43 protein-coding genes, 1 tRNA gene and 6 pseudogenes (1 of these 50 running past the window's edge) are annotated in these 57,671 nt (G+C 48.1%); 20 read left to right on the top strand and 30 right to left on the bottom strand.

What is annotated here, in order from left to right:
• Nucleotides 1-128: 128 nt before the first annotated feature.
• Nucleotides 129-734: a hypothetical protein gene (locus HU824_RS04130; RefSeq protein ID WP_255260462.1), complete on the bottom strand. Its 606-nt coding sequence runs from the start codon at nucleotides 732-734 to the stop codon at nucleotides 129-131.
• Nucleotides 735-870: 136 nt separating this feature from the next.
• Here HU824_RS04130 and HU824_RS04135 point away from each other — a divergent pair.
• From HU824_RS04135 to HU824_RS04175, 10 genes and pseudogenes are all read left to right on the top strand, one after another.
• Nucleotides 871-2,151 (top strand): annotated as a pseudogene (locus HU824_RS04135) (DUF3440 domain-containing protein).
• Nucleotides 2,152-2,466: 315 nt separating this feature from the next.
• A pseudogene (locus HU824_RS19650) lies at nucleotides 2,467-2,736 on the top strand (ATP-binding protein); the annotation flags it as partial.
• 106 nt (nucleotides 2,737-2,842) lie between these two features.
• Nucleotides 2,843-3,787, top strand: coding sequence for an IS982 family transposase (locus HU824_RS04140; protein ID WP_176468178.1), 945 nt, complete (start codon nucleotides 2,843-2,845; stop codon nucleotides 3,785-3,787).
• Complete coding sequence (locus HU824_RS19490) at nucleotides 3,784-7,776, top strand: two-component regulator propeller domain-containing protein (RefSeq protein WP_255260463.1); 3,993 nt, start codon at nucleotides 3,784-3,786, stop codon at nucleotides 7,774-7,776. The genes HU824_RS04140 and HU824_RS19490 overlap by 4 nt, the downstream gene beginning before the upstream one ends.
• A gap of 375 nt (nucleotides 7,777-8,151) precedes the next feature.
• Nucleotides 8,152-11,166, top strand: coding sequence for a SusC/RagA family TonB-linked outer membrane protein (locus tag HU824_RS04150; protein ID WP_176468179.1), 3,015 nt, complete (start codon nucleotides 8,152-8,154; stop codon nucleotides 11,164-11,166).
• A 19-nt stretch (nucleotides 11,167-11,185) separates the two neighbouring features.
• The gene (locus HU824_RS04155; RefSeq protein WP_176468180.1) at nucleotides 11,186-12,706 is read left to right on the top strand and encodes a RagB/SusD family nutrient uptake outer membrane protein; all 1,521 of its coding nucleotides are present in this window, start codon (nucleotides 11,186-11,188) and stop codon (nucleotides 12,704-12,706) included.
• Nucleotides 12,707-12,711: 5 nt separating this feature from the next.
• A complete protein-coding gene (locus HU824_RS04160; protein ID WP_176468181.1) occupies nucleotides 12,712-13,122 on the top strand; it encodes a hypothetical protein in 411 nt (136 codons plus the stop codon).
• Nucleotides 13,123-13,251: 129 nt separating this feature from the next.
• Nucleotides 13,252-15,237, top strand: a complete 1,986-nt coding sequence (locus tag HU824_RS04165; protein WP_255260464.1) for a beta-L-arabinofuranosidase domain-containing protein — start codon at nucleotides 13,252-13,254, stop codon at nucleotides 15,235-15,237.
• Between the two features lie 23 nt (nucleotides 15,238-15,260).
• The gene (locus HU824_RS04170) at nucleotides 15,261-17,744 is read left to right on the top strand and encodes a glycoside hydrolase family 127 protein (protein WP_176468183.1); all 2,484 of its coding nucleotides are present in this window, start codon (nucleotides 15,261-15,263) and stop codon (nucleotides 17,742-17,744) included.
• Between the two features lie 16 nt (nucleotides 17,745-17,760).
• Entirely contained in the window at nucleotides 17,761-21,213 is a 3,453-nt protein-coding gene (locus HU824_RS04175; protein ID WP_176468184.1) for an amylo-alpha-1,6-glucosidase, read from the top strand.
• Nucleotides 21,214-21,617: 404 nt separating this feature from the next.
• Here HU824_RS04175 and HU824_RS04180 read toward each other — a convergent pair whose 3' ends face one another.
• Both HU824_RS04180 and HU824_RS04185 read right to left on the bottom strand, forming a co-directional pair.
• Nucleotides 21,618-21,788, bottom strand: coding sequence for a hypothetical protein (locus HU824_RS04180; protein WP_255260465.1), 171 nt, complete (start codon nucleotides 21,786-21,788; stop codon nucleotides 21,618-21,620).
• A gap of 462 nt (nucleotides 21,789-22,250) precedes the next feature.
• Nucleotides 22,251-23,006, bottom strand: a complete 756-nt coding sequence (locus HU824_RS04185) for a response regulator transcription factor (protein ID WP_176468185.1) — start codon at nucleotides 23,004-23,006, stop codon at nucleotides 22,251-22,253.
• 90 nt (nucleotides 23,007-23,096) lie between these two features.
• Here HU824_RS04185 and HU824_RS04190 point away from each other — a divergent pair, with 90 nt between their 5' ends.
• The 5 genes and pseudogenes from HU824_RS04190 to HU824_RS04205 all read left to right on the top strand — a co-directional run bounded on the left by HU824_RS04190 (nucleotide 23,097) and on the right by HU824_RS04205 (nucleotide 29,225).
• Nucleotides 23,097-23,654 carry a sugar O-acetyltransferase gene (locus HU824_RS04190; protein ID WP_176468186.1) on the top strand — a complete coding sequence of 186 codons (558 nt, stop codon included), beginning with the start codon at nucleotides 23,097-23,099 and terminating at the stop codon, nucleotides 23,652-23,654.
• 20 nt (nucleotides 23,655-23,674) lie between these two features.
• The gene (locus HU824_RS04195) at nucleotides 23,675-24,319 is read left to right on the top strand and encodes a DUF1349 domain-containing protein (protein ID WP_176468187.1); all 645 of its coding nucleotides are present in this window, start codon (nucleotides 23,675-23,677) and stop codon (nucleotides 24,317-24,319) included.
• A gap of 27 nt (nucleotides 24,320-24,346) precedes the next feature.
• Nucleotides 24,347-24,478: pseudogene (locus HU824_RS19655) on the top strand (IS982 family transposase); the annotation flags it as partial.
• 587 nt (nucleotides 24,479-25,065) lie between these two features.
• On the top strand, nucleotides 25,066-28,458 hold the full coding sequence (locus tag HU824_RS04200; protein WP_176468188.1) for a DUF2723 domain-containing protein: 3,393 nt from the start codon (nucleotides 25,066-25,068) through the stop codon (nucleotides 28,456-28,458).
• A gap of 110 nt (nucleotides 28,459-28,568) precedes the next feature.
• Nucleotides 28,569-29,225, top strand: a complete 657-nt coding sequence (locus HU824_RS04205; RefSeq protein ID WP_176468189.1) for a polysaccharide deacetylase family protein — start codon at nucleotides 28,569-28,571, stop codon at nucleotides 29,223-29,225.
• 178 nt (nucleotides 29,226-29,403) lie between these two features.
• On the opposite strand, the gene HU824_RS04210 is transcribed toward HU824_RS04205, so the two are convergent.
• The 12 genes and pseudogenes from HU824_RS04210 to HU824_RS04265 form a co-directional block, all read right to left on the bottom strand.
• On the bottom strand, nucleotides 29,404-30,636 hold the full coding sequence (locus HU824_RS04210; RefSeq protein WP_176468190.1) for a DUF4861 domain-containing protein: 1,233 nt from the start codon (nucleotides 30,634-30,636) through the stop codon (nucleotides 29,404-29,406).
• A gap of 165 nt (nucleotides 30,637-30,801) precedes the next feature.
• Nucleotides 30,802-31,605, bottom strand: a complete 804-nt coding sequence (locus HU824_RS04215) for a gluconate 5-dehydrogenase (protein WP_016272247.1) — start codon at nucleotides 31,603-31,605, stop codon at nucleotides 30,802-30,804.
• Nucleotides 31,606-31,667: 62 nt separating this feature from the next.
• Nucleotides 31,668-31,796: pseudogene (locus HU824_RS04220) on the bottom strand (5-keto-4-deoxyuronate isomerase); the annotation flags it as partial.
• A gap of 284 nt (nucleotides 31,797-32,080) precedes the next feature.
• A tRNA-Gln gene (locus HU824_RS04225) sits at nucleotides 32,081-32,151 on the bottom strand.
• A 124-nt stretch (nucleotides 32,152-32,275) separates the two neighbouring features.
• A complete protein-coding gene (gene tyrS / locus HU824_RS04230; RefSeq protein ID WP_016272246.1) occupies nucleotides 32,276-33,568 on the bottom strand; it encodes a tyrosine--tRNA ligase in 1,293 nt (430 codons plus the stop codon).
• A 107-nt stretch (nucleotides 33,569-33,675) separates the two neighbouring features.
• The gene (locus tag HU824_RS04235) at nucleotides 33,676-34,341 is read right to left on the bottom strand and encodes a TatD family hydrolase (RefSeq protein ID WP_176468191.1); all 666 of its coding nucleotides are present in this window, start codon (nucleotides 34,339-34,341) and stop codon (nucleotides 33,676-33,678) included.
• Nucleotides 34,338-34,559 (bottom strand): membrane protein insertion efficiency factor YidD, encoded by a 222-nt coding sequence (gene yidD, locus HU824_RS04240; RefSeq protein WP_016272244.1) that lies wholly within the window; start codon nucleotides 34,557-34,559, stop codon nucleotides 34,338-34,340. Before yidD ends, HU824_RS04235 begins: the two co-directional genes overlap by 4 nt.
• Nucleotides 34,556-34,972, bottom strand: coding sequence for a ribonuclease P protein component (gene rnpA / locus HU824_RS04245; protein ID WP_136009154.1), 417 nt, complete (start codon nucleotides 34,970-34,972; stop codon nucleotides 34,556-34,558). The genes yidD and rnpA overlap by 4 nt, the downstream gene beginning before the upstream one ends.
• Nucleotides 34,973-35,145: 173 nt before the next feature.
• Complete coding sequence (locus HU824_RS04250) at nucleotides 35,146-35,898, bottom strand: uroporphyrinogen-III synthase (RefSeq protein ID WP_016272242.1); 753 nt, start codon at nucleotides 35,896-35,898, stop codon at nucleotides 35,146-35,148.
• A 4-nt stretch (nucleotides 35,899-35,902) separates the two neighbouring features.
• Nucleotides 35,903-36,634, bottom strand: a complete 732-nt coding sequence (locus HU824_RS04255; protein WP_016272241.1) for a DUF4271 domain-containing protein — start codon at nucleotides 36,632-36,634, stop codon at nucleotides 35,903-35,905.
• Nucleotides 36,631-37,218 (bottom strand): TIGR00730 family Rossman fold protein, encoded by a 588-nt coding sequence (locus HU824_RS04260; protein WP_176468220.1) that lies wholly within the window; start codon nucleotides 37,216-37,218, stop codon nucleotides 36,631-36,633. Before HU824_RS04260 ends, HU824_RS04255 begins: the two co-directional genes overlap by 4 nt.
• 338 nt (nucleotides 37,219-37,556) lie before the next feature.
• A pseudogene (locus HU824_RS04265) lies at nucleotides 37,557-38,601 on the bottom strand (RHS repeat-associated core domain-containing protein); the annotation flags it as partial.
• A 43-nt stretch (nucleotides 38,602-38,644) separates the two neighbouring features.
• Between HU824_RS04265 and HU824_RS04270 the strand changes: the two are divergent.
• Nucleotides 38,645-38,812, top strand: coding sequence for a hypothetical protein (locus HU824_RS04270; protein WP_230469209.1), 168 nt, complete (start codon nucleotides 38,645-38,647; stop codon nucleotides 38,810-38,812).
• A 122-nt stretch (nucleotides 38,813-38,934) separates the two neighbouring features.
• Here HU824_RS04270 and metK read toward each other — a convergent pair whose 3' ends face one another.
• The 14 genes and pseudogenes from metK to HU824_RS04340 form a co-directional block, all read right to left on the bottom strand.
• Complete coding sequence (gene metK / locus HU824_RS04275; RefSeq protein ID WP_176468192.1) at nucleotides 38,935-40,227, bottom strand: methionine adenosyltransferase; 1,293 nt, start codon at nucleotides 40,225-40,227, stop codon at nucleotides 38,935-38,937.
• Nucleotides 40,228-40,513: 286 nt separating this feature from the next.
• Nucleotides 40,514-41,425: an Rpn family recombination-promoting nuclease/putative transposase gene (locus HU824_RS04280; RefSeq protein ID WP_176468193.1), complete on the bottom strand. Its 912-nt coding sequence runs from the start codon at nucleotides 41,423-41,425 to the stop codon at nucleotides 40,514-40,516.
• Nucleotides 41,426-41,550: 125 nt separating this feature from the next.
• Nucleotides 41,551-42,285, bottom strand: coding sequence for an HAD family hydrolase (locus tag HU824_RS04285; protein WP_176468194.1), 735 nt, complete (start codon nucleotides 42,283-42,285; stop codon nucleotides 41,551-41,553).
• Between the two features lie 6 nt (nucleotides 42,286-42,291).
• Nucleotides 42,292-43,287, bottom strand: coding sequence for a lysylphosphatidylglycerol synthase transmembrane domain-containing protein (locus HU824_RS04290; protein WP_176468195.1), 996 nt, complete (start codon nucleotides 43,285-43,287; stop codon nucleotides 42,292-42,294).
• Complete coding sequence (locus HU824_RS04295) at nucleotides 43,277-44,185, bottom strand: CDP-alcohol phosphatidyltransferase family protein (RefSeq protein WP_016272233.1); 909 nt, start codon at nucleotides 44,183-44,185, stop codon at nucleotides 43,277-43,279. Before HU824_RS04295 ends, HU824_RS04290 begins: the two co-directional genes overlap by 11 nt.
• Nucleotides 44,186-44,192: 7 nt before the next feature.
• Nucleotides 44,193-45,752 (bottom strand): NTP transferase domain-containing protein, encoded by a 1,560-nt coding sequence (locus HU824_RS04300; protein ID WP_136009151.1) that lies wholly within the window; start codon nucleotides 45,750-45,752, stop codon nucleotides 44,193-44,195.
• 327 nt (nucleotides 45,753-46,079) lie between these two features.
• Entirely contained in the window at nucleotides 46,080-46,535 is a 456-nt protein-coding gene (folK, locus tag HU824_RS04305; RefSeq protein ID WP_176468196.1) for a 2-amino-4-hydroxy-6-hydroxymethyldihydropteridine diphosphokinase, read from the bottom strand.
• A gap of 29 nt (nucleotides 46,536-46,564) precedes the next feature.
• The gene (gene queA, locus HU824_RS04310) at nucleotides 46,565-47,623 is read right to left on the bottom strand and encodes a tRNA preQ1(34) S-adenosylmethionine ribosyltransferase-isomerase QueA (protein ID WP_016272230.1); all 1,059 of its coding nucleotides are present in this window, start codon (nucleotides 47,621-47,623) and stop codon (nucleotides 46,565-46,567) included.
• Nucleotides 47,624-47,697: 74 nt separating this feature from the next.
• Complete coding sequence (gene truB / locus HU824_RS04315; RefSeq protein ID WP_016272229.1) at nucleotides 47,698-48,414, bottom strand: tRNA pseudouridine(55) synthase TruB; 717 nt, start codon at nucleotides 48,412-48,414, stop codon at nucleotides 47,698-47,700.
• 10 nt (nucleotides 48,415-48,424) lie between these two features.
• Entirely contained in the window at nucleotides 48,425-49,228 is an 804-nt protein-coding gene (locus HU824_RS04320) for an undecaprenyl-diphosphate phosphatase (protein WP_176468197.1), read from the bottom strand.
• Nucleotides 49,229-49,277: 49 nt separating this feature from the next.
• On the bottom strand, nucleotides 49,278-49,520 hold the full coding sequence (locus HU824_RS04325; protein WP_176468198.1) for a DUF3098 domain-containing protein: 243 nt from the start codon (nucleotides 49,518-49,520) through the stop codon (nucleotides 49,278-49,280).
• A gap of 212 nt (nucleotides 49,521-49,732) precedes the next feature.
• The gene (locus tag HU824_RS04330) at nucleotides 49,733-50,605 is read right to left on the bottom strand and encodes an ABC transporter permease (protein WP_136009148.1); all 873 of its coding nucleotides are present in this window, start codon (nucleotides 50,603-50,605) and stop codon (nucleotides 49,733-49,735) included.
• A gap of 213 nt (nucleotides 50,606-50,818) precedes the next feature.
• A pseudogene (locus HU824_RS04335) lies at nucleotides 50,819-51,712 on the bottom strand (class I SAM-dependent methyltransferase); the annotation flags it as partial.
• Between the two features lie 103 nt (nucleotides 51,713-51,815).
• Nucleotides 51,816-51,983 (bottom strand): hypothetical protein, encoded by a 168-nt coding sequence (locus tag HU824_RS04340; RefSeq protein WP_176468199.1) that lies wholly within the window; start codon nucleotides 51,981-51,983, stop codon nucleotides 51,816-51,818.
• A 47-nt stretch (nucleotides 51,984-52,030) separates the two neighbouring features.
• Between HU824_RS04340 and HU824_RS04350 the strand changes: the two genes are divergently transcribed.
• The 4 genes from HU824_RS04350 to HU824_RS04365 all read left to right on the top strand — a co-directional run bounded on the left by HU824_RS04350 (nucleotide 52,031) and on the right by HU824_RS04365 (nucleotide 56,237).
• The gene (locus tag HU824_RS04350; protein ID WP_256371986.1) at nucleotides 52,031-54,097 is read left to right on the top strand and encodes a DUF3836 domain-containing protein; all 2,067 of its coding nucleotides are present in this window, start codon (nucleotides 52,031-52,033) and stop codon (nucleotides 54,095-54,097) included.
• A gap of 123 nt (nucleotides 54,098-54,220) precedes the next feature.
• The gene (locus HU824_RS04355; protein ID WP_176468200.1) at nucleotides 54,221-54,613 is read left to right on the top strand and encodes a DUF3244 domain-containing protein; all 393 of its coding nucleotides are present in this window, start codon (nucleotides 54,221-54,223) and stop codon (nucleotides 54,611-54,613) included.
• 31 nt (nucleotides 54,614-54,644) lie between these two features.
• Nucleotides 54,645-55,607, top strand: a complete 963-nt coding sequence (locus HU824_RS04360) for a hypothetical protein (RefSeq protein WP_176468201.1) — start codon at nucleotides 54,645-54,647, stop codon at nucleotides 55,605-55,607.
• Nucleotides 55,608-55,649: 42 nt separating this feature from the next.
• Nucleotides 55,650-56,237, top strand: a complete 588-nt coding sequence (locus HU824_RS04365) for a hypothetical protein (protein WP_136009144.1) — start codon at nucleotides 55,650-55,652, stop codon at nucleotides 56,235-56,237.
• A 269-nt stretch (nucleotides 56,238-56,506) separates the two neighbouring features.
• On the opposite strand, the gene miaB is transcribed toward HU824_RS04365, so the two are convergent.
• Nucleotides 56,507-57,671, bottom strand: partial view of a tRNA (N6-isopentenyl adenosine(37)-C2)-methylthiotransferase MiaB gene (gene miaB, locus HU824_RS04370; RefSeq protein WP_136009143.1) — the 3' portion only. 209 nt of this gene lie beyond the right edge of the window; only the last 1,165 of its 1,374 coding nucleotides appear in the window; its start codon lies beyond the right edge, outside the window — the gene reads right to left on this strand; it ends in the stop codon at nucleotides 56,507-56,509.

Raw genomic sequence — 57,671 nt, forward strand, 5'->3', positions numbered from 1 at the left:
GGCCAATGTTAAACTTAAGGACATAGATCTCTGGGCCAAGGAGAATCTATCTCCGAATCGGGTGGCTCTGCGTTCCAGAACACTCAATAATGCGAGTTAATTTTGGAACATAGAACTGAACACCCTATTTAATAATCATATTTTCTCCAATCTGCTGATATATCCATATTCCTCGTTGCTGTAAAAGTATAACTATGCAGACGATTAGTGTCAGAGAAGATCTTTATTGCCACTCCGGAATCCAGATAGAATCCGGTACAATAATAATGGGTTACACTATAATCACCTACGATTTCATCTCCTTCAGCATAAATAGTTATCTCTTCACCATATTTTACAGTCTTCGTTTGTGTAGAATATGAAAGACTGCCTGCACTGAATCCTACTTTCCCTTTCCCTCCGGAAACGCCACCGGCACTGGAATACAATTTGATGGTAACTTGTGAGGGAGCACCATCAGGGTTTGCTTGCCCACTAAACGCTGCACATATATGTGTTCCACGAAGGTAGTCTATGTCTTGGTCAATAAGTATCGGACTGCTGCTGAATAATTTACCATTTTGGTACCAACCGATAAACTCCCCGTTTCCTGTTGATGTTGCGTATATCCTTTCCGGGAGATAACCATACTCATCCTCATATATCTTGTATGTTCTAACAAGATATCCCCCTGAAACCCTTTCTTCCACTTCGCCATAATCCAGTTCACCTAACGAACCTCCACGTTCATCCAAGTTCTCATCAACAATGCTGACAGTTAAGATGGGAGAAGATGGTACAGTAGCGGTGAATTTGGCTGTTAGAGTTCTGTTAGATTTATTGACGATTTGTATTAACTTTGTTGTCGGTTATAAAGTATTTATAGATGTTATGGAATTAAAGAATGTGTATGAACTAATCCAAGAAAGACTGAAAGTGATTTTTAAAGAGTTCGACAATATATACATTTCCTTTTCAGGTGGAAAGGATAGTGGAGTGTTGCTGAATTTATGTCTGGACTATATGCATAGGAACCGGCTGCAACGAAGAATTGGAGTGTTCCATATGGACTATGAGATACAGTACCACATGACCATTGACTATGTAGACCGGGTATTGGAGGCAAACAAGGATATGCTGGACGTGTACCACGTCTGCGTGCCGTTCCGTGTGACGACCTGCACCTCCATGTACCAGAACTACTGGCGTCCCTGGGACGAAGCGAAAAAGGAAACGTGGGTCAGAGAGATGCCGGAGGACGCAATGACTGTAAACGATTTCCCTTTCTATAACCGCAGGATGTGGGACTATGAATTTCAGACAGAGTTTTCCCGTTGGCTCCATCAACGGAAAGCTGCACAACGTACCTGCTGTCTGGTGGGCATACGTACCCAGGAAAGCTATAATCGCTGGCGGGCTATATATGGAAAAAACAAAGAGTGTTATAAAGGATATGAATGAAGCACCCGGATAGATGATGAGATATACAACCTCTATCCCCTCTATGACTGGAAAACGGAGGATATATGGATTGCCAACGGCAAGTTCCGATGGGATTACAATAAACTATACGACCTCTACTATCAAGCCGGGGTAAGCCTTGACCGGCAACGGGTGGCAAGTCCGTTCATCAGTGAGGCCATCGAGAGCCTTGCCTTGTATAAAGTCATTGACCCCAACACTTGGGGACGGATGATAGGACGTGTAAACGGAGTCGGCTTTACCGGACTTTACGGCAATACCCGTGCTGCAGGAAGGAGAGAGATACGTCTGCCGGATGGATATACCTGGAAGTCATTCATGGAATTCCTGCTCTCGACCCTGCCGGAACACACCCGGAAAAGATACCAGGCCAAGCTGGAAACCAGTATCAAATTCTGGAAGGAAAAGGGTGGAGTGCTCAGTGAGGAAGTCATACAGAAGCTGAAAGACCGCAACATCCCCATCCAGGTGGGTGACAGCACCAACTATAGGACAGACAAGAAGCCGGTACGGATGGACTACCTGGACGACATCGACATAGAGGAGTTCCGGGATATTCCCACCTATAGGCGTATGTGTATATGCATTCTGCGCAACGACCACACCTGCAAGTATATGGGGTTCGCTCTGACCAAGGAGGAGAACAAAATGAAGAGCAACGCCTTGAAAAAATACAAAGGTATTTTATAAATGCACTATGATACCTAACCTTCAAACATAAAAAAAAGCCCTGACAGAAGCCGGGACCACTTATAAAAAAATGATAAATAGAGAACTACTACAACAGCAAAAGTAATGTGTTTCCTTTAACAAGTTATAACACATAGATGATGTGGATACGTGTATTGAAATAGACACATCTAAGTATTCTCCTATAATAAAATTATAAAGTTGGGATTATGAAATATTTGTAGTACTTTTGTATTGTTTCATAAGCTTACAGCCGTAATATTTACGGCTGTAAGTTTTAATGGCAAGGCTGATTAATTGATAAAAACAAAAGAAATGAAGTTTTACAATAGAGAAAAAGAACTTGAGGCTCTAAATAAAGTAAGAGAATTGTCTTTTAATGAACATTCCATGTTTACAGTCCTTACAGGTAGACGTAGGATAGGCAAGACTAGCCTTATTAGAAAGAGTTGTAATAATACTCCTACTGTCTATCTATTTGTATCTAGGAGTAATGAAGCATTATTATGCCAAAGTTTCGCTGAGGAGATCAGAACTGCCCTTAATATATTCGTACCAGACGGTATAATATCTTTTGCTAATCTAACGTGAGTTCGAAATAAGAATAAATATATTTTTCTGATAATTAGAAACATAGCGATAAAAGTATTAAATTTATAGTGCTGAATATAACATTTAAACGATTACCGCTATGTTTCCAAAGTCTAAAGTTACGGAGATTTATTGTATGGCCGATGATTTTTGCAAGGAATTTAGATTGCAACAGGAAAAATATATGATTAAGGATAAGAAGACCAGGCATCGTAACAAGCCCAACCGTATGAGTGATGCTGAGATTATGGTTATTCTTATCCTGTTTCACTCCGGTGGTTTCCGCTGTTTCAAGCATTACTATAAGGAATATGTCTGTAGACATCTGAAACACCTTTTTCCGCGTCAGGTTTCCTATAACCGTTTTGTGGAACTGGAGAAGGAAGTATTGCTTCCCATGACCATCTTCATCAAAAAAGTACTGTTGGGAAACTGTACCGGTATCAGTTTTGTTGACTCCACTCCTTTACGTGTTTGTCGTAACCAAAGAATCCTTATTCATAAGACATTTGAGGAACTTGCCGAACGTGGAAAATGTTCAATGGGATGGTTCTTCGGATTCAAGCTGCATCTGATAATCAATGACAAGGGTGAGGTTCTCAATTTTATGTTCACGCCTGGAAACGTGGATGACCGGGAACCGTTGAAGCAGGGTAAGTTTCTGGAGAACATCAAAGGAAAACTATATGCAGACAAAGGATATATTGGTCAGGCTCTGTTTGGGAACCTTTTCCTTGATGGTATACAGCTTGTCACTAAAGTTAAAAATAATATGAAGAATTCACTGATGAGTATTGCCGACAAGATTTTGCTAAGAAAAAGGACCTTGATTGAAACGGTCAATGACGAACTGAAGAACATTGCGCAGAGCGAACATTCCAGACACCGTTCATTCAGTAACCTTATAGCCAACTCTTTGTCGGCTATCGCAGCATACTGTTGTTTTGAAAAGAAGCCCGCCATTGACGTAAATTTTGTCAATGATGGACAACTTCTATTTTCTAATTTTATTTCGACTCACGTTAATAATATGATAAAAACATGAATAAGTTCCGCCCACTCCTGTTCTTATTGACGACATTATTGCTTTTGCTCCCTGCCAATGCATCCCAACACTCCAATTTTTATTTTAGAAGTTTAGGAGTTGAAGACGGTTTATCTCAAAACATGGTATATGCCATTTTGCAGGACCGCCAAGGTTTCATGTGGTTTGGTACACAAAATGGATTGAACCGTTATGACGGCAACTCTTTCAAAGTATACAAAAGAAATATTTCTGATGAAAAAGGCCTGAAAAGTGATGCCATCTTCTCTTTAGCCGAAGACACAGATGGAATATTGTGGATAGGTACGGACATGGGGGTATTTCTGTATAATCCCGTCTTTGACAGTTGTACCAACTTGTCAATGAAAACAGAGAAGGGCCTGTCTATTACCGGTACCGTACGTGCCATAGTACGTGATAAAGAAGGGAACATGTGGTTAGGAGGATCAGAAAAAGGTATTTTTTGCGTAACCCCTCAAAAAGAAATACGGTTTTATCCATTAAACCACTACCTGGAGAAAGGACAAGGAATACGTAGTTTCTGTTTCGACATGGATGGCAATCTCTGGATTGCCACTTACCAGCAAGGAATCTTAAAATTAAACATCTCGACTGGAGAAACATCTCAAATCCTGATTAGTGACATGGACAAAAACACTTCAGGAAACGACGTCAACCATCTATGTATACTTGATTCCGAAACATTACTTGTAAGCACCGTAAGCCACGGCTTATTAAAGCTTAATCTGCGCAACAAGGAATTCACCGAATTACTGGCTAAAGATGAAAATGGAAAGCCTCTGTTCGTACGGTATGTGTGCATAGATAAAAACGCCCATTTATGGATAGGTACAGAAAACGGCCTATACATTTATTCCACCCAGACCGGCTGTGTGGAGCATTTCCAACATATATTCAATGATTCCTACTCACTTTCCGACAATGCCATTCATTTCATCTATCAGGACAAGGAAGGAGGAATGTGGTTAGGAACCTTCTTTGGCGGAGTGAATTATTTTGCAGAGTCTTATGCCAGGTTCGAGAAATATTATCCTATTACCGGCAGTCATTCTATCAGCGGTAAAAGTATCAGCGAATTCTGCGAAGACGAGAAAGGGAACGTCTGGATTGGCACTGAAGACGGAGGCCTGAACTGCTTTAACCCGCTCAACAGGACCTTTACACAAGGATATCTCTCCGCCGACAACATACATGCCCTTCTATGTGATAAGGATAATCTTTGGATAGGCTCTTTCTCCGAAGGTTTGTTTGTGCTGAACTTGAAGGACAAGAGAATAAAGAATTACCAGAGCGCTTTATCGGAAAAGACCTTGAGTGACGACAATATCTATTCTATTTATAAGGATTATACCGGTATCATCTGGGTCGGGACAATGACGGGGTTACACCGTTATGCACCCGAAACAGACAATTTCGTACGTGTCTGTGAAGATAATATATTTTCACAAGTAAACGATATTCTGGAAGATTTCGATGGTGTCCTGTGGTTTGCGACTTTAGGACAAGGGCTGTTCTCTTACGACAGGAAACAAGACAAATGGGAGCACTATCCAACAGTAGTAAAGACAGATGCGACTCGTGGAAAAATGGCAATTTGCCTTTTGGAAGACCAAAGACATCACTTATGGATTGGGACAGAAGGAGCAGGTATGATTCGTTACGACAAACAGTCCCGTTCTTTCACCAATCATTTCTCCATGAATGAAGGATTGCCCAATAATGTCATTTACCAATTGCAAGAAGATGCCAACGGATATATCTGGGGAAGTACAAACAAAGGGTTATTCCGGTTAGAGTTGCCGACGGGCAAAGTAAAGACCTATACTCATGCGGATGGCTTATTGGGAGATCAGTTCAACTATAAGTCCGGTTTCGTAAGCCAATCTGGCAAGATGTATTTTGGAGGAGTAAAAGGATTCATTGTTTTTGAGGCAGACAAATTGGAGTCTTCCTTGATGCCTCCCAATGTGGTTTTCAACAGTTTCCAGGTAGACAATGTAGAAGTTCCTGTGGGGGGGGAGAATGCTTTGCTGGAATGCTCCATTGCTTACACCCAATCCATTACACTGCCTCATGACCAATCTATTTTCAGCATTGGTTTCACCGCATTGAACTATGCTTCTCCACAAGAAATGCAATATGCCTATAGACTGGAAGGATGGGATCAAGAATGGATTTATGTGAGCCAAGCACATCAAGCCACCTATTCCAATCTTCCTTCCGGGGAATATACATTCTGTGTGAAAGCAACCAACAGCAACAGTACATCGAATGAGACCGTTGCATGCATGAAGATTCGTATCCTTCCGCCGTTTTACTTGACGGTATGGGCCTATATCGCCTATGCCATCCTCATTGTGCTGATTGTATTCTACGCAATAAGGAGCTATATCACACGGCTGCAAAGACGCAGTGCCAAAGCCATAGAACTGCTGCAACGCAAGAAAGAGAAAGAATTATACAATGCCAAGATTAACTTCTTCACCAATATAACCCATGAAATAAGAACCCCACTCAGCTTGATAAAAGCTCCACTGGAAGAAGTAATAAAAGAAGTAAAGGTATCGGATTCATGTTATGAGAACCTGTCTATTATTCAAAGAAATACCAATCGGCTGTTGAAACTGGTCAATGAACTGTTGGATTTCCGTAAAGCCGAAGCCAAGGATTTGCAATTGAATTTTACACATACGGATGTGGTCGCCATTATCCGAGATACCATCGGGCGATTTACTCCGGCTGCAAAGTTGCAGAATATTGTTTTTCAAGAATATATATCCATCGAAAGGCTGATGGTCGATATAGATGCAGAGATGTTGACCAAGATACTGAGCAACCTCTTCAGTAATGCTTTGAAACATGCCGCTTCCTTTATAAAGGTTTGTCTGGAAAGTGGCACAGACAATTTCAACTTAACAATAATAAACGACGGTGACCATATCCCACCGGAACAAACAGAACGTATCTTTGAGCCGTTTGTGAAATTGGATGAAAACAGCATGGGCACCGGTATCGGTCTGCCACTAACCCGCACGCTGATTGAGGCTCACAAGGGACAGATATTCGTAGATATCAATAACAGCAATGTAGCTTTCGTCATTATCTTGCCTATCCGACAAGAAATATCCATTACTCTAAAAGAAGATAACAAAGAAACTGTGAAAGAAGAGCAAGGGAAACCGGTGGATACGATTGCTTTACCTAATTCAGAGCATAAAAACGTGGTGCTTTTCGTAGAAGACAATCAAGAATTCCAAGATTTTATGAGCAATCAACTCAAAGAAAATTATCTGGTACTAAAAGCCGGCAATGGAGTGGATGCATTACGAATATTAGGAGAACAGAACATAGACCTGATAATAAGTGATGTAATGATGCCCGTAATGGATGGAATGGCTTTGTGTAAAGAAATAAAGGAAAATCTTCGCTATAGCCACATACCCATCATCTTGCTGACGGCGAGAACAGACTTACAGACACAACTGGACGGGTTGAAAATCGGTGCCGATGAATACATAACCAAACCATATTCCATAGATTACCTGAAAGCACGCATTGAAAATCTGCTTGAAAACAGAAAGAAGATACGTGAATCGTACAAGTACTCCCCCGAATCGACGATAGAAGTCATAGCCCACTCCAAAGCCGACGAGGACTTCCTTAACAAACTGGTGGAAACCATCCACGCCCATCTGAATGAAGTGAACCTGGATGTAGACGCCTTGGCCTTAATGATGAATATGAGCCGTGCCACATTATATCGTAAAGTAAAGAGTATTTCCGAATTGACTCCCAATGATTTCATTCGTTTGATTCGCCTTAAAAAAGCGGCAGAACTGTTAAGAAACAAAGAATATCGTATCAATGAGATAGCATTCATTGTAGGCTTTAATTCTTCATCCTATTTTTCCAAATGCTTCTATAAGCAGTTCGGTGTATTGCCCAAGGATTTTGAACGCAGCAAATAATATATACTGAAGTTTCGCAAGTTGCCTTTGCGTTATCAAGACTATCCCAATTCCCCTCCTCCCGGGAGGAGGAGAGATGAGATACTACTGTTTGTCAATAATATGAGAAACTTGCGAAACTTAAAATATATATTCATAATGAAATTCGGACAGAGGATATCCTGAAAGCCGAAATGAGACGATATTCCTATTTCATTGATACAATATTCACTTTTTTCCTCTTTGATATGATTTTCCCTTTTTTTGATACGAATTCATCAACACGACCACAGTGAATTACTTATTTTTGCTTCCATAAAAATCAATTAATATTTGTTCAACCTAACAACTAATAGCATGAAAAGAAACTATTGGCTATGTAAAACATTCCTGTTGATGACAATAGGATTATATCCCGTTGCAATAACAGCATTCGCCAATACTGATGAACTTTCTGTTACAAGTATCCAGCAACAGAAGTCCATACCGGTATCTGGTACAGTCGAGGACAATAATGGAGTACCTCTGCCAGGGGTCAATATTATGGTAAAAGGAACCACAAACGGTACCATCACTGATGAAAACGGTAAATTCAGGCTGACCGTTCCTGCCGGTTCCAATTTAGTAATCACTTACATCGGCTATACCACGCAAGAGGTGAAAGCCAAGCAGAATCTGAAAGTGACTTTGATGGAGAACAACGAGTTGCTTTCGGAAGTAATTGTAACCGGAGTGGCTCGAGGCACCTCACGAGAAAAATTATCCTTCAGCGTTGAGAAAGTACAAAAAACGGCACTTAAAGAAGTAACCGGAACCTCAGTTGCCACCACTTTGTCCGGAAAGATGCCAGGTATCAAGGTATTGCCCACTACAGGTAATCCAAATGACGAGCCCATCATCCAATTGCGTGGCGCCATCTCATTCGCCAGCACAGACCAACCGTTGATTATAGTAGACGGCATCGTAACCGCGGGCTCACTTAAAGACATCAACATGGAAGATGTTGAGAACATCGAAGTCATCAAAGGTGCAGCTGCCGCATCATTCTACGGAGCAAAAGCGGCTGCCGGCGTCGTATCAATCACTACCAAACGCGGCAGCAGTCTGGAAAACGGCCAAGTGGACGTAACTTTCAAGTCTGAAGTAGGCACAAGCTGGATTGGTTTCGTTCCCGAAAGGACAACTGCCCACGGACATGTAGTGGACGACAACGGCAACATCACCTCTGCTATTGAGAACGATGGAATTTGGGACAACAAATACGATATGTCCCACGATGCCTATGACGACTTCTTCGTGCCCCGCCTCTTCTCATCCAATACATTCGGCCTTACAGGACGTTCAAAGAGTGGCGATATCAATTATTACGCCTCCATTCAGAACACCAAGAATCCCGGTATCGTGAGATTGCTGAAAGGAGTGAACCGCACCAGTTTCCGTGCAAACATGGATGCCAAGCTTTCGGACAAACTCATGCTGTCCACATCCAACATGTACGTACGCTCTCACAGCGACAACCGTAACATCAGTTTCGATGACATTTTCTATGCCGATCCTAACGCCGACTTCACTGCCGACAACATAGACGGCACGCCATACAAAATCAATCCGAACGTTGTGTCAACCCGCAACAATGCCAATCCTCTGTACACTTTTGCCAATTCACGTGCCGAAAGTAATTCAAACAGATTCTTAGGGGCATACGCCCTGCGCTATCAGCCCTTTGAATGGCTCAGCCTGAATGCCAACTACAGCATTGACTTCAGCCATTCCCAAAGCTATAGCCTGAAGCCTAAAGGTAACCTGAAAGTATCATCTCCTGATGGGACAGACCGGGAACTGGGCTCCATCTCCACCAGCTCATCGAACGACTTCAAGCACAACCTCGAAGCAGGAGCATTGTTTACAAAGAAATTCAACGACTTCAATACTTCCTTGAAGCTGCAATATCTGTACGAAGACGACAAGTATGAATCAGTGTATGGCGGAGGTTCAAGACTGGCCGTATCGGGCATGGACAATATATCCCTTGAATTGGCCGACCCCACCACATTGGATATAAACTCCTACGGGCGCCGGATCGTTTCCAACAGTTACACTGCCGTATTCCAAGGGGACTATAAAGACACTTATATGATTGATGCCTTGGTCCGCAGAGACGGAGCATCCGTCATTGGTGACGACAACATGTGGAACACCTACTACCGCATCTCGGGTGCATGGAACATTGCCAAGACTTTCGCTATCCCCCACATAGACATACTGAAACCCAGAATCTCATACGGTACCGCAGGTATCCTTCCCGCCTATGGCGCCAAATACGAGACTTACAACATGAACGCAGGTTCACTGTATGGAGCCTCGCAAATGGGAAACACCAAACTGAAGGCCGCTTTGTCGCAAGAGCTCGAAGTGGGACTTGACGTCCGGTTCATGAAACGTTTCGATTTGGCATTGACCTATTCGCATAAACGCAATACAGACCTTCCCTACGTGATGGCGGTATCGGGCATCACAGGATTCGCTTACCAGAACATCAATCTTGGAGAGTTCTTCGTGCAAAGCTATGAGGCTACCTTGAACGCCAACCTCATCCAGAAGAAAAACATGTCTTGGGATGTGACCTTGACATGGGACAAAATGCATCAGAAAGTAGGTGAATTAGGCAGGCCGAACTTCACTTCAGGTAACTTGTACATCAACTCCAACGAAACCTACGGAAAACTCTTCGGAACGAAATTTGCCACTTCACTTGACGAGGTAAGAACCCACAAGGACATCAAACCCGGACAAACGGCAGAAGACGTATTCACAATCAACAATTACGGCTATGTAGTACGCAAAGACAGAGTAGGTACGACTGAAGAAGCCCACATGTATGTATTGGACGAAAAAGGTAACAACAAGAAGGTCTATCTGGGGAACATGAACCCTGACTTCAACATGAATATGACCAATACACTCACTTGGAAAAACCTGACATTCTATTTCACCATGTCATGGCAACAAGGAGGCCTCCTGTTCAACAATACGAAGATGTATATGAGTTTTGCAGGTCGCAACGCCAAGCTTTGGGACCAGTCTGAAAAACCATGGGTACAGCGTAAGTCGTATAACTATACGAACCAGCATCCTACCGAATCTTTCATGGAAGAAGCCACATTCCTGAAGATGAGGGAGATGGCACTCAACTATCGTTTTACAAGGAATCAACTGGCAAGCATAGGACTCGATTTCCTCAAAGGAGTAAAGGTAGGAGTTATCGGGCGTAACCTGTTTACCCTCACAAACTTCTCCGGACCGGACCCCGAAACCCGTACCATTGAAGGCGGTGTGCTGAACGGAATCGAGACTCCCAAATACCCATCAGACATAAGAACCGTAACAGGAACCATATCCATTGACTTCTAATAAAAAATAAGTATATATCATGAAAACGAAAGTATATCTATTGTCATTATTGGCAGTGTTCTTTACTTCCTGCGACAGCTACTTCTCGGGAATGGACATAAAGAACGAATATTCACCGGACATCAATACGGTGATGAGTGACGCAAACCAATATCCTTCACTGCTGTCCGGAGTATGCAGTTCCTACTGGAGCGCCTTGCTAGGATGGGGCAACGAAGCCATCTGGCCTCTGGGAACCGTATCCGACCAATACGCCCCGGGAGCGGGCAACTTTAACCTGAAAACCTGGTCGTACTATGATGGTTTTGATAAACCCGAAATAGACAATTCGAACGAGGATTCTACTTTTCCCAAAGCTATATGGTATGATTTCTACGGCATGATTAACACCCTAAAGAACATACTGGCAGCCATTGACAACGGGGTAGTTTATACGGAAGGCGGGCAGGATGCCACCTACAAGATATTGGCAAACACCTATTTCCTGATGGGTACATGCTATACGGAAATGGCCCTGCTGTTTGACCAGTGCTTCCTGATTACCGAAACCACAGATGTAATCTCTATCACCGGCGAAAGTCTGGTACCGGCTAGCAGCGTACAATCCGCAGCTTTGGATTATCTGGACAAGTGCATAAGCATCTGCGAAGAAAAAGGCGACTTCGCTAATTTGAGCGGAATGTTCCCGAACAACACAATGGCAACCGGAGGCAAGCTAAAGCAGTTGGCCAACTTCATGGCAGCCCGTTGTCTTGCTTATTTTCCACGTAACAAAGAGGAAGCGGCTACCGTAGATTGGAACAAGGTATTGGGTTATGCAAAGAACGGACTTGCAGAAGACATCATAGCAACTTTGCCCAACAACGACTACGAACAATGGACATTGGTACAAAACGCAGCTCCTACAGGCGGATGGGTCAGAATCGGCATGCGCATCCTAAAAATGATGTGTCCTAATGACGCAAATGCCAAATGGCCACTTCCCAGAGACTTTGGCAGCACAGCAACTCTGCCGGAACTCAAAAGCCCTGACCACCGCCTATTGACGGACTTTATCTATACACCGGAACACAAGTCCCCTTCAGGTACAAGTTTTACGGGATATACCAATTACAGCCCTTATTCCCTGAACCGTTTCAATGACTATGCAACTGACGGTAACGGAGATGAATTCCTTTTCACAAAGGTGGAATCAGACCTCATCTATGCCGAAGCCTTGCTGAACACGGGCAAGACGAACGAAGCCGTTACCTTGATTAACGTGACACGGGAAGGACGAGGCCATTTGAAGGACATCACACCGGCCTCTGCTGCAGAAGAGATAATAAAAGCCCTCTATTATGAGAGATTCATAGAATGTGGCTTCCCCTACCCTGCAACCTCCTTCTATGACAGAAGAAGGACCCCGGTCGATGAATACCAACTCACAACCCGCTCTTTCAGGCAGTTGCCGGTTCCTTGCTATGAGTTGAAGACTTATGATTTAGAGAGTTATACATTCGGCGGTGAGAAAGACGCCAATTCAAAATATAAATTCTAAGAACAATGAAAACGTATATCTATAAAACATTTGCAGTACTTCTGGCATTATTGCCCATTTCTTGTGACAGAAGCGGCGTTTGGGAAGAGTTTCAAGGAAATATTCCATGGGGGCTCTGTGTAGTGGCCGTAGCCGACGAGAACCATACCGAACCCATCAGCGGCGCCACGGTAGAAATATATAAGACGGAAGCCGACAGAGACAACGGTTCCAATGTATATCTGACCAAGCAAACCAACGGAAAAGGGGAAGCGCTTTTTACACTGGAAGAATTTGACAAATCCCATCAAGGCGCAGAACAGTTGAAAGGCAATTACTATCTGAAAGTTACCAAAGGAAACACCACCGCAGTTGCCACCACCCGTTACTTGTTAATGAACAGTGGGACTACTTATCATTGGGTGACATTGGAATAAAAATTTCAATCTACATGAGGGCATACTTTCATAAGTATGCCCTATATACATTCTATCAAAATTATTCTCTTTAAGAAAAACAATATGCTGAAAAAATCTTTTTTTATCACAGTTTTTGTACTACTATTTATGACTACCGCAAAAGCGCAAAATATAGAAAACGACCTCTATCTGAATAACCGTGCCCCATTATTGAAGAAAAACTATATGGAACTTCCTTTAGGAGCCGTTCGTCCGGAAGGATGGCTGAAAGAGCAAATGCAACGCATGTGCGACGGCATGACCGGACATCTGGATGAATTATACGAGAAAGTGATGGGAGCACGTAACGGATGGCTAGGCGGCGACGGTGACGTATGGGAACGCGGGCCATACTGGATTGACGGGTTGTTGCCACTAGCCTACATCATGGACGACACCAAGCTGAAGATGAAAGTACAGCCTTGGATTGAATGGGCGCTGCAAAGCCAGCAAGCCGATGGCTATTTCGGTCCGGATACAGACAGAGAACCTGAAGCAGGATTGCAACGTAACAATGCCAAAGACTGGTGGCCTAAGATGGTGGTTCTGAAATTCTTGAAACAGTATTATGATGCCACCGGGGACGAACGTGTGATTCCATTCATGACCCGTTACTTTAAATACCAGTTAAAACAGCTGAATATCACACCACTGAACCATTGGACATATTGGGGGAAGATGCGTGGCGGAGACAACCTGTTGGTCATATATTGGTTATACAATATTACCGGTGAGAAATTCTTGCTGGAACTTGGCGACTTGGTCACCGAGCAAACTGCCGATTGGACGGGCGAATTCCTCAAAAGAGACATGATGAACAGCTTGTTCAGCGTGCACTGCGTGAATCTGGCGCAGGGCATCAAGCAACCTGTCATCCGCTATCAGGCAACCAAAGACCGTTCTCACATGGATGCCATCGACATGGGCTACAAAGACTTGATGAGAACCCATGGATGGCCTATCGGGCTTTATGGTGGAGACGAGCTGTTACATACGGGGAATCCCACTCAAGGCTCGGAGTTATGTACCACTGTCGAGATGATGTTTTCCTTGGAAAAAATGGTCGAGATTACCGGACGCACGGATTGGGCCGACTGGCTGGAACGAATCACATTCAATGCACTGCCCACACAGATTACCGACAATTTCGATGCCAGGCAGTATTATCAACAATTGAACCAAGTACAGATATCACGCCAAGACCGTAACTTCGTAACCTGCTATAACGGTACCGACCAACTGTTCGGGCTGCTGACAGGATATCCTTGCTGCACCTCGAACCTGCATCAAGGCTGGCCGAAGTTCACGCGCAACCTGTGGTTTGCCACTGAAGACCGAGGACTGGCTGCCCTATTCTACTCACCATCCAGCGTAACGGCCAAAGTAGGGAATGGAACCAATGTACAGATAACGGAAAATACAAGCTATCCTTTTGAAGGAAATATCCGTTTCAAACTGTCCATATTAGACCGGAAAACGAAAAAAGTGGCCTTCCCACTGCACTTGCGCGTCCCGCACTGGTGCAAGGAAGCCGTTGTAAAAGTAAACGACCGGAAATGGGGAAAAGCCGCCGCCGGCTCTATCATCAAAGTCTATCGGGAATGGACATCCAATGATGTTGTAGAACTGGAAATGCCGATGGACATCAAGGTTTCTCGCTGGTATGAACGTTCTGCCGTTATAGAACGGGGACCATTGGTATATGCACTCAAAATAGGTGAAAGCTGGAAAAAGGTGCAGGATGACCGGAAGTTTGGCAAACACTACGGCGACTGGTACTATGAAGTGTACCCGACTATGGCGTGGAATTACTGCTTACCCGAAGAGGCGCTAAAAGCCGAAAAACTAACGGAAGCGTTCAAGGTTGTCAAGAAAAACGTACAAGGTTATCCTTGGAACTTGGAAAATGCACCTATAGAAATCCACACCCAAGGAAAACGGATGAAGGAATGGCAGATGTACAACGGTTCCGCGGGCCCATTGCCCTACAGCACCCAATACCAAGTAGAGACCTCACCGCTTGAAGACATTGTGCTTGTCCCCTACGGTTGCACCACCTTGCGCATTACAGAATTCCCCGTTACAAGAAAATAATAACGAACAAATACTTTGAAATCATGAAAATACGTAATCTCATCTCAGGATGTATTCTGTCAATGCTGGTATTGCCATCATGCCAGAACAGCACCATAAAAAAAGAGCCACAGCCGCTCACCCCCGTCTCATTCGAGGAGGTAACCCTGCAAGATCAGTTCTGGCTCCCTCGTTTGAGAACCCAAAAGCATACTTTGGTACCCTTCTCGTTAGAGAAGACACAGCCTGTTGTGGAAAACCTACGCCGGACTGCCGCTTATCTCAAGAGCGGAAAAGAGGAAAATCTGCTTAACCTGCCGCGCTATGTAGCATCCGACCTGTTTAAAGTCATGGAGGGAGCCGCCTATCTGCTCAAGATAGAGAAAGATGCCGAACTGGAAAAGCAGATGGATGAGATTATTGACATCATTGCCGATGCCCAGTGTCCGGACGGTTATTTATACGAATTGTTCACCGTATCTCCCTCCATGCGCAAGCTTGGTTGGGGAGCAGGTGACAAGCCATACTCTTTCGTGATACACAGTCACGAGCTTTATAACATGGGACACATGTATGAAGGTGCCGTTGCATACTATCGTGCAACAGGAAAACGGAAATGGCTGGATGTAGCGGAAAAAAGCGCGCAACACATCAACAGAGTGTTTTTTGAAGGAGACCCCAATTACAATGACGGTAACCCTATGAACCAAGCCCCCGGTCATGAGGAGATAGAACTGGCTCTAGTCAAATTGTATCAGGTTACAGAAAATCCCCTTTATCTGGAGATGGCAAAAAAGTTTATTGACATACGTGGAGTGACCTACAAACCGGACGGAAGCGGAATCATGTCTGCAAGCTACAGCCAACAACATCTGCCGGCACGCGAACAACGCAGTGCAGAAGGGCACTCCGTACGGGCCATGTACCTTTACTCCGGCATGGCAGACATTGTTGCAACCAAAGGAGACACTACCCTCATACCGGCACTGGAAAGTATCTGGCATGACATTGTAGACAAAAAGATGCACATCAACGGGGGGCTGGGCGCAGTACCCGGTATCGAAGGATTCGGACCGGAATATGTACTGCCCAACAAAAATACATACGACGAGACATGTGCAGCCGTAGGCAACGTATTCTTCAATTATCGCATGTTCCTTGCCTCCGGAGATGCCAAATACGTAGATGTTGCCGAAGTGGCCTTATACAATAATGTGTTGGCAGGCGTAAATATCCAAGGCAACCGTTTCTTCTATGTCAACGTGCTGGAGGCTGACGGGAAAAAAGCCTTCAACCACGGCAGGGCCGGACGTTCTCCATGGTTCGGAACCGCATGTTGCCCCTCGAATATGGCACGCCTGATACCTCAGGTTCCCGGTATGATTTATTCACATGCCGACAATGATATCTATTGTGCCCTTTACGCCAGCAGTTCTGCCGAGGTTCCTTTGAAAACCGGTCGAATCAAACTGAAACAGCAGACAGATTATCCTTTTGACGGAACCATCGAAATGGAGATAGAGCCGGAAAATGACGGAACCGAATTTACACTATGGCTACGCATCCCTACATGGAGCACAGACCGTTTTGTTCCGGGAGAGCTTTACAGCTATGCTGATAACATCTCGACCGACGCATCCTTATATATAAACGGGAAACAAGCCAAAACAAAATCCATAGACGGATATGTGCCGGTGAAGCGTAAATGGAATAAGGGTGACAAGGTAGTGTTACAACTGCCCATGCCCATACGATACTCAAGTGCAGACGAACGTGTAGAAGCAGACCGCGACCGAATCTGCATCACGCGCGGCCCCTTGGTATATTGCGCCGAACAGCCCGACAACGAACATCCCGCATCCAACTACATCATCAGCCAAATCGGTAAAGAGGGCCGTATAGAGGCATTCGCCGACGGTATTCTCAAGGGAATTCCCCGTATCTCGCTGAATGCTTCGGCCATAGAAGGCGAAACCGAGCTCCCTGCCACACTTACACTGATTCCCTATTATGCCTGGAACAACCGTGGGGATAATGTCACCATGAATGTATGGTTTGCCCGCCATGCGGAAACTGCGGCCAAGGAAATGATTCGCACGGTAGACAACATAGCAGATGTCAGTGCCACACATACCAACGGGAGCGATGACGTCTATGCCATTGCCGACGGGCAGTTCCCGAAAAGTTCATCCGACAACAGTATCATCCGTTGGACCAGTTGGCCCCAAAAAGGTACAGCACAACAAGTGGAGATTAAATTGAAGAAAGAATCGGACGTTGAGAGCGTGTCCGTATATTGGTACGACGACCAGGGAGGGGTGCAAGTGCCTGCCTCCTGGGATATGGAATATCAAGCCAACGGGCAGTGGAACAAGTTCAGACTATATTCTACCGACCACTATGGCATCCTGCCCGACCAGTTCAACATGGTACATCCTGCGGAAGCCATCAAAGCCGATGCCCTGCGCCTCCACATAAAGCCGAAACCGGACTCGGCCGTAGGCATATTGGAAGTCGTTATAGAATAATTATCAGGCAAGAGTTATGAAACCGAACTACATATCATCATTTGTTCGCTCCGTCCACCGGAAATCCGTCCGGCTATTGATAGTTGCAGTACTCACCAGCCTTTTTTGTGAAAGTTGCGGCCGGCCCGGCAGGGTATTGGTTCTGTCGTCCGACTATACGGAACAGGCTGAAACCGACTCTTTGTTACAAATCATCCGCAAGGCAGGAAAACAAGTGGCGGTAGTGCCCATTGAAGAATTGACCCCTGAAAGGCTCGAGAAAGTCGAGACTGTGGTCTATCACCGCCCGGACAGCAGCGAAACAGACGATACGGAGAAAAGGCTGAAGGCCTGCCTGGTGCCATTCGTCAAGGGCGGTGGCAGCCTCATGCTTTCCATGGAAGCCGTAAGGTTGCTGAATCTTTGGGAAATAGAGCCGCAACCGGTGGAAGTGGAATATCAGGATGCCAGCGACCACGGCTTCGGGCGTGCCGTAGGCTTTCACGGTTACCGTGAGCATCCCATTTATGAGGGCCTGTTCGGAGGGGCATACGTGTGGAAGGCATGGGAAGACCATAAAGCACGGACACTCGGCTTCTCGGGGCGGAATGTCCCCCGGGCAGAGTCTGCCAAAGTGCTGGGCATTAACTGGGCATACATCCGCTATCATGAGAACAGGAAAGTCATCTGGGAGACGCCCGTAGGGAAAGGCAAAATCCTGGCCATAGGCGGCTATCTCTATTTCTCGATGGCCAATGCCAACCGCTCCACACTGCTAATGTTCATGAATAATGTCATAGACTATCTGAGCGGTGACCACAGCAGGTTCAAATCCAAACAGAAGTACTGGGTATATGACAGCATACATACCCAGAAGGTGGACTTCCCGGATTATAAAATCACGCTGAAGGAGGAACCGGACTGGGAACCCCAGGAATCGCCGCTGAGAACCGTGCGCAAAGCCGACAAGCGCCACTTCTGGAACGTAGCCGGCCAGCAGATATTGGCCATGGGCAGGGAACAAGGCAGTATCGAGGAGATCTGGATTCATCCGATAATGGTGCTTCGCGACTTGTCTGTCGGCATCAAGTACAAGCAGCGTGAGGAGGTTGTGTGGCTAGACAAGCAGGCGTCTCAAATCACGCGTTCTCCCGATTACCTGGAAAGGGAGTATCTGCTGGAGAAAGGCAGATTCCGGGAAATCATCCAGGCCTCGCCCGAGAATCCGCTGATGGCCATCAACTACCGTTGGGATGCCCCCGATGTGGAGCACGTATACGTCACATACACCAGCAACCTGAGGCTTATGTGGCCCTATTCCCTGAACTCTACAGGCACGCTTTTCTACGCAACCGCGCAAAACGGCGCCGTGACCACCGTATTCGACCGTGAACGTAACTTAAACCTTCTGGCTGCCTTCGACCATGAGCCCACGTCATACGAAGAGGGCATGTATGATTTTTCGCACAGGGAAATCCGGGAATTCAACCGGATTCCGGCAAAACACAAACAAGTATCTTTCTTATATACATTTGCCGGAACCCCCGGCAGGCTGAACCTTTATTTAAGCGGCGGAGAAAGCGGCATCCGGCAATCCGCAGAGTTATTGAACGCCACCATGGGCAGGTCTCGGGAAGTCCATGAGGCGTCGAGAACCCATTACCGGAATTTCGATAAAGACTTCCTGAGTATCCGGAGCAGTGATTCTGTTTTTAACCAAGCCTATCAGTGGGCACTTGTCTCTGTCGACAAATTTTTCTGCCATACCCCCTCTCTTGGCAAGTCGATGATGTCCGGTTACTGGACTACTTCGCGCGGCTGGAATGGAGGACATGCCGTGAGCGGACGTCCCGGATATGCCTGGTACTTCGGCAGAGATACGGGATGGACGGGAATTGCCATGACTGCCTATGGAGACTACGAAAAGGTAAAGGAAGTTCTGACTACATTCGGCAAACACCAAAGTCCGGATGGGAAAGTTTATCATGAGCTCACCACCAGCGGTTCTGTCCACTACGACGCTTCGGATGCTACTCCGCTCTATCTTGTATTGGCAGGCAACTACTTGCGCAAGAGCGGAGACGTTGCTTTCATCAGGTCGCAATGGCCGCACATCAAGAAGGCTTTGTCATTCTGCTACTCCACAGATACGGACAGAGACGGGCTCATAGAGAACACCAATGTGGGGCATGGATGGCAGGAAGGATGGCAGCTGTATGGGGCACATACGGAGGTTTATCTGGCTGCCGTGTGGACGCAAGCGCTCAAGGAGTGTGCATACATGGCTGCCGCGCTTGAAGACAAAGAGACGGAACTGCGGTGTACGAACGACATGCGTATGTGCCACCGCCTCATTAACGAGAATTTCTGGAACGACTCCCTGCAGTTCTTCAATCACGGCTTGATGAGAGACGGTACGTATCAGGAGCACAAATGCGTGCTGGGAGGTACTCCGGTATTGTTCGGCCTGGCCGACCACCGGAAGGCGCTGGCAACCGCCCGCCATTTCTCCGACAAGTATTATTCCACGGACTGGGGAGTGCGAATGGTGGGATACGACAGCCCTTTCTTTGCCCTGGGAGGATATACTTACGGGAATATATGGCCTTTCCATACGGGGTGTGCGGCACTGGCAGAGTATCGGGCAGGGCTCTGTTACCAGGGCTTCAGGCATGCTTACTCTTCTTTGCGGTTGTTCGACACTTGGGACTACGGCAATATTGCAGAAGTCATCTTAGGCAACAAATTGAGTTTTACCGGCATCTGTCCGCACCAGCAATGGTCGAGCAGCATGAATCTCCTGCCACTGTACGAGGGTATGCTCGGCATGAAATCGGATGCCATAAAGGACAGTCTGTCATTGGCTCCGGCCTTTCCTGCCGACTGGACATTTGCCCACGTGCGAAACATACGCACGGCAGAGCGGCGAATGGGGCTGGACTATGAAAGGGAAGACAGCCTGTACAGGTATGTGATAACCAATGAAAGCCGAAAGCCGACAAGCATGGAGTTCGCCGCCATATTGCCTTTGGCCACCGAGGTAGAGCAGGTATATATCGACGGGGAAGCCGTCCCTTATCAGCTAACGACAGATGTACAGAATGTCCGTGTCTCCCTCAATCCGCTCAGGATTGGTGAGAAGAAGGAGATAAGCATAAAGTACAGAGGAGGCATAGGTGTGCTGACGAACCTGCCCACTCTTTATGACGGCATACCGGACGAAGGTTTAAGGATAGAAAGGGAAAGCTACGACCCGGGAAGCCAGACCTATACCTTGAAAGTGGCCGGAAAAAGAGGGAAATCGTATGACATACAATTGCTGGCACTCTCCGAAATAGCGGAAGCTGCAGGAGCCACTTTCGTGGAGCGGAAAGGGAAGCTGGTCACCTATAAAGTGGAATTCGCCGGCAAAGGGGAAGAGGACTTTGCGGATGCCACCATAGAATTGAGGTTGGGCAGCCCCTGCAGTTCCACGCTTCATCCTTTCTAAGAGAATCGGCAAGCGCCACTACACTGAACGCAGGCAGCTGCCGCAGCCAATACAGCAGTTGCCTGCCACTATATATAACCTACACCTACAAAAGCTACTTTCATCTATTACTTGTTCTTTCAGAAGTTTAGAGGTTATCATCAAGCCTTAATTTGAAGCAATGATTTCCGTTTATAGAGATACATTTTCAATTCTCAGAAGCTAAAACATGGTATTCCCATCCTGTGTTGGCACCGTCCCTTTTGACCTCGGTGCCGGTCAACATCTCCTGATATTCAACATATTTCCTTAGCCTGATGAATCCGGTGCAGTCCAGGTCACGATATTTGTTGCGCAACAATCTTTCCTTGAGTGCCTTACAATTCGAGGGTGTCACATATTTCCGTAGGTTTCCCAATATGGTTTCAAAGCATTTTGAAGCCAACGTGCGACTTCGGAGAATGAAAGACCTTTACAAGACGATTACCTACGTAGTCCATGATTCTGCCGGTATAAGCTACCCGCATGAAACCGAAGTCAAAATCTCCTTCTGTCCAGAGATTGTACTTCCTAAGTATATCCATTCTTTCGTCCATAACCTAAACTTTAGTTGCAAAGATAACAATTTTCGGTTATAAACGGGCATTTCCATCAATTCTTTCGTCCATAACCTAAGAAGTTTGCAAAAAAGGCAATAATTTCGATTATAAACGAAAGATTCATTTAGACAAGCAAGGAAGATACTTCCTTTCCGCATCCCCCTTTATCGGCCGGATATTCCCTCTATAGAATCATCATTGTTACATCTATACTTCCACCGCGCTGCATCTATACTTCCACCGTGCTGCATCTATAGATGCAGCAAATCCCTTAACCTATCCTAATAATGCTGCTTATTGTCACCTATTTAGAAGCGAAATCATTATATTTGCGCCCATATATGCCAGTACGTTGACTAAGCGATGGCAAAACAGCTGCTGAAACAATAAGAGAGACAGAGAGGGAACTTCCGGCTCATTGCTCAAGCCACGGTAAACATATTATTTTTTGTTTGATGCTCAAATTAGTTTTAAGTCTTTTGCTACCCGGCACGCCTCAATAGAGTTTTTCACTTGAAGTTTGCCTAAAATTTCCTGTCTGTGCCGACTAACTGTATTTATGCTGATAGAAAGTGTTTCGGCTATTTTCTTACTTGTCAGCCCTTTGTCAATGAGGCTCAATACCTGCTTTTCTCTGACGGACAGAATCCTTGTGCTGTCCTGTTTGCCAATTTCTGTCATTTGACCGTTAGCTGAATTGATTATCAGGCATTTGGCTGGAATATCAAACAGTAAAGGGCTATAAAGGCATAAAGCCAGCCACAGCGTGTCGTTAGAAGGGGCAGAAACATAGAACATCCGATGCAATACTGATATATAATTATTTTTGCCGTGCTTCATACGAAGTTTGCTTATCAGATAATAATCAGTGCGTTTGCTCTTGGGCTGGTGTTTGACAAAATGGAAAAAACACAATTCTTGTAAGTGCTTCCCTGCCAAATCGTCAGGATGAATGAGCTTGAAGATTTCTTTTTCCCAAATGGAAGACACCTTGCCCTCGTCTCCGCATTTATCTATTTCCAGCATTCGGGAAAAACTACCATAATAAATGTAACTCATATTGGTACGTATATCACTCAATACGGCTACCGCACTCTCCATCCGTGCATAGTTGCGCGCTATATCCTTATACTTGTCCAGCAACTCGGAGTATGGTTGTTCTTCCGCAAAATCCTGTGTGAAAAACTCCTTGCTCAATATATCGATTGTGTCCATAGCCAGAAATAAAAATGGTTATTTATAATCATTGTGCAGTATATAACAATACCCTACCTTTGCAAAGGTAAAAAAACTAAATGGTTGTTTATGATAAGTGAGAAGGAAAAGTGCCGGCAAGGAAAACTGTACGATGCCAATAATGATGCGGAATTGATAGCCGAAAGGCAGGCATGCAAGGCATTGTGCCATGAATATAATCATCTACTGCCATCGGAAACGAAACGCAGGGAAGATATTATTGTCAGTCTATTCGGAAAATCGGGGCATAGTTTCCTGATAGAACAGCCGTTCTTCTGTGATTATGGTTATAATATAGAGATTGGCGAAAATTTTTATGCCAATGTGAACTGTGTTATTTTGGACGAAGCAAAAGTTAAGTTCGGTGATAATGTGTTCATTGCTCCGGGTTGTGGGTTTTATACCGCCGGACATCCTCTTGATGTGGAGCAAAGAAATCGTGGACTTGAATATGCACGGCCGATTAGCATAGGCAATAATGTATGGATAGGAGCGCACGTTTGCGTCTTACCGGGAGTTATGATAGGCGACAACTGTGTCATCGGTGCGGGAAGTGTGGTAAATAAAGATATTCCGGCAGGAACATTGGCAGTCGGGAATCCTTGCCGTGTTATTCGAAAATTATAACATTAACAATATATTGAAAAATGAAAAAGTTACTATTGAGTGGAATGATGATTGCCGCTTCATTTACCTGCATGGCGCAATCATTGGAAAAGATGCAATGGTTCAATGAACCTGAACAATGGAAAATTGAAAACAATTCGCTTTCGATGAATGTTACTCCCCAGACTGATTATTGGCGTATATCCCACTATGGATTTACTGTGGATGATGCCCCGTTTCTGTACACATTGCGTGGCGGGGAATTTGAAGTGAAGGTAAAAATATCTGGCGATTACAAGACCCGTTTCGACCAGTCGGGACTGATGTTGCGCATCGACCACGAGAACTATATCAAGGCCGGTATTGAGTTCGTGGACGGGAAATATAATCTTAGTACCGTTGTAACTCATCATACAAGTGACTGGAGCATTATATCTTTGGATAAGCCCGTCCCGTTTGTATGGATTAAGGCGGTACGCCGACTGGATGCCGTAGAGATTTTCTATTCTTTTGATGATAAGGAATACACGATGATGCGCAACGCTTGGCTGCAAGACAATCATCCCGTCATGGTAGGGATAATGGGAGCTTGCCCTGACGGTAACGGTTTCAAAGCCAAATTTGAGAATTTCTCAATTAAGCATTTGCCAGATTTGCGCAGGGTTGAATGGCTAAAGAAAAACTAAATATCAAAAACAACAAGCATTGCCGTCCACTCCGGACACCGTTCCTTCAGTAACTTCATAGCCAATTCATTGTCGGCTATTGCAGCATACTGCTTTTTTGAAAAGAAACCCGTCATTGATGCAAATCTTATCAATGACGGGCAATTTTGCATTTTCTAATTGTATATCGAATTCCTTTAGATGCTGTGGCACCTATTGATTCAACATTTACAGGAATACAGATGGAGGTCAATACTGTACAATCAGAAATAAGCTTTATCATTACATTTGCCTTCTATCGATTTCAAAAGAGAGTTATTTTCAATAATTACAGTTTTCAAAGAAGCACAGTAAGGCTTTCTTTCGTCCATAATCTAAAAAGGCTGCAAAGAAGATACTGTTTTCGGTTATAAACGAAAAGTCCATTCAGGGCAAGCAAAGTGGACACTTCCTTTTTGCATCCCCTCCATTATCGGCCGGATATTCCCTCTATAGAATCATCATTCCCTTAACCTATCCTAATAATCCACCTTGCTGTCACTCATTTAGAATTGAATTTATTATCTTTGTCGCGTTGTGTGCCATGCATCCGCGTAATGCCGAAGCAGGCAATATGGCCTGTCGCGACAGACACTGGACTTCAGCGCGACAAACACCAGTGTCTGACGTGACAAACACTGGACTCTGACACGACAGACACCGGTGTCTGTCAATAAGCATTAAGCAACTGGAAATAAGAAGATTATATAATAAAGAATTTCATCTGAATGAAACAGTACAAAACCGTAAACAACCTTGTAGGCTGGATTACCTTCCTCATTGCAGCGACGGTCTACTGCATGACCATCGAACCTACTGCAAGCTTTTGGGACTGCCCGGAGTTCATCACCACCGGCTATAAGCTGGAAGTAGGACACCCGCCCGGCGCACCGTTCTTCATGCTGGTGGCCAACCTTTTCTCACAATTTGCTTCCGATGCCTCCACCGTTGCCAAGATGGTGAACTACATGAGCGCGCTGATGAGCGGCGCATGTATCCTGTTCCTTTTCTGGAGCATCACGCACCTGGTACGCAAACTTGTGGTGACAGACGAAAACAATATCACACGCGGCCAGATGGTTACCATCATGGGTAGCGGCCTGGTGGGCGCACTTGCCTACACGTTCAGCGATACCTTCTGGTTCAGCGCTGTGGAAGGCGAGGTTTATGCCTTCTCCTCACTGTTCACTGCCGTCGTATTCTGGCTCATACTGAAATGGGAGGACGTTGCCAACGAGCCTCACAGTGACCGCTGGCTGATTCTTATCGCCTACCTGACGGGACTTTCCATCGGCGTGCACTTGCTGAACCTGCTCTGCCTGCCCGCCATCGTACTGGTATATTACTACAAGAAAGTACCCAACGCCAATGCCCGAGGCTCCCTGCTGGCATTGCTTGCCTCGGGCATACTGGTTGCAGCCGTACTCTACGGCATCGTGCCGGGTATCGTGAAAGTGGGCGGCTGGTTCGAACTGCTCTTCGTCAACACGCTGGGCATGTCCTTCAACACGGGTGTCATCGTATATATCATCCTGCTGGCAGCCTGCCTCATCTGGGGTATCTACGAAAGCTACACCGAACGCAACAAGGCACGTATGGCACTCTCGTTCATACTCACCATCGCCATGCTGGGTATCCCGTTCTACGGACACGGCACCAGCTCGGTAGTTATCGGTGTCATTGTCATTGCCGCATTGTGGCTCTACCTCCGTCCGAAGACGCAGGCAGCCGTCAAGGAGAAACTCCGCGTATCGGCACGCACGCTGAACACCTCGCTGCTCTGCACCATGATGATTGTCATCGGATATTCCTCGTATGCACTTATCGTTATCCGCTCCACCGCCAACACACCGATGGACCAGAATTCTCCGGAGGACATCTTCACACTGGGCGAATACCTGGGACGCGAGCAGTATGGCACACGTCCGCTGTTCTACGGCCCTGCCTTCACCTCGCAAGTGGCGCTCGACGTGAAAGACGGCTACTGCGAACCGCGTATCAAGTACAACGGCACGAAGTTCATCCGCAAGGAGAAAGCTACGCCCGAGGAAAAGGATTCGTACATCGAAATCCCCGGACGCATTGAGTACGAATACGCCCAGAACATGCTGTTCCCCCGTATGTACAGCAGCGCTCACACGCAGCAATACCAAGCTTGGCAGGACATCAAGGGCTACGACGTGCCCTACGACAAATGCGGCAACATGATAATGGTGAACATGCCCACACAGTGGGAAAACATCAAGTTCTTCTTCTCCTACCAGCTCAACTGGATGTACTGGCGCTACTTCATGTGGAACTTCGCCGGACGCCAGAACGACATACAAGGCAGCGGGGAAATAGAACACGGCAACTGGATTACGGGCATCTCCTTTATCGACAACTGGCTGGTGGGCGACCAGAGCCTGCTGCCCGCCGAGTTGCGCGACAACAAGGGGCACAACGTCTTCTACTGCCTGCCGTTGCTGCTGGGCATCATCGGCCTGCTGTGGCAAGCCTACCGCGGACAGAAAGGCATCCAACAATTCTGGGTGGTCTTCTTCCTATTCTTCATGACCGGTATCGCCATCGTGCTCTACCTGAACCAGACCCCGAGCCAGCCGCGCGAACGCGACTACGCCTACGCCGGCTCGTTCTACGCCTTTGCCATCTGGATTGGCATGGGTGTGGCAGGACTTATACAAACAGCGGACAAGCGGATGAGGAAACAAGACTACAAGGAGGCAGGTGAGGCAAGTGATGCCAATGCGTTTGTGCCCTCGTCAACGTGTGCCCTCGTCATCTCATTCGTTTGCCTCCTTGTCCCCATACAGATGGCAAGCCAGACTTGGGATGACCACGACCGTAGCGACCGATACATGGCACGCGACTTCGGGCAGAACTACCTGATGTCACTGCAAGAAAGCGGAAACCCGATTATCTATACCAACGGCGACAACGATACCTTCCCCCTCTGGTACAACCAAGAGACCGAAGGTTTCCGCACCGACGCCCGTACCTGCAACCTCTCGTACCTGCAGACCGACTGGTACATCGACCAGATGAAGCGTCCTGCCTACGACAGTCCTTCCCTCCCCATCACGTGGGACCGTATGGAGTACGTGGAAGGCACCAACGAATACATCCCCATCCAGCCGGAATACAAGAAAAGCATCGACCAGCTCTATGCCGAAGCCGAGAAGCAGGCACTGGACGGTAATCAAGAAGCGCTGGTAAACGTGAAGAAGGAATTCGGAGACAACCCTTACGAGCTGAAGAACATCCTGAAGCACTGGATACGCGCCCCCAAGGACAAGGACCTGAAGGTGATTCCTACCGACAGCATCGTTATCAAGGTGGACAAGGAAGCCGTGCGCCGCAGCGGCATGATGATACCGGGCGACTCAATCCCCGACTACATGCACATCTCGCTGAAAGGCAAGCGCGCCCTCTACAAGAGCGAGCTGATGATGCTCGAGATGCTGAGCGAGGCCAACTGGGAACGCCCCATCTACATCGCCGTCAGCGTAGGCAGGGAGAACCAGCTGAACATGGAGAACCACTTCGTTCAGGAAGGACTTGCCTATCGTTTCACTCCGTTCGACACCGGCAAGACGGGCGTGACGATAGACTCCGAAAAGATGTACGACAACCTGATGAACAGATTCAAGTTCGGCGGCATCGACAAGCCGGGCATCTACATCGACGAGAACGCCATGCGCATGTGCCACTCTCACCGCCGCATCTTCTCGCAGCTTGTGCAGCAGCTGATGCGCGAAGGCAAGAAAGACAAGGCTAAAGCTGCCCTGGACTATGCCGAAAAGATGATTCCCGCCTACAATGTGTCTTACGACTGGCAGAACGGTGCCGTACAGATGGCAGAAGCCTACTACCAGCTAGGCCAAACCGACAAGGCGGACGAGATGATGAAAGCCCTTGCCGACAAGGCCATAGAATACCTGACCTGGTATCTGAGCCTGGACAACAACCGCTTCATGATTTCTACACGTGAATTTGAATACCACTGGGCTGTACTCGATGCCGAAGTAAAGGCTATGAAGAAGTACAACTCCAAGCTCACCGAAACCTACGAGCCGAAAGTGGAAGAACTGTATAATATGTATGCGGACAGAATGAAATAGGAGCATTCAACCATAATAAGAGAAGTCTTAATTATAATGTATTCACTAACAAACCATCCTCAAACCTCCCCTCCCCTGTGTAGGGAGGGGTTGGGGGAGAGGCTTTAATTATGTTTATAGAACAACCTCCTGAGTTTTTTCGTAAACTATACCCCGGTGCAGTCTGGAGGATGGACCCCAATGAAAAAGCCGTCTATCTGACTTTCGACGACGGCCCCATACCCGAAGTAACTCCTTGGGTGCTCGCTCTGCTGGACAAGCACAATATCAAGGCCACCTTCTTCATGGTAGGCGACAACATACGGAAGCATCCGGACGAATTCCGGATGGTTGTTGAACGCGGACACCGCATCGGTAACCACACCTTCAACCATATCCGTGGTTTTGAATACACAGCCAAAAATTATCTGGGAAACACCGAGCAGGCGAAAATCTTCATGGAAATGGGCGGAGACATCAATTGTAATGTGGAGAAGGTACTCTACCCTCTCTTGTTCCGTCCTCCCCACGGCCATATGTTCGCCAACCAATACCTCACGCTGAAACGCACCTACAAGATTGTGATGTGGGACCTCGTGACACGCGACTACAGCAAAAAGCTGCGCGGTCCGCAAGTGCTTGCCAACGTGATGCGCTACGCCCGCAACGGCTCCATCATCACCTTTCACGATTCTTTGAAATCCTGGCGCAACGGAAACCTGCAGTACGCACTTCCGCGTGCCATTGACTTTCTGAAAGAAGAAGGGTACGAATTCAAAGTGCTGTAAAATCCGGTCGGGAATGACACGGCTCTTTTATTCAAGAAAGCTAGAAGAAGAAGTTAGAGGGAGTTAAATGGAGAGTTATCGCCCTTCTGGCTCAGGAGCTAGAAGCCGACAGTTCTATCAATGTAGAGCGATACTATCGGCCTCTGGCTTTTAACTCCCTTGAATGATAACCAAAGGATTATTTGACTTCAATTGTCAGCGGATTGCGCACCTTCTGTGCAAATGCTGCCATATAGCTGTTCCAGGCTTCAGCAGTCTTGATGTCCGCACGGTCCCAGGCAAAGCCCCAGTAATACACATAGTCGGCATCCGGCTCATAGTCGCTGACAGCCAGTACATGACCGTCTGCATTGTTACGCATCTTCTTCTCCTCTGGGGAGAACAGCACAGTCTTGGCTTCCTTTACAACGGCAGGAAAAGCGGCCCCCATGAATATCTTGCCATTATCCGATCCGGTAGTGGGATCTACATACGTCATATAGCCACCTGCTGCATCAGCCACCACAGCGCCGTCCGGTTCGTGCAGCACAATGCCGGTAACAATGGGCAAGGATTCCTTTAGACAGCTATACGAAATGGCAGTGCGGTTCAGATGAGAACCGGCATCCAGCGTAATCAGACGTGTTTCCACCACCGTAGTATCCCCTTTCACAGCCAGCGGATTGAACTCCAGCTTCACCGTAAAACGCAAGGGGCCGTTGTCCAGCACTTCCTGCGTCTTATAGCACCACGGATAGATAATGGTATCATTCACCATCAGTGCAGATACCCCGGCTCCCAGTGTGGGGCCTACTGCATAGCAGTCCATGCCATAACCGTGGTCTATATGATAGGAGAATGTGCGTACCAGTTCACCGGCCGCCTTCGGGTCTGTCTTGCGCAATTCGTTTACCTGCTTCCAGGAGTCTGCATCCAGCTCTTTGGCATACATGTCTTCCAATACCGGTGCAGCAGTGCCCCGCTTCGTGAACAAGTCGTAGCCGAAGCCACGTTCACCCCTTGCCTGCAACGCAGGACCGTAGGCACGGAAACCCACCAAGTCGTTCTCCCAGGCCATGTCGTCCAGACGTTCGGGAAACTGACGCCCGCAAGCCCTTACCTCCACATCGACGGGAGTACCGGTCTGAATGGTATATGCAGCCGATGCATTGGCGGCTACCGTGGCGGGGAAGATTAGCTTGTCATCATAGGTCACTTGGTAGGGAACTTGTTCCCCCTCGACATTCAGAACCACAATCTGTGCGGTGTCTGCCAGATTCAGACGGCTCGAAATCTCGGCCATGGACACCTCTACCATCTCATCGGAACGATCCATCGACAGCGAATTGGTTACCGTAACGGTCACTGTCTTGCTGTCGTTGCAAGCAAGGCAGGACAAGGCCGCCATACATAATAAAAGAAAGTTTTTCATATAATCATTGCTTTTCCTAATCAGTTATATAACTTTCCTTCAGGCACAGATTTCGCTGATTATACGGATTTTACTTATCTTTTCCGCGTAATCCGCACCTAAAAGAAAAAGGTGACAAGTGACATTACCCCGCCACTTTATCACCTTCTCAACTATCCTTCAGATTTATTTCGGTTGCTTTCCGATGTAAGCCAGAATACCTCCGTCTACATAGAGTACATGACCGTTGACTGCATTAGAGGCTTCGGATGCTAGGAACACTGCCGGACCGGTAAGTTCTTCCGGGTCTAACCAGCGGCCTGCCGGAGTCTTGGCGCAAATGAACGAGTCGAACGGGTGACGGCTTCCGTCAGCTTGCTTTTCGCGCAGCGGAGCAGTCTGCGGAGTAGCAATGTAACCCGGGCCGATACCATTACATTGGATGTTGTATTCACCATATTCAGAGCAGATGTTACGGGTCAGCATCTTCAAACCACCCTTGGCAGCAGCATAGGCCGACACAGTCTCACGGCCCAGTTCGGACATCATGGAGCATATGTTGATGATTTTACCGTGGCCCTTCTTCATCATGGCAGGCAGAACAGCCTTTGATACGATGAACGGAGCATTGAGGTCGATATCGATTACACGGCGGAAGTCAGCAGCCTCCATCTCGTGCATAGGAACGCGGCGAATGATACCAGCATTGTTCACGAGGATATCAACGGAACCTACTTCCTTTTCAATCTGGGCTACCATAGCCTGAACAGCAGGTTCGTCTGTCACATCACATACATAACCGCGTGCCTTGATGCCCTTTTCAGTATAGGCAGCCAAGCCTTTGTCTACCAACTCCTGGTTAATGTCGTTGAAACAGATAGTTGCTCCCTGCTCTGCAAAAGCTGAAGCGATAGCAAAACCGATACCGTAAGAAGCACCTGTGACAAGGGCTACTTTACCTTCCAAAGAAAAATTCAAATACGGATTCATAATGTAAAATTATTAAGTTTAAATAAGTGATATTCTATTTATGTACGATTTGCAAGTAGTTTATACTCAATGGAAACTTTATCTTGGGAGAATGCCTTCTCTATAAGGAAATCGCAACGGATGTTTTTCGTATCGTAGCTTTTTACATCATCCGGATGCTCAGCATAGCGATTTTCATAGCTCGTTTTCATGATTGCACTACATCTAATAGGTTATAACTTCAGTCATCAAAGATGCCTCGTTTGCGTACACGATGCAAATGTAGCAAAAGAAAACGGAGAAACCGTATAAATTTGTATCAATTATATAGCAATATCGTTCAAAGATTCGTGAAAAGGAAAAATGGGGTTGCCGTGTCACCTAATTTGGCACCGAAATCGTGTCTGTTTTTCTCGATACCTATTTAGAAGTAACAAAAAAACCCACTAAAACTTACGATTTTAGTGGGTTTTTAGCTGCAATTGGTGTATCGTAGTTGGACTACCAGGATTCGAACCTGGACAAACAGAACCAAAACCTGTTGTGCTACCATTACACCATAGTCCAAACATGAGGCTTTCTGTTAAAAAGCGGTGCAAAGATAAAAGGAAGCCCCGAAATATCCAAATATTTCGGGGCTATTTTTACTTCCGAAGCATTATTTCCTTAATTACTTCTCTTTAAAATACCGTTATTTGGCGATAATCAGATAATAATTCTTCTTTCCGCGCTGTACCAGCAGGTATTTTTCGTCAAGCAGGTCGGCTGTCGTAATCACCTGGTCGAAAGCAGTCAGTTTCTCCTTATTCAGAGAAACGCCGCCGCCTTGCACCAGCTTGCGCATCTCACCCTTGGAAGCGAATACAGCAGCATTATCCACGAATAAATCCACCGCCTTTACACCGGCTGCCAGTGCATCACGGGATATTTCAAACTGGGGAACCCCCTCGAACACAGCCAGCAACGTATCTTCGTCCAACTTCTTCAGCGCGTCGGAAGTTGCATTGCCAAACAAGATGTTGGATGCATCCACAGCGGCATTGTAGTCCTCTTCGGAGTGAACCATGATAGTGACTTCCCTCGCCAAACACTTCTGAAGGACGCGCAAGTGGGGAGCAGCCTCGTGCTCGGCCGTCAGAGCGTCAATCTCTTCCTTAGACAGTGCGGTGAATATCTTGATATAGCGTTTGGCATCCTCGTCGCTCACGTTCAGCCAGAACTGGTAGAACTTATACGGAGAGGTGTAGCGCGGGTCGAGCCAGATGTTTCCGGACTCTGTCTTACCGAACTTGCCACCGTCAGCCTTCGTAATCAGCGGGCTGGTCAGTGCAAACACCTCCCCGCCGTTCGTACGGCGAATCAGCTCGGCACCGGTGGTGATGTTACCCCACTGGTCGCTGCCACCCATCTGGAGCTTGCAACCTTTGGTTTCATACAGATGAAGGAAATCGTATCCCTGCAGCAGCTGGTAGGTGAATTCCGTGAAGGAAAGGCCGTCACGTGCCTCACCGTTCAGACGCTTCTTTACAGAATCTTTCGCCATCATATAGTTCACGGTGATGTGCTTACCCACCTCACGGGCAAAATCGAGGAAAGTGAAGTTTTTCATCCAATCGTAGTTGTTCACCAACTCGGCACGGTTGGGGGCATCCGAATCAAAATCCAGAAACTTGGAAAGTTGCGCCTTCATGCCGGCCAGGTTGCGCTGCAACGTCTCTTCCGTAAGCAGATTGCGTTCGGCAGACTTTCCGGAAGGGTCACCAATCATACCCGTAGCACCGCCTATCAGCGCCAACGGCTTGTGTCCGCAACGCTGAAAGTGACGCAGAATCATCACACTGCAAAGGTGCCCAATGTGCAAAGAGTCCGCAGTAGGGTCGAAACCAATGTATGCAGTCACTTGTTCCTTAGCCAGAAGTTCTTCCGTACCCGGCATCATATCGTGGAGCATGCCACGCCATCTTAATTCTTCTACAAAATTCATCGAATGATTAAGTTATCTGATTAATTATTTAAGTGATTATCTATGAATTGTTTGATTCCTATCTTAATCTGCGCAAAAATACGACTCTTTATTTGAAGAAACAACTCTTAGGGTTTAAAAAAGACTTTGCAGACATTTCTCCGAAGCGTTTCTCCAAGCTCTTCGGGAGAGATGCCGCGCACCCTGGCGGCGCGTGCATACAATTCCCCGATGGCAACTTCGCTTTCATCTGTTTCGATGAACAGCCGGTCGGCAGGTATACGGCACAAGGCCGCTTTCTGGTACTTCTCCCCGAATGAAAGGTAAAAGCCATGTTTCAGATACTCCTCCGCCAGCGCTGCCTTGCCGCGGAAACCATGTATTATCCACGGATTCGACGGGCGCAAGTCCCGCTTCACCTTCAGCAGTTCATCGACCGCCTTGACCAGATGAATCACCAGCGGCTTTCCTACTTCCTCCGCCAAGCATGCCTGACGCCTGAACACTTCTACCTGCAAATCCATCGGAGCATCTGCCAGCTTGTCCAGCCCAGCTTCGCCCACGGCAAGTACTTGGGGATGGAGTACTACCCTCTCCAGGCCGCATACCCTGCTAGCCACAACATTCTCTGCTACTGAATGGTCACCTCCAGTCCGGCCTATATGCCAGGGATGTATTCCCACCGAATACCATCCGCCGCTCTGTGGAGAGAACGCTTCGGGATAGCAATTCACAATGGCCGCTCCGCGCACTTGCGGGAGCCGATGCGTATGTATGTCTACTGGAATATTCATGGAACGGGATCATATCCGGAACCTCCCCAAGGATGGCAGCGCAGAATACGCCTTATTGCCAGCTTCCCCCCCTTGAAAGGTCCGTGTTTCTTGATGGCCTCCACCGCATATTGCGAACAAGTGGGGGTGAAACGGCATGAAGGCCCTATCATGGGTGATATGCACTTCTGATAGAAATAAATGGGAAGTAGCAACAGATATGAAAGCAGACGCTTCATGGTATCTGGGGAGTTTGCGTGGCTTCAGCATTCGCTGCCACCCTCTCGGCAATGCGTGCCAAAGCAGTCTTCATACGGTCTTCGATAACGGAAGAATCCACCAACTGGTCTGAAAGATAGATGAAAGCGACGGCCAGACGGCATTTCTTTTCCGCCAATACTGCCAGCAGTCCTTGTTTGTTCATGCGGTAGGCTTCACGTATCTGGCGTTTCACGCGGTTGCGCTTCACCGCCCGCTTGAAACGACGCTTCGAAACACTGATAAGAATGGAGGCAGACACTTCCAGTTCCTCCACCGGCAGATAAACCACACGCAAAGGGAAGACCGAAAACGAGCGCGAACCGCCCGCAAACATCTTCTCTATTACTTTCTTCTTGTCCAACCGTTCGGACTTGCGCAAGGTATTTGGCATGAGCTATAAGTTATGAGTTATAAGTTATGAGTTATAAGGGTGATACAAAAAAGGAGCTACAAGTACCTGGCGACATAAAAGCACAACCACTTGTAGCTCAATTTTATAAATCCACCGTTACTACTACAAGCCATAAGCAAATCACTCATAACTTATAACTCATAACTCTTTTTTTACTTTCCTTTATTATTCTCCTTGATAAACATGTCAAGCGCCGCCGTCATTGAGGGAGCTTGCACGCTGGGGGCTTCCAAGTCAAGACGAAGTCCGGCATCACGGACTGCCTGGGCGGTGGTAGAGCCGAATGTACCAATTTTGATCTCCTTCTGGTCAAAATCAGGGAAATTCTTCTTCAAGGCACTGATACCTGCCGGACTGAAGAACACCAGCATGTCATAATCAAATGCCTCATCTGGAGCAAAATCATTGCTGACGGTTCTATACATGACAGCTTCCGTATGCTGAATCTTATTCTTATCCAGCAAATTCTTCACGTCATCATTGTGTACATCCGACATTGGCACCAAGTACTTTTCAGCCTTATGCTTAACAATGGAAGGTATCAAATCGTCAATCTTCCCGGTGTTTCCGAAGAAAATCTTACGCTTACGATACTGCACATACTTTTGGATATACAGAGCAACGGCCTCCGTCACGCAGAAATACTTCATTGTTTCGGGAATTGTCACACGCAATTCCGTACATAAGTGGAAGAAATGATCAATGGCATGACGCGAAGTAAAAATAACGGCAGTATGGTCCAAAACCGAAATTTTCTGTTGTCTGAACTCTTTCGCTGAAAGGCTCTCCACTTTGATAAATGGGCGAAAATCTATCTTCACACCATATTTCTCGGCAATGTCGTAGTAAGGAGATTTCTCTGATGCCGGTTTCGGCTGCGACACAAGTACTTTCTTAATTTTCAACGTCCTAAAATTTTATTATCAAAAAATCGTTTAGCTGAATCACACCTTGATACAAAACAAAGCAAGGAATGATTTCGAGGGCACAAAAGTACAAAATTAAAAGTGAACTGCCATATAAATTGTTACAAAAAAGCTTTAGCCACTTGTATAACATCAATATTTTAGCAAAAAAGGCTAAAATCAATCCGATTACTATTGTCAACTGCAAACTCAAATCGAAATAGACTATGAATAGAGCAAACGGGAAAAGGGCGAATCCCAAATAATAAAGTAGCGTAGAATAGGACTCGAGCCATAACGTCGTAACACTTTCGTCAAAAAAAATCCAACCCAGAAAAGAGTAGAGCATCCACTTCAAGCACAAATAGAGGAGACACACACCGATGTAAATCCCCAGCAGAAGTCCCGGCGGCACATGGTGTACCAGTTCCGGCTGTATATCATTGAAGTAGCTGAAGATACAGACACCCGCAAGGATACAGGTCTGCAAGATGAGCAACAACAGATAGCGCATGTCGGCGGCTGTGGAAGTGGCAAATATGCTGGTACGTTCGCGATGGAGCAGGAAGTCCTTCACCAGTTGCAGCAGAAACTTGCGGCTGCGTGACAAGACATAGGCCGACAGAAAGAAGCAGCACAAAAGGACCACGGTGATGCCATCGTCCATTCTCGGAGAATACGGAATGGGGATCCCCTCCGTCCCCACTACTGCCCAAGCCATCAACAGCCCTATCATATTGCAGCGAATTTACGGATAGAGGCGTCCCACAAAGGAGTGGTATGTATCAGCTCCACAGCTTCCTGCGGTGTCTGTGCCACATGCCAGATAGCACCGTGCTGCGTACGCATGAAGTTTTCGTCCACTGCCTGCCGAAGCATATCGAGCAGAGGGGCAAAATAATTCTTGACGTTCAGTATCACAATCGGATTCAGATACAATCCAAGTTGCTTCCAAGTAATGATTTCCAGCAGTTCTTCCAGCGTGCCGCAACCACCGGGCAGGGCAATGATGGCATCGCTCAAGTCGGCCATTGTCTTTTTCCGTTCGTGCATGCTTTCCACTTCCACGAGTCGGGTAAGTCCGGTGTGATGCCATCCCTGCTCCACCATGAAACGAGGGATGACTCCCGTCACCTTGCCCCCTGCCTGAAGCACCGCATCCGACACGGCAGACATCAGTCCCATGTTTCCCGCACCATTAATCAAACGGATGTGTTTTTGCCCCAGCAGAGTGCCCAACTCACGGGCTGCATCGAAATAAACGGAATCTATCTTTGTGCTCGAAGCACAATATACGCATACGGAATTTATCTTGTTCATCATCTTGCTACCTCCTTTTTTAGGTACCGCCACAAAGGTACATGATTTCGGGGAGATTTGAAACAAATTTCTTTCTTCCCACTTACGTCGGGGGATTTTTCATGAATCAATAACGGATTATGTGTGCCACAGGCACTGGTAAGGCACATTAAACAGGGCTACACCCTTTGCCCCGGATAGCTACACCCTTTGGGATAAATGGCTACACCATGTCAAGGAAAGGGTGTAGCCTTATATAAAAGGTAAAATTCCCCGCTGACATATAGTGATGAAAGCAGGGAATCGTTCACTTTATTGAATCAGAGAACCTTATATATCAATATTCGAGCCAAAAGTAATCCATCAGGGTCAATCCGATTAATAGGATTATTCCCGCAATAAGCATAAAGACCGGTATTGAAATACTTCTCTGCCAGCGGGTCAACCGTTGTAAACTTCCCCAGCGCCGCATCATAATGTCTTGCCCCATAATCATACCAGTTCAGACCCTTCTTGCCATCAAACTCCTTGCCGTTGTACTTGTAAGGCTGAACGTTGTTGGTACTGGCGAACACTCCACCGAAGGGATAGTAATGGTTCGTCTCCTCCACAGTGCCGCTCTGGTTGATGACTACCCGGTTGTTCCCCTGATGGTCTTGCAAGTAGTAATGGTACTTGCCGTCACTCAAAGTAACATAGCCTTCATCGGTCAGCAGCAACTTCTGAACACCGTTCTCATAGACCACGTTTCCGCAATAGTCCGTCGTGGTGGTAGTGCTGCCTGTCTTATGGACAGTTTTCAGCTTTGTGCCGTCGGCAGCATAAGTATAGGTGATGGTACTCCCGTCACTGAATGTCACCACATTGGGCAAATTTAAACAATTATACGATATATCGGCAATGTTCTTATTTAAATCTTTAGTTAAATTACCATTGGCATCGTAAGCATATTCATTTGCCTGTTTTACACCGTCCTTGAACTCGAAGCCGTTGTTGTAAGCAGATGTGGCTACAGCATCATCTACACAGGTCAACTGATTGCCATTGAGGGTGAAAGTCAGGTTGTCAATCAGGCCATAAGTGCTTGCTCCGGTCTGTCCGTAGCGTTGTAAGGTCTTGATGTTTCCGTTCTTGTCATAGGCGGTTACATTCTCGCTGAAACGGTTGGTGTTCGTATTGATACTTGCTGTTTCGCCATAGGTGGCGTTCAACATCCTGTCCAGCCCGTCGTAGGTGAACTTGTATCCGCGTACGGTGCTTTCATTCCCCGCCTTCCAAGTCATGCTGCTGATGCTGCCGTTGTATTTGGCGGTGCCGTTGCCGGTGTTATAATACAGATTCTGCGTGAACTTGCTTCCGCTGACACCCGTCAGCTCTCACAGAGAATCCCGGATACGTCACCTTCTCCGTCACCGATACCGGCATTCCCCCGGAATACTCGGAAACCATCTTCGAACGCTTTGAAAAGGCCGACAACTTCGGGCAAGGCACCGGCCCGGAACTCAACATCTGTTGCCTCATCGCCGAACGGCTGAAAGGGAAAGTGCTGCTGGACAAGGAGTACAAGGAGAGGGAAAGGTTCGTGTTTATCCTGCCGATGAAAAAATCCATTTGAAGAGCAAGACCAAAACAACAAAGGCTGCCTCTTCCGCATCCCCGGAATGCCGGTATATGCAGAAGGGCGGCCCTCTATAATAAATAGCCGTAAAGCTATGCTGATTACAAATCGAAGGCTGATTACAAACCGAATGCGGCTTTCACCTTGTCCACGTAGTCCAGCTTCTCCCAGGTGAAGAGCTCTACCTCTACATCCTTGTTGCCCTCGTAGCGGCTCTTGAAGTGCTTGACGATGGTCTGCGGCTCGCGGCCCATGTGCCCGTAGGCGGCAGTCTCCTGATAGATGGGGTTGCGGAGCTTCAAGCGGTCTTCGATGGCTTTGGGACGGAGATCGAACAGCTCGTCAATCTTGCGGGCTATCTCACCGTCGCTCATGCTGACATGGCTGCGACCGTAAGTATCCACGAAGATATTGATAGGACGTGCCACACCGATGGCGTAGCTTACCTGCACCAGCATTTCGTCGGCAACACCGGCAGCTACCAGATTCTTGGCAATGTGGCGGGCTGCATATGCTGCGCTGCGGTCTACCTTCGAAGGGTCTTTGCCGGAGAAAGCGCCGCCGCCGTGGGCACCCTTGCCGCCGTAGGTATCTACAATAATCTTGCGCCCCGTCAGCCCGGTGTCACCGTGAGGACCACCGATTACGAACTTGCCCGTGGGATTGACGTGGTATGTGATATGGTCGTTGAACAATGCCAGCACCTTTTCATGATGGATGGAAGCAATAACACGCGGCATCAGAATCTCGATTACATCCCGACGGATTTGAGCGAGCATTTCTTCATCAGCCTTGAGTTGTGCGGCCTCGCTGTCGTCGGCAGGCTGTACGAAGTCGTCATGTTGGGTGGAGACTACGATAGTGTCGATGCGTACGGGCGTGCCGTTGTCATCATATTCGATGGTCACCTGGCTCTTGGCGTCGGGACGGAGGTAGGTCATCACCTTGCCTTCGCGACGGACGTCGGCCAGCACCTGCAGGATGCGGTGTGCAAGGTCCAGCGAAAGCGGCATGTAGTTCTCCGTTTCGTTGGTGGCATAGCCGAACATCATTCCCTGGTCTCCGGCACCCTGCTCCATAGGATCCTGGCGCTCCACGCCGCGGTTGATGTCGGGGCTCTGCTCGTGGATGGCGCTCAGCACGCCGCACGAATTGCTCTCGAACATATACTCGCCTTTGGTATAGCCGATTTTCTTGATTACTTCGCGTGCGATGAGAGGCATGTCAACGTACGCTTTGGTTTTCACTTCTCCAGCCAGCACTACCTGCCCGGTAGTAACCAGAGTTTCGCAAGCTACTTTCGAACTGGGGTCGTAGGCCAACAGTTTGTCAAGCACGGCGTCCGATATTTGGTCGGCCACTTTGTCGGGGTGTCCTTCAGACACCGATTCGGATGTGAATAAATATCCCATTTCTGTTGAGAATTGATAGTTGATAATCGATAGTCCGATGAATGGAGAAAGGTATATATGAGTAGGTGCGTCCGGCACGCGCGGGCCGTCAGGAAAGGATGTGTTTTAGCATTTTTTTCCGTGGTTGCAAGCTACTCAAATCTCTCCACATATCGTTTTCGGGCGCAAAGATAAAAAAGAAATCTTGTATCCGCGCTACGGACGGCGGAGATTAACACTGATTCACATGACTCTTTCGGATTCCAATTCCTAAGTCCGAAGAGCGATAACTTTCTTGACTGTTTGCCTATAACGCCTCTATTTCTTCTGCCGATAGCCCGCTGCACCGTGCTATGATTTCCACGGGGATGCCTTCGGCTTTCATCCTCAGTGCCATCTCCTTTTTTCCTTCTTCTATTCCTTCGGCTTTTCCTTTGGCTAATCCTTCTTCTAATCCTTCGGCTCTTCCCTCTGCTCTCCCCTCTGCTCTTCCCTCTGCCCTTTCGGTATGGATGTTGTCCCTTAGGATGACCACATTGTCCAGGTGGCGGTAGTAAGCTTTCAGCTCGTCGGGCGACAGCTTGTCCAGCTGCAGCTTCTCCCTTGCCTCGGACAGTCCCGGCGCGGTGGCGTCTTCCGGAATCTCTCCGGTGTTGAGGAAGTATATCCATTGCTCCAGGGGCACCTTCGACCATCGGTCGAAGTCGTTCACCTTGAGTATGTAGTATTCCGGATATAGCTGGCTCACCTCGTCCGCCTTGAACGTCTGCTTCTGGAAGGGCGAAAGTTGCAGCAGCTCGTTGTTGTGTATGCCCCTGAACTCGGTCTTTCCGTGGTACACGAAGTCCGTTCCGCTTCCGAGGGCGAAATATACGATGTTGATGCTGTATATCTTCCTGATTTTCTCGTATCCCTCCCCTCTGTTGATGTATTCTGTCACCAGCTTGGACGTTCCGAACAGCATGCGCTGGAAGTAGGCGTACTCGTTGTTGTTCTGTATCTCGAAGAGCAGCAGTTCTCCCGTCTCGTCCTCCGCCAGCAGGTCCACGCGGTTGTACTTGTCGTATTCGCTTTCCTGGTTGCTTTCGCTCTCCAGCAGTCTCTTGATGATGATTTTCTTCTTCATCAGTGTGGTCATGAGCCCTTCGAGCACCGCAAAGTTCGCTTTGTCTCTCAGCAGGCGTTTCATGGCCCAGTCAAAACGGATGTAGTTGGACATGGTTTCTCCTCCTCTTTTTTGGGTTATTACTGTTAGTCGTTCGCAAAGTAACGGATTAAAATCTTAATAACCAAGGGATGAGGAGGAGTCTTTTGTTTTGGGGAAGTTAGAAGGAGTTATCTCCCTCAAATAAACTCCAAACACCGTTCTATCTCCTCCAGTTCCGTCACTACCACATCCACCGGATTGCTGTCGGCGTCGCGCGGCTCTTCCCATTGGCTCCCTTTCAGCCAGATGGTGCGGCAGCCCAGGGCACGGGCAGGCTTCATGTCCTTGTCGAAAGAGTCGCCTATCACCGCGGTTTCCGACACGGGCAGGTTGCAGGCACAGACACCCAAGGCAAAAATAGCCGGATTGGGCTTGCGCACACCCACCACAGCCGACTCGATGACGCAGTCGAACAACGGCAGCAAGGCGGCGTCCTGCAACACGGTGTGCAAGTTTCCGTAAAAGTTGGAGACGAGCACCATACTATACTTCGGCCTCAGCCTGCCCAGCACCCCGGCACTCCGCGCCAGCACCTCGCGAGTACATCCGTCGGCATACGCGGCCATGGCCTCTGCCAACTCCTCGCGGGGGGCAAAGGAAGCTGAAAGCATGCCCTGCTCCTGCAAGTACCCGAGCTGGATGCGGAGCTTTGCACGGAGCACGTCGGCAAAGTGGAAATGAGGTTGTATCAGCGGATGCATGGCCAGCGTCCGTTCGCCGTGGATATATGCCTTGCGAAAGGCATCCTTCGCCACCGGCACGTCGAAGTGCCGGTATACCTCCCAAAGCACCTCTCCCCAATGATTGCCGCCCGTATCAAGCGTACCGCCAAAATCAAAGATAAGCCCCTTCACGTTCAATTTGTCTTCCATAATGTTTCATGTATTTTGTTTACTGTTCCCTATCTTTATCAGTACAATCCCTATAGCTATCCACACCAATTCCCTCACCCGGGTGATGAGTCCGGTATAGACACCCAATGCTCCCGACAGATGAAGCCCGCCCACTGCAAGCGCCAAGCCTCCCTCACGCGCGCCCAGCTGCATTGGAGAAAAGAATATCAGATTGCTGAACAACGACGAAAAAGCCAGAATCAGCACCGCATCACCCACACTTACCTCTGCCGAAAAGGCGCGCAGGACGAAGTAAATCTCAAGACTCGACAAGAGGCGCGCCATGAATTCCAATACCAGCGAACTGTAAAACGTCTTCTTGTGCTGTCCGTGAAGCAAAGCTATCTGCTCGTCTATCCGCACCAAAGTCTCGCGCTTGGACTCCAGGAAACCGGATGCCCGCTTCCTGAGAAAAGGAACTTTCTTCAACAAGCCCAGCGCCTTCAGCATCATTCCTGCCCGATAACCCTTCAAAAAGAAGAAGACAGCCAGCAGACAACATGCACCCACCACGGCCAGCAGCAATGCCATGGAGAGACTTACCGGATACATGAAAATATAAAGGAATATAGACAGGAACCAAAACCAGATATGAGAGAATATGTGCATCATGACATACAGAATGACCGAAGAAGATGCCTTACTCACTCCCGTATAGGGGGCAAGTTCCATAATCCGATAAGGCTCGCCGCCCATCAACCCGCAAGGCGTAGTATAATTCAGCGCAAATCCGCTGACCGAAAGCTTATATACCTTCCAGAAGGGAATGGGGTATTTCTTCCCGTCGTTGATAATCAGATACCAGGAACAAGCATTCAGCAGATAGACGAAAAGCCAGAGCAGCAATACGGCGGGAAACCATATACCCGCACGCAGCAGGCTTCGTCCTATCTCGGAATAATCCATGCGCATCGTACAGACCATCAGCACTACGGCAAGAATCCCGGAAAGCATGAACCAGTTGCGGTACTTATTCTTCATAACGGTCTATGTTTCGGTTCAGACAATTGCAATGTTTCTCATGCCGGAAACGCATGTAGAAGAACAAGACGTTCAGCACCGTCGCCTCAAATACGAAGTAAGCCCAAGGTATTCCGGCCAGCACCGAAACAGACAAAACAATGGCACGCACATTGAAGGTCAGCGCATTGGCATACTTCATCAGCGGACGGCTCCCCCGACGGAAATCGTCACGGAGACTTTGAGGCACCGTCTCGGGAAACCTCCTGCCAACCTCGGAGATGAAGCGCTGGAAAGCAGGCGTCATCTGTTCCTGCGAACGGGTATAACGGATGTAGAAGAACAAAAACAACTTCTGCAGGCAATCTCTCTTCCAGCCGAGAGTACGATAGGACTCGCGCAACCGCCGCGATGTGTCCAGTTCGCTGTTCTCCTTCCCCTTCAGGAAGAAAAGGTGGATGTTCCGGTAGTAATCGGCCAGCTGGCACTGCTTGGCATGGCACACCAGCCCCGAAAAGGCTCCCAGTACCCATATCCCGATTCCCCACTCCGGTTGCAGCCGCAGGCAGACAGCCACATAGATGGCCAAGAACCAAAGGTCGCCGGCAAAGCCGTCGAGTATGCGCCCGAGCAGGGTCTTCTGTCCGGTAAGGCGAGCCAGCTGCCCGTCGGCGCTATCATACATATTCGCCCATACCAGCAAAAGTATGCCCAACACATTCAGACAGATATCCTTGTAATAGAACAACACACCGGAAGCCACGCCCAGAATAATGGAGAAGACCGTCACCATGTTGGGATGTACGCCCAGCCGCCTGAACAATAACGCCCAGCGATAACCTGCGGGACGATAGAAAAGGATGTCAATCCACTCCTCCGTATCGGCCGACTTCAATGTAGATACAAATTCATTTCCCATTCGTTTGCTATTTTTTGATATGATTCGCTATCCGTTCCATGATATACCCTGCTATCTTTTCGGCAGCCTCCACGCGGCAAGGAGAAAAACTGGGCCAGTCGTTAAAGTCGAATATCTTCATCTCACCGTTCTCCATCACCACGCAATCGCCTCCGTAGACGGGGACATCCATGACCCAAGCCGCCTTGTCGGCATATTGTTTCAGCAGCCCCACCGAGAACGGAAGTCCCCTGGCCTCGCCGTTCACGGCTTCGAGCCCGAACTTGGTATGCGACACCATCGAAGGGTAAAACCAATGGAAGAAATCCGTGCCACGCACTCCGTAGAACTTTACCAGATCACCGCGAAGATGCTCGTTCACCACCACTACGCCGATTCCACGCTGCCTGAAACGGGCCATTGCCTGCTCTGCCTCCCGGCGGTTCTCCACATAGCAGACATCGTCTTTTATCATCGCACAAGCATCACCCCGCTTCACCCAGCACGGATATGTCAGGTCGTCCGGAAGAGTATCGTCCGGCCTTATAATCCGGCTCTCAGGATGCGGAATGCCATTGCCCGTCAATATCTCCGTCATCGGGACACGGACACAGTTGGCCACTCCAAAACCGGAATTGACCACCAGCCTACCGTCCTTCTCCAGTTGCTGCAACCGGGAGATGGCGGCTTCTCCACGGGCCATGCTATAGAAATAATCGGCCTCCACGCATTGCTCCACAAAATCGGCCTCGGTATAAATCACCACGATTGCTCCTTTCGACCTCAACCTTTCGGCCACTTCCCTGAGGATGGCGGCATCATTGTCTACCAAGTTGGGCGAATATGCGTTTCCACGGCTTATTCCCACAATCTTGACCGGACGGCGTACGGGTTCTCCCTTCAAGAATATCTCCGCCTTGCGGATATCGTCTTTATGGTCTACATCTACTATCTTCGCAAAGGGGCAGGCCTTCAGCCTGATTCCTTCCGCTATCAATGCCCGCTGGAAATTCCGCATACGCGACATTCCACCACGAATGCACTTCTCGAGCACGTCCAAGGCATTCGGCTTCAAACAATAGATACCACCGGAAACGTATTTGTCCTCCGGTTCCTGCGTATCGTGAAATCCCTTGATTCGGCAGCCTCCGTCCGTAGCCACATATAGCGGCTTCTCATCGTCCACAAACGGAGTGACGGCCATGCACCCATCCGCATCAGCCGTTGCAAATGTACGAATATATTCCTCAAAATCATCTTCTTTGAAAATCGTATCGACAGTAGTGAGACAGAACGGACCTTCCCGCAGATAAGGAGCAATGGCATGAAGACTGTGCATGGAGCTGGGAGTGTCGCGGACCACCAGCCTCAGCGGTACGGGCAAGGACAACTGTTCCAGGTGTTCCTTCACGGATGTGCTCCTCTCATTGACGATGACAACAATCTCCGTGGCACCATTGTCTACAAAGATGCGCAACAAGCGGTCAATCATCGGTTCCCCCTGAATCTGCACCAAAGGTTTGCAACACTCCACCCCTTCTTGTAAAAGACGGCTTCCCTCGCCTGCAGCTATAACGGCAAATTTCATAATATCACTAAGGCTTTCAGTCCCTCCAAACCTGCTGAATAAAAAACGGAAGCGTGGAACTGCGTGCCACTTATCCGTAGTTGAAGGTCCTAGGAAAACCCGAAAACAGAAATAGATGGACAGCAGACCCACGCTGAAACCAGCGTAGGAAACATACCATGCCATTCTCTGTTTTCTTGAAAATTTCCTAGGTTTTCAACTATCAGAATGAGCATTACGCTTCTTACAATATTATCTCACACAAAAATCGAGCGAAGACACTTCTTCAATCTCATATGCAAATATAGGGAATATGTCTGTTCCCCACAAACATGTGTATTCTTATTTTTACAACCCTCTGCCGGCTGCTATCTCCAATACGCTCCGGGGCGCTATCTCCGCCAGCGGACGCATCACAAAATCGCGTTCGCGCATCAGCGGATGGGGAAGTTTCAATCCGGGCGTATCCAGCACAATGTGAGTGCCGTCGTCGGCAAAACATAGCAGCAGGTCGATGTCTATCACGCGGTCGCTATACACCGCATTGACAGACTTGTGCGTACGCCCCATCTCACGCTCGATTTCCTGCGTTGTTCTCAGCACCTCCAAGGGTGCCAAGGCAGTTTCCACGCAAAGTGCGGCATTCAGAAAAGTATTATCGGAAGAAAAGCCCCAAGGGGCAGTAGCATAGAAAGCAGATAGGGAAATCACTTCCCCTATCTGCTTTCCTATCTTCAAGACGGCCATGCGGAGGTTCTGCTCTTTATCGCCGAGATTAGTGCCAAGACTGAAGTAAACGGTCATATATCGTGTATATTCAAGGGAGGGAGAATTTATCGGTCTGTAATCAGCATCGCATCTCCATACGTACCAAAGCGGTACTCCTCCTTCAAAGCCACGTTGTATGCTTCCATCACCTGCTCGTAACCGCCGAAAGCGGCCACAATCATCAGTAGCGTGCTGAGCGGCATGTGGAAGTTGGTTATCATGGCATTGGCCACGGTGAAGTCGTATGGCGGGAAGATGAACTTGTTGGTCCATCCCTCGTATTCCTTCAAGTGTCCGTCCGTGCTGACGGTGCTCTCGATGGCACGCATCACGGTAGTGCCTACGGCACAGACTTGCCTGTTCAGGTCTTTGGCATGGTTCACAATCCGCACGGCTTCCTCGTCCACAATCATCTGCTCGGAGTCGGTCTTGTGCTTGGTGAGGTCTTCCACATCAATGTCGCGGAAATTGCCCAGACCGGCGTGCAGGGTGACATAGGCAAAGTCGATTCCCTTGATTTCCATACGCTTCATCAGCTCGCGGCTGAAGTGAAGGCTGGCGGTAGGCGCCGTCACGGCTCCCTCGTTGCGCGCAAAGATGGACTGGAAACGTTCGGCGTCGTCCGGTTCTACGGGACGGTTGATGATGCTGTGGGGCAACGGCGTTTCGCCCAGCGCATAAAGAGCCTTCTTGAACTCATCGTGCGGACCGTCGTAAAGGAAGCGAAGCGTACGCCCGCGCGAAGTGGTGTTGTCGATAACCTCCGCCACCATGGAGTCGTCATCGCCGAAGTAGAGCTTATTGCCGATACGTATCTTACGGGCAGGGTCCACCAGTACATCCCACAACCGGAGCTCTTCGTTCAACTCGCGCAGCAGGAACACTTCAATGCGCGCACCGGTCTTCTCCTTATTTCCGTAGAGGCGGGCGGGGAAAACCTTGGTATCGTTGAAGATGAACACATCCTTGTCATCAAAATAGTCCAGAACATCCTTGAACATCTTGTGCTCAATCTCACCCGTCTTGCGGTGCAACACCAGCAGACGCGACTCGTCCCTGTACTTCGTGGGGTGCAAAGCTATCTTCTCTTCGGGAAGCTTGAATTTGAATTGCGACAGTTTCATAAGTATATAATGTGCTAATGTGCCGACGTGCCAATGTGCCGATGAAGCGCAAAGCAGGCAGCACGTGTTAATAATCAGTTTTCTTCTGTTTCTATCTCCTGCGCGTCTATCCACTCCTTGAAGTCGAGGGGATTAAGACAGTCCTCCAGCCGGACGTCGCCCACGCGGGTACGCTCAAGGGCCGTGAGGTGGGCGCCGCTCTGCAAGGCTTCGCCGATGTCGCGTGCCAAGGCGCGGATATACGTTCCTTTGCTGCACACCACGCGTACTTTTATCCACGGCTCGGCAATGCCCAGCCCGTCGTCCAGCAGCTCTATCTCGTCGATGACCAACAGCTTGGGTTTCAGTTCCACCTCCTCTCCCTTGCGGGCAAGGTCGTAGGCACGTTTCCCGTTCACCATGCAGGCCGAGAAGGCGGGAGGCACCTGCTGTATCTCGCCGACGAACTTCTTCAGCGTCTCCTCCACCAGCCCGCGGGTGATGTGCTCCGTGGGATAGGTGGCATCTATCTCATGCTCCAGGTCGTAAGAGGGAGTGGTGGCACCCAAGCGGATGGCGGCAACGTACTCCTTCGTGTGATACTGGAACTCCTCAATCCGTTTCGTGGCCTTGCCCGTACAGACAATCATCACCCCCGTGGCAAGCGGGTCGAGGGTACCGGCGTGGCCTACTTTCAACTTTTTCACCTTTATCCGCCGGCAGATGTGGTAACGCGCATGCCCCACAACCTTGAACGATGTCCATCCCAGCGGCTTATTGAAATAGAGGACTTCTCCTTCTTTAAAATTCATCCGTATCAGTTTATCCGTTAATCAAGCTCAATACCAGCGTCGCAGCGCCGGCTATGGCGCAATAGACGGCAAAATAAATCAGCTTGCCCTTCTTCACGATATTTATCATCCACTTGCAGGCCAGACAGCCCGAAACAAAAGCAGCCAGGAAGCCTACCATCAGCGAAAGCGCAGGGATATCTCCCGCAACCGCCTCACCTTTCAGCATCTTCATCCCGTCCAGCAACGCTTCACCCAGAATGGGGGGTATCACCATCAGGAAAGAGAACTGTGCCAGCTTCGCTTTGCTGTCGCCCAGCAGCAGACCGGTTGCAATGGTGCTGCCCGAACGGGAAAGCCCCGGAAGCACTGCGCATGCTTGTGCCAGGCCGATGACGAAGGCATCCTTCATGCTGATGTCCTCCTTCTGTTTCGGCTTATAATAATAGGAGAAAGACAGCAGCAGAGCCGTCAGCAACAGGCAGCAGCCCACGACGAGCAGTCCCGAACCGAAGACAGCCTCTACCTCGTCCTTGAAGAACACCCCCACAATGCCGATAGGTATCATGGACACCAGGATATTGATGACATAGCGTGTCTCCCCGTTCATCTGCCACTTGAACAGCCCCTTGAAAATCCAGTCAATCTCTTTCCAGAGCACCACCAGCGTGCTGAACACCGTGGCCACATGCACCACTATCGTAAAAGCAAGATTCTCCTCTCCCTCAACGCCGAACAATGCCGAACCGATGGCAAGATGTCCGCTACTGCTCACCGGCAGATATTCGGTCAGTCCTTGAATAAGCCCAAGGATAAGCGCTTCAAACCATTCCACTACAGTTATGAATATAAATTATGAATTACCGAATTTACAAGTTCCCTGTTTACTGCTCTTCCGCCCCGCCGCCTTTCGGCTTGTGCAACACGGCATATATCATGAACACAAAGCCCAGCAGGCAGACCGCAGGGGCCACCTTGATGCGTCTCACACTGAATATGTCCGGCTCGAAGTTCGTCGGAGTAGACGCGGGGCCGGTCATCAGAAGAAAACCAATGACAACCACTGCCATTCCGACGGCAAGCAGGATAAAATTGGTCTTGTCAAAAGCGAATTTCTCTTTACTCATCTGGTTATTTACTATTTAACTATTTACTATTTAGCCGTACTGCAAAGCAGCACTTTCTCTCTATACACTTCACCAGAGAAGCTTGTGAAAGCTCTCTTAAGGTTTTCTTTTCAGGCGCGGATTACACTGTTTCAAGCCGCTGTCATTGCATAACTTCCGTGAGATCCGCGTAATCCGTGCCTGAAACCATATCGCTTATACACTTCAGTGCGTTAAATATAATACAGCGCACTTGCCTTCATCCTCAGATACTTGTTGATGGAAAGCAAGGCGCACAGCCACGTGATAAGCACTCCGAACACCAGCACGGCGCCCGACACCAGCACCATTACTTCGGGTGTAATCACCCTGATCAGTTCCGGTTCGTAGGACACCAGCCAACAGGCAGCTCCCCACAGGATGCCGTCGGCTATGAAAGCGGCCAGCACACCTATCCAGAAATTGCGCCGCAGAAACGGGCGGCGGATGAATCCCCAGCTTGCCCCCACCAGCTTCATGGTGTGAATGAGGAAACGCTTGGAATATATGGCCAGACGGACGGTGTTGTTTATCAGCGCAAAGGAGATAAACGTCAGTATCACGGCCAGTCCCAGGAGCATCAGGCTGATGTTCCTTATATTATCGTTCACGGCATCTATCAGGTCTTTCTGGTAGAGTACTTCCTGAATGTCGGTATTCTTCTTAATCAGCTTCTCTATCTTGGCGATGCTGTCCGAATTGGCATATCCGGAATGCAGCTTAATCTCGATGGAGGCAGTGAAAGGGTTGTAGCCGAGGAACTCCTGCGGGTCTGTGCCCATCGCCTCGGTTTGCTCGCGGAGCGCCTGCTTCTTGGAGATGTACTCCGTCTGCTTCACGAAAGCCTCCTTGTCCAGCCTCTTCTGGAGCTTCAGAATGTCGCTTTCCTTCATATCGTCGCTGACTAGCACGGAGAAGCTGATGTTCTCCCTGACGTATATGGAAAGATTACGAGCTGCGAGCACAAAGAATACCACCAGCCCCAAAAGCAGCAACACCAGCGTCGTACTGATGCTGGACGTAATGAACTGCATGTCAAAATAGGATATCGAATTCTTCTTTCCCATAGGCCTCTCCCCTAACCCCTCCGACTCCCCCGTTGTCGGGAGAAAGCAATCCCGTAGGGAGGGGGAATAGGTTTGATTTTATTTATATATTGATATTATTTAGTTGTTTCTCTCTCCCATTTCAAGAGTATCTCCTCCCTTTCTTATACAACCCCCTCCTGTTCCAGAAGTATCTGCCCCCCTCTCTATGGGGGAGGGGTCGGGGAAGAGGCTCTTCTTCCTGAACACATAAATCATGGAACTGCTGCGCTCCTTCTTCACCAATGCACTGAACCATGCCAGCGTACCGGTAACCATTCCCCTCAGGAAAGTACACGAACGCCCCATGTGCTTTTCCGTCAGCATGGATACGTAGAAGGCATCGAACGGCATGGGATGGCGCTCCGCCATGATGAAGCCGTGCTTGGAACCGAATTGCTGGATGGTGCCCGGCGTGAAGTGCCACAAATGGCGGGGCACATCGTAGGCAGCCCAGTAAGCCCCGTATTTCTTTGCATCGAAGGAGGAGCAGTTGGGCACAGCCACAATCAGCACCCCTCTTTCAGTCAGCAGGGAGTGCAGGGATTCCCACGTTTCGTTGAGGGGTTCCAGATGTTCCATGACGTGCCACAGGGTGATGACGTCGAAACTGCCCGGTGCAAAATTCTCCAGTGCCGTAGGAGGTTTCACATCCAGATGGAAACGTTCCTTGGCAAAGGCACGCGCCTGCGCACTCTTCTCCACAGCCTCCACCTGCCAGCCGCGACGCTGCATGGCATCGGCAAAATAACCGGTCCCCGTACCCAAATCCAGCAGGCGACCCTTCTTACGGTGCGCTTCACGGAGCACAAGGCGTGCCTTGTGTCCCAGCATATAATTGCGCACCCAGTGGTACACGGAATTCATTGCCCCCTTGCGGGTATCGGTATGTGAAATGTAATCAGGGGTTTCGTAGTAACGGCCGATTTCAGCCTCCACAGGAAAGTCTTGTGTGAAAAGGAAACCGCAATCGCGGCAGCGGCACAAGTGGAACATTTCGCCCGAGGCATAATGGTCCACACATGTCAAGGCACGCTCCAAATGCGTTCCACCACATAACGGACAAGCTTTTATAGTGAGTTTATTCATCGAACGTTCTGTCAATAAGGAGGTGCAGCCCAAACTGAACAGACCGCACTACACCTAAATTTGGTGCAAAATAACAAATAAAAAGTGGGTTATAGGGTTTCCATTAAGGAGATTTAAGAAAACAAGCGCTTGCGCCCAGTCCTCCGGAGAGGCCGATGACAAAGGCCAGTGCCTGACGCAACAGACACCAGTGTCTGTCACGACAGAGGTCAGTGTCTGCCAGCCTGTTCGATATTGAGCGGACAACTGTCCGATAATGAACAGTCTGCATAAATATTTATTCACTGATTATCAGAAGTTTAATTCTTTAACATAGGAATTGATTCTTATCAAGCGAAAACGTTCGGGAAGAAGAGCAACCGGAAAATCACCAACGAAGAGGTGAAAAACGAATTAGTGGTTGCCAAGACCATCTTCAAGCAAGACGGCGCGCAACTTTACCGCCACATCCGTTATGAATACTCTTATGACGACCGGCAACGCCTGACCTGCAAGGAAGCCTCCAAATGGGACGGCGCCAAAGGCGCATGGATGCCCGAAAAAATTCACAAAATTCACAAAAATGAAAGCACGCCCCCATGCCGTGCTTTCATTTTTGTTTTATCTTTGCCCCACACATCAAAAACTACACCCATGAAGGCAACTATGCTGACCCTTATCTTATTCTTTACCTCCCTGTACTTCTGTTCGTGCAGCGAACACCGGTATCCCCGCGTCCTCCTTACGGCCGACTCACTGGCACAAACCAGCCCCGACAGCGCCCTCTCGCTGCTGAAGCAACTGAAAGACAGCATCGGCCGCGAACCCGAAGAAACCCGCATGTACTACCACCTGCTCCGCATCAAGGCGCAAGACAAAGCCTACATCGCACATACCTCGGACAGCCTCGTCCGGCAAGTGGTGCGCTACTACCGGAAGCACAAAGACCCGAAACTCCTGCCCGAAGCGCTATACTACGCAGGACGGGTGTATCGTGACCTGGGGGACGCGCCGCAGGCACTGGAGTATTTCCAGAGAGCAATAGAGGCAGCAAAAGGCAGCACAAACCACAAGCTGCTGAGCCTTATGTACAGCCAGACCGGAATGCTCTTTCTCTATCAAGACATCTATGACAAGGCACCCGAAATGTTCAGAAAAGCCTATCACTACAGCACGTTGGCACAGGATAGCATCGGAATCGTGTACAGGCTGCGCGACATCGGCCGCTCCTTCACCACCCTGCAGCAAGCCGACAGTGCCATCTACTACTACCGGAAAGCGGATGAACAGGCAGAACGCATCGGAAACCTGCACCTGAGAAGTATCGTGAACAGTGAATTGTCAGGATATTATACTGATTTGGAGAGATATGAAGAGGCGTACAAGGCAATGCAGGTGGCAATAGTACAGTCAAAGGCAACAAACCTATACGCACTGTATAGCACTATCGCAAGTTACTATAAAGGTAATAATCAGTTAGATTCGGCCACCTATTATTATAATAAAATGCTATCTGCCAACGACTACATCTACAAAAAAGAGGCTTATCGGGGATTATACAATATCGCAAGAGCAAAAAATAAAAATGAAGAGACTTTCACGTATCTAGACCAATATCTGGCATATACGGATTCCGTTCAGAGCATGAAACAAGCAGAGATTATACGAAAAGCAAATGCGTTATATAATTATCAATTGAATCAAAAAGAAGCCAAAAGCTTTAAAATACAGACTTTCAAAGAAAAAAGGCAGAAGGTACTTTTCGGCATCGCTTTCATTTTCTCTATTATTCTGTTCATCGCCTATCGGGAATATCATAAAAGGAAAGAACAAAACATAAAAACACAACGACAAAAACTTGATAGAATACAAAAAGAGCAATACAAACAGAGTCTTGCCCAAATCGAGAAAAACCGGAAAGAAATCGAGAATTTAGAAGTCTCCTTACAAGAAGCAACAGCTTCACAAGACGAACTGCGCCACGCCTTGCTTTGTGCGCAAAAAGAGCTAATCGAAAAAAGCAATGAACAGATTGAAGCCAGACAAAAAGTACAAACTCAAGCAGAGATTACATTGAAACAATCTGCCATTTACAAGAAGTTTCACAATCTACTTCCACAAGAAGAAACAAACAAAATAAACAACTCCGACTGGGAAGAACTAAACCATACAATAGATGAAACCTACAATCAATTCAGTCAACGCTTATTGGAATTTTATCCCATATCAGACATTGAACTGAAAGTATGCCTGCTTATAAAAATAGGCATTCCCCCAAGACAAATAGCCGCCTTAACCATACGCAGCAAGCAAGCCGTCACCTCCATACGTAAACGATTATACAAAAAGCTTTTCGATGAAGACGGTAGTCCGGAACAACTAGACTGTTTCATACAACAATTCTGACACGTAACCCTTCTCGCGTACTTCGCGTGACAGTATGCAATATACAGTTGCGTACCAAGTGCGTACTGCATTTTTGGGCAATACGCAATAAAACGACATACCTTTGTCGCAAATTCTTATATCATGAATAACAAGCTATTTATATTGGCGATATTAGTTTTAAGTATTTTGCCAATGTCATTCCTTCAAGCTAAAAAGAAAGTTATAACATTAACACAATTGCCTGCCTCTGATATAAACCAAAGTCAATGGCAAAGAGAGGAGCGTTCCATAACAGGAAATAAACTCTTTGTCCTACATGATAAAGACATTTTCTACATATACTCGGATAATTTGATAGAAGAAGTAAAACTCACCATTAGAAACAGACATAACGACATCATATATTCCACTATTGAGCCTATATTTTCTGACAAGGAAAACATATTCGAACTAAATATAGGTTATGGAAAGTACGTGATAGAATTGGAATATAAAGAAACCGTCTACTATGGCTATTTCGAAATAACAGAATAAAGAATCATTAATTTAAAAAGGTACAAGAAATATGAGAAAAGAAATTTTGCTTATCGCATCCTTGTTCATGCTTGGAGCATGCTCGAACGATGTAGAAAAAGACTTGAAATCAAATGCAGAAATCAACAATGCGGAATTGAAGATTACCATTGCAAAGAATGAAGACATGCTGGTCTTCAATAGCAACGAGGATTTTCAGAATGCTATTTCTAAATTGAACGCCGCTCCCACTAAAGAAGAGAAGTCAACCAAAGCACTGAATAATTCGGATGAGAACGTATACGGCGACATGCTTCAAACTCCGGACATCAGCTTCAAAAAAGACGGTTTCCGCTCCCTTTACGACTACTTCACGGAAGCCATGAACGAAGCCGAAAACTACTATGACAGACCTGGCGGCTATGAAGAATTCAAAACCAAATACTCAATGCTCTATTTCCCGGAAGAAGGTGACGACTATGCTGCCTATCTGCCCGTCAAAGACGAAAATGTGGCAAAACTGCTGAATGCCAATGGTGAAGTCTCCATTAATGGAGAAATAGTGAATCTTAAAGACATCAATTCCTACCAGCAACTGATTGATTTAGGAATAGCGGATACGGAAGAAAACTATACGATTCCGGTAACAAGAGCAGACTATCCGCTCAATGAACTTCCTGAAGTAAGATGCAACAACCGCAGACTTTGGGTTAAAACAGAAGTAAGACGCGGTTCATCCCCCGGAGTGGCCGAAGAAATAGCCATCCTTGTCAGATTCAGAAAGAAAGGCCTCTTCGGAAAATGGTACAATTACGGTTCTACCACCTATCTGAAATTCGAACCCGATGGACGGGAATATTCTATCAAAGACAAAAATTCAACCCATGAATACTTATGGGCAAGAGTCTTTCAAAACGGACAGCCTGTTCCATTTCAAGGATTGTGCTCTGTAAAGTTCCAAGGATTCGGAGCAGAGTGTGGCGGTACCAAATATTTCTTCAGAGTAGATTTATAAACTAACCGGACTTAATTACCCAATACTAAACCCACAATTATTATGAAACATGTAATGCTATTCATCGTCCTCTGCCTGCTCTCACTCGGAGCACAAGGACAAACCGAATCGGGAATCATCGTCGAAGGCGGTACCGGAAACATCAAGACCAAACTGACCCCGTCCGCCGCAGCAGCAGCCGGTTCCTACGACGTAGACTACAAGTACAACCTCTCCTTGGGCTACAAGTTCAGACTGCATGCCAATCAGGCCTCCCCATTCTTCTTCGACTTGGAAGCCGGATTGGGAATGAAGTACTATGACTATACGTTCGGGAAAATGCCGGGCGAACCCGCCTTGGTGAAGGGAAGTGCCAAGAGGTTCTCCGCCTTCGCCACCGGCACGGCCAACTACACCCTCTACAAAGGGCTGAGCATAGGTGCAGGCATCCAGCCCACGTGGTTCTTCAACCAGAATGGCGGAAACAGCCGGAAATTCGACATCCCGGCAATAGGAAGGATAGCCTACCGCTTCAAAGCCTTCGAAGTGGGCCTGAACTACAAGCACGGACTGATGAACAGCTTGAAGACCGACTACCTGAAATCGGGAAAGTTCAGAGAATACACTCTCTCCGTGTGGGTTCCGTTCTAACCGGCACCATCTATGCGCCGGAGGTACCGGCAGCCGTTAAAGAGGGTTATTCGGCCCCGGCAACTCGCCAAAGGAAGTGCCCCTCCCTTTTTTCGAAGAATTTGAGGGTGTCATAATGCCCGAATAGAAAGATTTACCCCTGCTACAGATAGCTGTGGCAGGGGTAATTTCTTAAAGAACAGAGGACACACCCTCAAATTTTTTTATTGGGGCATTATGACACGCCTCCGGCTCCTACAGCTCCTTGACGAAGTCTGTGTCTTGTCCCTTCAGCCAGCCACCTCTTCTCCCTTCAGTGTGGCCGAACTGGATTCGGTAATCTTCACCATCACAAAATCGCCTATACGGTGCGAGCCGCGGTCGAACACCACCACACGGTTCTGCTCCGTACGCCCGAACAACTGGTCGCGGCTGCGCTTGCTGACGCCTTCCACCAGCACCTCGTAGGTCTTGCCTACGCAACGGGCATTGGCCTCGGCGGAAAGACGGTTCTGCAAGGCGATGATTTCATTCAGACGGCGAATCTTCACTTCCTCGGGCACGTCGTCCGGCAGGTGCTTGGAAGCATGCGTGCCGGGGCGTTCGCTGTACTTGAACATGAAGGCAGCATCGTATCCGCACTCCTCCATCAGCGAAAGGGAAAGCCGGTGGTCCTCCTCCGTCTCACTGTGAAAACCGGAGAATATGTCCGTAGACAAGCCGCAATCGGGAATGATGCGGCGGATGGCTGCCACGCGGTCCATATACCACTCGCGGTCGTACTTGCGGTTCATCAACTTCAGGATGCGGCTGCTTCCGCTCTGCACCGGCAGGTGGATGTGCTTGCACACGTTGGGCATGTCGGCAATGACCCGGAGGGTTTCGTCGCTCATGTCCTTGGGGTGCGAGGTGGTGAAACGGATACGCACGCCCGGCGCCGCCTCCGCCACGGTGCGGAGCAGCATCGGGAAGGTAATCGTCTCTTCGTCCGGTTTCTCGAAGCGGTAGGAATTGACGTTCTGTCCCAGCAAGGTGACTTCCTTATAGCCCTTTGCCACAAGGTCGGCCACTTCGCCCAGGATGCTATCCACATCACGGCTGCGCTCGCGGCCACGGGTGTAGGGAACGATGCAGTAGGTGCAGAAGTTGTTGCAGCCGCGCATGATGGACACGAATCCGGAGATGTGGTTTCCGCAGATGCGTGAGGGGATGACATCCCGATAGGTCTCTGTAGTGGAGAGCTCCACGTTGATGGCTTTCTCGCCGGCTTCTACCGACGCTATCAGTTCGGGCAGGGTGAGGTAGGCATCCGGCCCCGCCACCAGGTCCACATGATGGTTGGTAATCAAGTCGTTCTTCACACGCTCGGCCATACAGCCCAGCACACCCACTATCAGACCGCGTTTCTTCTTCCTGAGCGAGTGGAAGAATTCCAGACGGTTCAGAATCTTCTGT

Origin of the sequence: Bacteroides sp. L10-4, assembly GCF_013373675.1 — a bacterium.
In the GTDB taxonomy this organism is placed as follows: domain Bacteria; phylum Bacteroidota; class Bacteroidia; order Bacteroidales; family Bacteroidaceae; genus Bacteroides; species Bacteroides muris.

What these genes read in the sequence shown, in the direction of transcription:
- HU824_RS04290 (WP_176468195.1), bottom strand. Translation starts at nt 43,287, where the DNA reads ATGAAGAATAAGTACCGCAACTGGTTCATGCTTTCCGGGATTCTTGCC.
- HU824_RS04300 (WP_136009151.1), bottom strand. Translation starts at nt 45,752, where the DNA reads ATGAAATTTGCCGTTATAGCTGCAGGCGAGGGAAGCCGTCTTTTACAA.
- HU824_RS04165 (WP_255260464.1), top strand. Translation starts at nt 13,252, where the DNA reads ATGACTACCGCAAAAGCGCAAAATATAGAAAACGACCTCTATCTGAAT.
- HU824_RS04185 (WP_176468185.1), bottom strand. Translation starts at nt 23,006, where the DNA reads ATGGACACAATCGATATATTGAGCAAGGAGTTTTTCACACAGGATTTT.
- HU824_RS04295 (WP_016272233.1), bottom strand. Translation starts at nt 44,185, where the DNA reads ATGGGAAATGAATTTGTATCTACATTGAAGTCGGCCGATACGGAGGAG.
- HU824_RS04215 (WP_016272247.1), bottom strand. Translation starts at nt 31,605, where the DNA reads ATGAATCCGTATTTGAATTTTTCTTTGGAAGGTAAAGTAGCCCTTGTC.
- truB (WP_016272229.1), bottom strand. Translation starts at nt 48,414, where the DNA reads ATGAATTTTAAAGAAGGAGAAGTCCTCTATTTCAATAAGCCGCTGGGA.
- yidD (WP_016272244.1), bottom strand. Translation starts at nt 34,559, where the DNA reads ATGAAGCGTCTGCTTTCATATCTGTTGCTACTTCCCATTTATTTCTAT.
- HU824_RS04190 (WP_176468186.1), top strand. Translation starts at nt 23,097, where the DNA reads ATGATAAGTGAGAAGGAAAAGTGCCGGCAAGGAAAACTGTACGATGCC.
- rnpA (WP_136009154.1), bottom strand. Translation starts at nt 34,972, where the DNA reads ATGCCAAATACCTTGCGCAAGTCCGAACGGTTGGACAAGAAGAAAGTA.
- HU824_RS04360 (WP_176468201.1), top strand. Translation starts at nt 54,645, where the DNA reads ATGAGAAAAGAAATTTTGCTTATCGCATCCTTGTTCATGCTTGGAGCA.
- queA (WP_016272230.1), bottom strand. Translation starts at nt 47,623, where the DNA reads ATGAAACTGTCGCAATTCAAATTCAAGCTTCCCGAAGAGAAGATAGCT.
- folK (WP_176468196.1), bottom strand. Translation starts at nt 46,535, where the DNA reads ATGACCGTTTACTTCAGTCTTGGCACTAATCTCGGCGATAAAGAGCAG.
- HU824_RS04260 (WP_176468220.1), bottom strand. Translation starts at nt 37,218, where the DNA reads ATGAACAAGATAAATTCCGTATGCGTATATTGTGCTTCGAGCACAAAG.
- HU824_RS04155 (WP_176468180.1), top strand. Translation starts at nt 11,186, where the DNA reads ATGAAAACGAAAGTATATCTATTGTCATTATTGGCAGTGTTCTTTACT.
- HU824_RS04150 (WP_176468179.1), top strand. Translation starts at nt 8,152, where the DNA reads ATGACAATAGGATTATATCCCGTTGCAATAACAGCATTCGCCAATACT.
- HU824_RS04160 (WP_176468181.1), top strand. Translation starts at nt 12,712, where the DNA reads ATGAAAACGTATATCTATAAAACATTTGCAGTACTTCTGGCATTATTG.
- HU824_RS04205 (WP_176468189.1), top strand. Translation starts at nt 28,569, where the DNA reads ATGTTTATAGAACAACCTCCTGAGTTTTTTCGTAAACTATACCCCGGT.
- HU824_RS19490 (WP_255260463.1), top strand. Translation starts at nt 3,784, where the DNA reads ATGAATAAGTTCCGCCCACTCCTGTTCTTATTGACGACATTATTGCTT.
- HU824_RS04355 (WP_176468200.1), top strand. Translation starts at nt 54,221, where the DNA reads ATGAATAACAAGCTATTTATATTGGCGATATTAGTTTTAAGTATTTTG.
- HU824_RS04285 (WP_176468194.1), bottom strand. Translation starts at nt 42,285, where the DNA reads ATGGAAGACAAATTGAACGTGAAGGGGCTTATCTTTGATTTTGGCGGT.
- HU824_RS04255 (WP_016272241.1), bottom strand. Translation starts at nt 36,634, where the DNA reads ATGATAGGGCTGTTGATGGCTTGGGCAGTAGTGGGGACGGAGGGGATC.
- HU824_RS04170 (WP_176468183.1), top strand. Translation starts at nt 15,261, where the DNA reads ATGAAAATACGTAATCTCATCTCAGGATGTATTCTGTCAATGCTGGTA.
- tyrS (WP_016272246.1), bottom strand. Translation starts at nt 33,568, where the DNA reads ATGAATTTTGTAGAAGAATTAAGATGGCGTGGCATGCTCCACGATATG.
- HU824_RS04235 (WP_176468191.1), bottom strand. Translation starts at nt 34,341, where the DNA reads ATGAATATTCCAGTAGACATACATACGCATCGGCTCCCGCAAGTGCGC.
- HU824_RS04140 (WP_176468178.1), top strand. Translation starts at nt 2,843, where the DNA reads ATGTTTCCAAAGTCTAAAGTTACGGAGATTTATTGTATGGCCGATGAT.
- metK (WP_176468192.1), bottom strand. Translation starts at nt 40,227, where the DNA reads ATGGGATATTTATTCACATCCGAATCGGTGTCTGAAGGACACCCCGAC.
- HU824_RS04175 (WP_176468184.1), top strand. Translation starts at nt 17,761, where the DNA reads ATGAAACCGAACTACATATCATCATTTGTTCGCTCCGTCCACCGGAAA.
- HU824_RS04365 (WP_136009144.1), top strand. Translation starts at nt 55,650, where the DNA reads ATGAAACATGTAATGCTATTCATCGTCCTCTGCCTGCTCTCACTCGGA.
- HU824_RS04195 (WP_176468187.1), top strand. Translation starts at nt 23,675, where the DNA reads ATGAAAAAGTTACTATTGAGTGGAATGATGATTGCCGCTTCATTTACC.
- HU824_RS04210 (WP_176468190.1), bottom strand. Translation starts at nt 30,636, where the DNA reads ATGAAAAACTTTCTTTTATTATGTATGGCGGCCTTGTCCTGCCTTGCT.
- HU824_RS04340 (WP_176468199.1), bottom strand. Translation starts at nt 51,983, where the DNA reads ATGCAGACTGTTCATTATCGGACAGTTGTCCGCTCAATATCGAACAGG.
- HU824_RS04280 (WP_176468193.1), bottom strand. Translation starts at nt 41,425, where the DNA reads ATGTCCAACTACATCCGTTTTGACTGGGCCATGAAACGCCTGCTGAGA.
- HU824_RS04200 (WP_176468188.1), top strand. Translation starts at nt 25,066, where the DNA reads ATGAAACAGTACAAAACCGTAAACAACCTTGTAGGCTGGATTACCTTC.
- HU824_RS04325 (WP_176468198.1), bottom strand. Translation starts at nt 49,520, where the DNA reads ATGAGTAAAGAGAAATTCGCTTTTGACAAGACCAATTTTATCCTGCTT.
- HU824_RS04330 (WP_136009148.1), bottom strand. Translation starts at nt 50,605, where the DNA reads ATGGGAAAGAAGAATTCGATATCCTATTTTGACATGCAGTTCATTACG.
- HU824_RS04180 (WP_255260465.1), bottom strand. Translation starts at nt 21,788, where the DNA reads ATGGACGAAAGAATGGATATACTTAGGAAGTACAATCTCTGGACAGAA.